The sequence below is a fragment of the Acidovorax soli genome (assembly GCF_014207955.1).
Lineage (GTDB): Bacteria > Pseudomonadota > Gammaproteobacteria > Burkholderiales > Burkholderiaceae_C > Acidovorax > Acidovorax soli_A.
Window position 1 is genome coordinate 1 of sequence record NZ_JACHLK010000014.1, and the last position, 55,884, is coordinate 55,884.

The following is a 55,884-nucleotide window of genomic DNA, read 5'->3' on the forward strand; positions in this document are numbered from 1 at the left end:
CATGTCCTCGCACACCTGTTCACCATGTCCCCGGTCTATACATGCGCAAAAAGAAAGTAGGTGCGCCGCCGGGCGCACATCCCGGCTCCCGCCCTCAACGCAAGCATGCCGCTTAAAAATCAGGACAAGGGGACCAGGGATGAGTCCTCAAAACTCCCAGTTGTCAATCAACCGCGTAGCCCCCAACCGCGCCGCCCCCAAAACCACCAGCGATCCTGCTGCGTCCCCAGCCGCGGCAGGCTGCAAATCCCCCCGCCGCCGCACCGTCAGATAGTCCGGCTGCCACCCCCGCGCCCGCAACCCATCCATCGCCTGCTGTTCCAGCTCCAACCCGCTCGACGGCTGCTGCTCCCAGCGCGCAGCCAGCTGGCGCAAGGCCTGCGACAAGGCCACCGCCTCCTGCCGTTCCTGCAGGCCCAGGTAGCCGTTGCGCGAGCTCAGGGCCAGGCCGTCGGGCGCGCGGCGGGTCTCGCCGGCCACCACGGTGATGGGCAGTGCGAACTGGCGCACCATCTGGCGGATCACCATGAGCTGCTGGTAGTCCTTCTTGCCGAACACCGCCGTGCCGCCGCTGGCACCCAGCACGCAGGCAAACAGCTTCATCACCACGGTGGCCACGCCGGTGAAGAAGCCGGGGCGAAAGTGGCCTTCCAGCATGTCGGCCAGGGCCGGGTCCGGCTGCACCTTGAAGGTCTGGGGCTCGGGGTAGAGGTCGGCCTCGCGTGGGGCGAACAGCACGTCGCAGCCGGCAGCCTGCAGGCGGTTGCAGTCGGCCTCCCAGGTGCGCGGGTAGCTGTCGAAGTCCTCGTGCGGCAGGAACTGCAGGCGGTTCACGAAGATGCTGGCCACCGTCACGTCGCCCAGGGGCCGCGCCTGCTCGACCAGCGCGATGTGGCCGTCGTGCAGGTTGCCCATGGTGGGCACGAAAGCCGGGCGGCGGTAGGGGGCCAGGGCCTGGCGCAGGTCGTCGATGGTGTGGGCGATGAGCATGGGGAACGAACGAGAAGAAAAGAAAACGGATGGATCGGTGCAGGAGGCGGTCGGCAACTACCAGGCATGCAGGGTGTTGTCGGGAAAGCGGCCCTCCTTGACGGAGCGCACATAGGCCCCGATGGCGCCGCGCACGCTGCCGGCGTCCTGCATGAAGTTGTGGACGAACTTCGGGTTCTTGCCCAGGTTCATGCCCAGCATGTCGTGCAACACCAGCACCTGGCCGGCCGTGCCGTTGCCTGCGCCGATGCCGATGGTGTGGCAGTGCGGCAACTCGGCCGTGAGGTCGGCGGCGAGCACGGCGGGCACCATCTCCAGCACCAGCATGGCGGCGCCCGCGTCCTGCAGTTCGTGCGCCTCCTTGCGCAGCGTGCGCGCGGCATCGTCGCTGCGGCCCTGCACGCGGTAGCCGCCCAGGGCGTGCACCGTCTGCGGCGTCAGGCCCAGGTGGGCGCAGACCGGCACGCCGCGCTGCACCAGAAATTCCACCGTGGGCGCGGTCCAGCCGCCGCCTTCGAGCTTGACCATGTGGGCGCCCGCCTGCATCAGCACACAGGCGCTGCGCAGCGCCTGTTCGCGGCTCTCGGCATAGGTGCCATAAGGCAGGTCGGCCACCAGCCAGGCCGTGCCCTGCACGCGGTGCAGTCCGCGCGCCACGCTGGCCGTGTGGTAGGCCATGGTGTCCAGGGTGACGCCCACGGTGCTGGGCAGGCCCTGGCAGACCATGCCCAGCGAATCGCCGACCAGGATGCACTCGACACCTGCCGCATCGGCGACGGCCGCAAAGGTCGCGTCGTAGGCCGTGAGCATGCATATCTTTTCGCCCGCTGCGCGCATCTGCGCCAGGCGCGGCAGGCTCAGGGGGCGGCGCTGCGGCAGTGGCGATGCCGGCGGCAGCGTGCCGTAGGGCGTTGCGGAGGAAGGCGTCGGATCGGTCATGGGGCGTCCCTGGACAAAAATTGCCGGGAGTCTAGGTCCTTTGCAGCCGGGACAGCGGTGTCCCAGTTTCGTGTTCCAGAAGTCGCTATGCTCGCGCCCCATGACCCATCCCAGCGACGATGAAAAAAGTGCCGACGTGGCAGCCCTGGCCCGTGCCGATGTGGCCCGCGCCCTGGCCGAAGACGTGGGCAGCGGCGACCTCACCGCCGGCCTGATCGACCCCGCGCGCCGCGCACGTGCGCGCATCCTGGCGCGCGAATCTGCCGTGATCTGCGGCAGCCCCTGGGTGGAGGCGGCCCTGCGTGCGCTCGACCCCGGCGTGCAACTGACCTGGCATGTGGCCGAGGGCCAGCGCTGCAACGCCGACCAGGTGGTGCTGGAGATCGAGGGCAGCGCCCGCGCGCTGCTCAGTGCCGAGCGCACGGCGCTCAACTTTTTGCAACTGCTCTCGGCCGTGGCCACCAAGACGGCCACCTATGCGGACGTGGTGGCGGGCACGCGCGCGCGCATCGTCGACACGCGCAAGACCCTGCCCGGCCTGCGCCTGGCGCAGAAGTACGCCGTGCGCGTGGGCGGCGGCACCAACCACCGCATCGGCCTGCACGACGCGGTGCTGATCAAGGAAAACCACATCGCCGCGGCCGGTGGCGTGACGGCCGTGCTGCGCGCCGCGCAGCAGCAGGTGGGCGCGCGCGCCGCCTTCATCGAGATCGAGGTGGAGACCCTGGCCCAGCTGACCGAGGCGCTCGACGCCGGTGCCACCATGGTGCTGCTCGACAACATGCCCCTGGCCATGCTGCACGAGGCCGTGCGCCTCAATGCGGGCCGCGCCATCCTCGAAATCTCGGGCGGCGTCACGCTCGATGGCCTGCGCGAACTGGCCGAGACCGGGGTGGACCGCATCTCCATCGGCACCCTCACCAAGGACGTCAAGGCCACCGATTTCTCGATGCGCCTGCAGGAGCTGTCATGACCGAGGCGATGGTGCTGAACCGCATCGAGGTCGAGTACGACCAGCCGCTCACGGTGCTGGAAGACGGCGGCGCTGTGTGCTCCACGAAGCACGCCTGGGCGCGCGTGCCGCCCGAGCCCTCGCAGGCCGAGCGTGCAGCGCTCAAGGACCGCATCCGCCGCCTGCTCAAGGCAAAGAACGCGGTCATGGTCTCGCACTACTACGTGCACCCGGACCTGCAGGACCTGGCCGAGGAGACCGGCGGCCTGGTCAGCGATTCGCTGGAGATGGCGCGCTTCGGCCGCGACCATGCGGCGCAGACCCTGGTGGTCTCGGGCGTGCGCTTCATGGGCGAGACGGCCAAGATCCTCTCGCCCGAGAAGACCGTGCTCATGCCCGACCTCGATGCCACCTGCTCGCTCGACCTGGGCTGCCCGGTGGACGAATTCAGCGCCTTCTGCGATGCCCACCCGGACCGCACGGTGGTGGTGTACGCCAACACCAGCGCCGCCGTGAAGGCACGCGCCGACTGGCTTGTGACATCGAGCTGCGCGCTCGAGATCGTCGCAGCGCTCAAGGCCGCGGGCCACAAGATCCTGTGGGCGCCCGACCGCCACCTGGGCGCCTACATCCAGCGCGAGACCGGGGCCGACATGCTGTTCTGGAACGGCGCCTGCATCGTGCACGACGAGTTCAAGGCCTTCGAGCTCGAAGCGCTGAAAAAGGAGCACCCTGGCGCCAAGGTGCTGGTGCACCCCGAAAGCCCCGCCGATGTGGTGGCCCTGGCCGATGCGGTGGGCTCGACCTCGGCCATCCTCAAGGCCGCGCGTGAGATGGATGCGCGCGAGTTCATCGTTGCCACCGACAACGGCATGATGCACAAGCTGCGCATGCTCAACCCTGGCAAGGTCTTCTACGAGGCCCCCACCGCGGGCAACAGCGCCACCTGCAAGAGCTGCGCGCACTGCCCCTGGATGGCGATGAACGGCCTGGCCGATGTGGCGCGGGTGCTCGAAACCGGGGCCAATGCGGTCCATGTGGACCCGGCGCTGATCCCGCGCGCGCGCCAGCCCATCGATCGCATGCTGGCCTTCACCGCAGCGCTCAAGAGCGGACAACAGCCCGCGGCGGGGCTGGTGCCGCACCTGGGCGCGGCCTGACCGTTCCCCTGACCTGGCCGCCCCCGGGGCGGCGCGATTGCCGTGACCACCGCCCATTCCCGCATCGACTTCACCCTGCCGCAAGGGGGCGCTGGTGCACGCCTGCGCCATGCCTTCGGTCCGCCGCGCGACGTGCTCGTGGCCCGTGGATTGCACGAGGTGCGCGGTGTGCTCGATGCCGTGCATGCGGCCGCACAGGCCGGTGCCTGGTGCATCGGCTATGTGCGCTACGAAGCGGCGGCGGCCTTCGATACGGCCCTGCAGACCCACGCCGCTGACGGGCCGCTGGCCTGGTTCTCGGTGCACGACCAGGCCTTGCCGTGGCCTGATGCCCTGGGGGCCGATGCGCCCGCCGAGGTGGCATGGACACCCGGCCTGCCGCGCGGCGAATTCGATGCGGCCCTGGACCGCATCCAGCAGGCCATCCGCGATGGCGAGGTCTACCAGGTCAACTACACCGCGCCCTTGCATGGGGCCTTGCAGGGCAGCGCCGACGCCCTGTTCGCTGCGCTGCACCGCACCCAGCCCGAGGGCTACTGCGCGCACATCGATGCCGGCGGCACCCAGGTGCTGTCGGTCTCGCCCGAACTGTTCTTCGACTGGACCAGCGATGCCGCGGGTGGCGACATCCTGGCGCGCCCAATGAAGGGCACGGCACCGCGCGGCGCCACGCCCGAGGCCGACGCTGCGCAGGCCGAGTACCTGCGCACGGCGCCCAAGGAGCGGGCCGAGAACGTGATGGTCGTGGACCTGCTGCGCAACGACCTCTCGCGCATCGCGCAACCGCACAGCGTGCGCGTGCCGCGCCTGTTCCACACCCAGGCCCTGCCCACGGTGTGGCAGATGACCTCCGATGTGCAGGCGCGCACGCGGGCCGGCACCACGCTGGCGGATGTGTTCGCAGCGCTGTTCCCCTGCGGCTCGGTCACGGGGGCGCCCAAGGTGCGTGCCATGCAGCTCATCCGCGAACTCGAGCCCGCGCCGCGCGGTGTGTACTGCGGCGCCGTGGGCGTGGTGCGCCCGCACGGGCCACCCGGCGAGGGCGGCGTGGCCGCGACCTTCAATGTGCCGATCCGCACGGTGGTGTTGCAAGCGCAGGGCGCGGTGGTGCAAGCCACCTGCGGCATCGGCAGCGGCATCACCTCGGGCGCCGAGGCCGAGGCCGAATGGCACGAATGGCGCCACAAGCGCGCCTTCGTGGAGCGCGCCAGCGCCGCATTCGATCTGCTCGAAACCCTGGCGCTCGATGGCGGACAGCTCCGCCATCTGGCGGACCACTTGGCGCGCATGGCCGCGGCCGCAGCACACTTCGGCTACCCCTGGGACGCCGCCCGCGTGCAGGCCTGCCTGCAGGCCCTGGTGGTGCAACACGCCCAGGGCGCCTGGCGTGTGCGCCTGCTGCTGGACAGCCGGGGCGCGCCGCGCGCCGAGGCCTTTGCGCTGCAACCCACGCCCACCCCGGTGCGCCTGCGCCTGGCGCACCGTGCCTTCGACGAGGCCGACAGCGAGTTCGTGCGCCACAAGACCACGCGCCGCGCGCACTACGCCGCCTTTGCGCCCACGGCCCCGGGCGTGTTCGACACGCTGCTGTGGAACCGCGCGGGCGAGATCACCGAGGGCACCTTCGGCAACATCGCCATGCGCCTGGACGGCCGCTGGGTCACGCCGCCGCTGGCCTGCGGCCTGCTGCCCGGCGTGGGCCGTGCCGTGGCCCTGCGCGAGGGGCGTGTGGCCGAGGCCGTGGTGCGCATCGAAGACCTGCCGCGCGTGGACGGCTGGGCCTTCATCAACAGCCTGCGCGGCTGGCTGCCTGCCGAACTGCTGGCCTGAGCGGCAGGGCCTCGCGCTCCAGCGCACCCGCCTCCGTGCCCAGGCGCCTGCCCGTGCGTATACACCAGGCGGCGATGCTGTTGCTATGCATGCTTATTTTCCGCTCGGTGCACAAGGGTTTACCCCAGTACTGTCACACAGGCTTTTTCTAATCGACGCAGCGCCCCGGCACGGGGTGCCGACCGGCGGGATGCGTGCCCCATGGCACACCATGCCCCGGTGATCTGCCATTTCGATAAAGAGAAATCCATGAAACTCAAACCCCTTGCCCTCGCGGCCCTGACCCTTGCCGCTGCCGCCGGTGCCCAGGCGCAGTCCAGCGTCACCCTCTTTGGCGTGGTCGATGCCTCGCTGGTGCGCATGTCCAGCGACACCAACAGCGTCACCGGCCTGTCCAGCGGCGGCCAGTCCAGCAGCCGGCTGGGCTTTCGCGGTGTGGAAGACCTCGGTGGCGGCCTGAAGGCCGGCTTCTGGCTCGAAGGCGGCCTGGCCACCGACAACGGCACGGCCGCGGGTTTCCGCTTCGACCGCCGTTCCACCGTGAGCATCTCGGGCGGCTTCGGTGAAGTGCGCCTGGGCCGCGACAAGTCGCCCGCCTACCTGAACATCGAGACCTTCGATCCCTTCGGCGACTCCGGCGTGGGCGGCAACAACGGCGCCAACATGGTGGGCAGCGCGAGCTCGGCCGCCGGAACGCCCGAAGGCAGCGCCCCCAAGCGCACCAGCAACGGCCTGAACTACCTGCTGCCCGAGATGGGCGGCTTCTACGGCCAGTTGCAGTACGCCCTGGGCGAGCAACCGTCCAACCAGGTCAACAAGCGCATGGGCAACTCCCTGGCACTGCGCGCAGGCTACGCCAACGGCCCCCTGAACGTGGCCGTGGCCTTCGGCGAAACCCGCGGTGGCGTGGCCACCGCCAGCTCGGTGGACTACAAGGCCAGCAACGTCGGCGTGTCCTACAGCTTCGGCGTGGTCAAGCCCATGGCCCTGTTCGCCACCGAGCGTGGCGCCGGCCGCCGCGTGGACATGTTCACCCTGGGCGCCACGGTGCCGCTGGGCGTGGGTGAGCTGCGTGCCTCGTATGTCAACTTCAAGCGCAAGGACGTGAACAACGCCGACTCGCAGAAGTTCGCCATCGGCTACGGCCACAACCTGTCCAAGCGCACGCAGCTGTACGCCACCGTCGCGCGCATCAGCAATGACCGTGCTGCCACGCGCGGCCTGGCCGTGTCTTCGTCCTCGCTGGGCAGCCCGACCATTGGCGCCGGCAACGACGTCACGGGCTACGAGTTCGGCGTGCGCCACATCTTCTGACCGCGCTCGGGCCAGGGCGCCTGTTGCAGCGGGTGCTCCGGCCTGCGGGCCGTGCTGTGTGCCTTCCACACCTGGTGGGGATGCGAGGGGGGCAGCACGGAGTCTCCGTCCCAAAGAAAAAGCCGCCTCGGGCATGCCCAGGGCGGCTTTCCTGTTGACGTACCCGGCAGGGCTTGCTTACAGCTTTTCCTTGGCGTACGAGCCGCGGTCCATGTCCACGATTTCCACGCTCAGCTGCACCAGCACACCCTGGGGCCGGGGGGTGAGCTGGCGCAGCACGCCCGCGATCAGGTCCGACAGCTCCTTCTTGGCCTCGGGCGTGCGGCCCGAGAGCACGCGCAGCTGCGCATGCACGAAGGCGCGCTGCGCCGGGGCCGTGCCGATCTCGAAACTGTCGGCCACCACGAAGCGGGTCTTGAGGTCCAGCTCGTCCAGCACCTGGGGATGGGCGCACAGCGCGGCATTGAGCGCGGTCAGCGCTTCGGCCTCGGGGTAGTGCGGCAGGTTGCCGGAGTACTCGACGATGAGATGGGGCATGGTGGTTCCACGAAGAATCGGTGCACCCGGCAGATGGCCGGTGCGGTGGGCGAAGGCGCCACGGGGTGCGCGGCGCAGGGTCCGCCAGTTTATCGGCTTATCGTGGCGGTGGCTCCGTCCTGCGCTGGCGTGCCGATGGATTGCACGAAGCCGTGCAAGGCCTGCAGCATGGCCATGGGGGCTTCGATCTGCGGCCAGTGGCCGATGCCGTCGAGTGCCACCACATCCGCATGGGGCACCACCTCGCGGTAGCGCCGGGCCATGTGGGCGCCCGAGTTGGGGTCGGCGCTGCCATTGATCAGGCGCACGGGCACGGCCTGGGCCACCAGCGGTGCCACCAGGCGATCGCGCAGGGCCATGCGCTCGATGTAGAAGCGCCCCAGCTGGTGCGAGATGCGCCGCCCCTGGCCATGGTTGAGCAGGGCCCAGAAGTCATCGAGCAGTCCATCCGGGGGCTGCGTGCGCGGCCCGAACAGGCCCGCCACCGTGCGCTCGAACGCGCGCCGCGGAATGTGCGGCCCCACCCAGCGGCCCAGCGGGGACGAGAGCAGGTGCTGTATCGGCCGTGGTGCATAGGCTTCGGGGCAGACACCGCCGTTGAGCAACACCAGCGATGCGATGCGGCAGCCCGCCTGCGGCTGCTCGATCCGGCGCGCCAGCATCTCCTGCGCGACGCTCACACCCAGGTCGTGGGCGACGATGTGGCAGCGCTGCACACCCCGCTGCGCGAGCAGGGCGTCGAGCAGGTCGGCATGGTCCTGCAGGCGGTAGGCGTGGCCCTGCGGCTTGTCCGAGAAGCCCATGCCCAGCAGGTCGGGGGCGATCACGTGGTAGCGCGCCGCCAGCGCGTTCCACACGCCATGCCAGTCGTAGGAGCTGGTGGGGTAGCCATGGACCAGCAGCAGGGTGCTGTCGCCCTGGCCGGCCTCGGCCACGAAGAGGCGCTGGCCCTGGACGGTGGTGTACCGGCCCTGGTCCTGCCAGCGCTGCAGGGCGGGGGTCAGTGGCTCCATGCTGCACACACCAGGAGCAGGGTGGCCGCCAACTGGCACAGCAGGGTCAGTGCATGGGCCGCCTGGCGCCAGGGCAGGCGGCGGCCGAAAGCGGCCGTGCAGTAGAGGACACGGGCCAACACAAAGGCGCTGCAGACCGCTGCCAGTGCCGCCGTCGCCGTGCCGCCCACCTGGGCCAGCGCCAGCACCAGCAGGCCGAACAGCAGCGACTGCTCCAGCGTGTTGCCGTGCGTGCGCACGGCCACGGCCAGGTCCTTGTGCCCGCCATCGCCCCAGGTCTGGCGGTGGCGCATGCGCAGGCGCGAGACCTGCAGGGACAGGAGGGTGAGCAGCAGGGCCAGTGCTGCCAGGGTGGCCGAGGCGATGGTGAGGGCGGGAGAGGGCATGTCGTCGAGGGCGGCGCAAGCGCCAGGGAGTGGTTCGCCCAAGGATAGAAATCTGCGCGACGGGTGCCAATAGCACCAAAGGGCAGGTGCCGGTATCGGCCCCAATTCAGGTGGGTGGGTGGCTTTGCAGGAAGGCGCGGAGTTTCATGGGCGCGATGGGCTTGGGCAGCAAGGGCAGGCCGGCGGCGGCGGCGCGGGCCTGCAGCCCGGGTGTCGCTTCGGCGGTGACCAGCAGGGCCGGCACGGCATGGCCGATGGCGTTGCGCAGGGCCGCGACCGCCATGAGCCCGTCCACGCCGTGCGGCAGGTTCCAGTCCACCACCAGGGCGTCGGGCCGCTGGGGCCCGGGTTCCTGGTGCAGGGCCTCGTGCAGGCTGGCTGCCGCCGTGACTTCGCAGCCCCAGCCCTGCAGGACCTCGGCGAGGGCGGTGCGCGAGCTGGCGTCGTCCTCCAGCACCAGCACCCGCCGCAGGGCCTGCGGCTCCCGTGCCGTGTCCTCTGCGCCGGTGGCAGTGAGGGTGCTGCCAGCGGGCTCGGGCACACCGGCCGCCAGCGGCAGGCACAGGGTGAAGCGGCTGCCCTGGCCGGGATGCGACTGCACGCCCAGGTCCAGGCCCAGCAATGCGCACAGGCGCCTGGCGGTCGCCAGGCCCAGGCCCAGCCCCTGGCTGCGATCGCGGCCCGGGTGGTCGATCTGGTAGTGCTCGTCAAAGATGCGTGGCAGTTCGGCGGCAGCGATGCCCACGCCCGAATCCTCCACGCTGACTTCGACCACCGCACCCTGCGTGCGGGCCTGCAGCCGCACAAAGCCGGCCGGCGTGTAGCGGATGGCATTGGAGACCAGGTTGGACAGCACCCGCGCCAGCAGGGCGCGGTCGCCCTCCACCCAGGCGCTGCTGGGCTGCGCGCTGAACACCAGGCCCTTGGCCTGGGCCTGCACCGCGAAGGTGCCTGCCATTTCGTCGAGCAGCGCCTGCAGCGCAAAGCGCGTGGGGCGGGGTGTGATGGAATGGGCATCCAGCCGCGACAGCTCCAGCAGCCCTTCCACCATGGCGCCCATGCTGCTCGCGCACTCCATCAGGCTGGCCGACAGGTGCTCCACCCGGTCGCACGATGCGGGCTGCTGCAGCGTGTAGGCCAGCAACTGCATGGCGTTGAGCGGCTGGCGCAGGTCATGGCCCACGGCGGCGAGGAACTGCGCCTTGGAGGCATGGGCGGCCTCGGCCTCCTGGCGCGCCAGCTGCGTGGCCTCGTTCTCGCGCTGCAAGGCGGCGATCAGCTCCTGCCGTTCGCGCTGCTGGGCTGCGGCCCGGGCGATGGTGCGGGCCTGGGCCCGCCCGGCATGCCAGACATACAGCGCCATCAGCACCGAAGCCAGTGCCAGCACATAGTGCAGCGGCTGTGCCACGAACAGATCGCGCACGGCCAGCGGGCCGAACACGCCCGCCGCATAGGCCGCCAGCGCGGGCAGGTGGTGGGCCAGCTGGGCCACGCTGCCCAGCACCACGGCGGCCAGGCCGATGTGCAGGGCCATTTCGGCCACCAGATTGGCCGGCGCCAGCAGCACCCAGCTGCCAAGGCCCCAGGCCAGGGCCTGCGCCAGCGCGCTGGCCACCACCCCGCGCGCCCAGAAGGCGGGGCGCGTGCCGGGCGCTGTGGCGCGGCGGCGGTAGGCCATGCCCAGGGCGATGCGCAGGCCGCGCACGGCCGCAAACGCGGCCAGCCACAGCGCGATGGCACTGGCCGGCACCTCGCGCCAGAACAGTACGCTCAGGAAGAAGGCCTCTACCACCCCCACCAGGGCAGACAGCGGCGCGCCCCGGTAGAGGGTGTCGAGCGCCTGGGTGTCGGGCAGGGTGTCGGGTGCGGCGCCCACCTAGAGCAGCCCCCGTTCGCGCGCCACCACCAGCAGGTGGGTGCGGTTGCGCGCCTGCAGCGCGTCCAGCAGCGCCGTGACGTGCAGCTTGACGGTACGCTCGGCAATGCCCAGCGCCTGGGCGATGCGCTTGTTGGGCTGGCCCTGGGCCACCAGCTGCAGCACCTCCATCTGTCGCGCCGTGGGGCCGGCTGGCAGCCCCTGGGGCGCTGCCAGGGGCGGTGGGCCGAACACCAGGCCGCCCGCCGCGATGCTGGCCAGTGCGGCGGCCATGGCGTGCACGGGCTGCGACTTGCCCAAAAAGCCACTGGCACCGGCCTCGCGCGCCGCCGCCTGCAGGGCCGGGTCCTCATCGCCCGAGATCAGCACGCGCGCCACCAGCGGGAACTGCCGGGCGAAGAGCGCCAGGCCCTGCAGCCCGGTGTGGGCACCCAGGCGCTGGTCGAGCAGCACGATGTCCAGCCCTGGCTGGGCAGCGGCCGCCGCAAGGCCTGCCTCCAGCGTGGACGCCGTGTCCACGCGGGCGCCTGGCCAGGCATGGGCCAGCGCATGGGCAAAACCGACGCAGAACAGGGGGTGGTCGTCCACCAGCAGCAGTTGGGGCATGGTGCGGATTGTGTGGCAAGCCCGCGCCGGAACCGCAGGGGGCACTGGCGGGTGTTGCCCTAAGCCTGACATGGAGCAAGGGGCTCTCCAATCTGGAGTTTTACAACCGGGCGTTGCTGTACAGAATCGCGGCAGCCTGGTGCGGTCTCCAGGCTGGCTGCGCATGCCTCTTTGCGTTGTTTTCCCCCACGTTCCGCCCGGCTGCCCGTTTCCCCCGAATCACGCTGAAGGTGTGCGCACACTTGCATCGGGCGGCCGCGGTATCTACCAACCACCCTCGTCTTCAATACAAACATGACATACCAGAAATTGATTCGACGCGTGACCTTTGCCTGCCTCGCGCTGTGTGCCACCCTGGCGAATGCCCAGGGCCCGCACGCGCACTGGGAGTACAAGGGCAAGCACGGTGCCGCCCACTGGGGCGCGCTGGACACGGGCTTTGAAACCTGCGCGCGCGGGAGCACGCAAAGCCCGATCGACATCCGCAAGACCGTGAAGGAAGCCCTGCCGGCGCTCGACTTCCAGTACGCCGCGGGGGCCCCCACCATCGTCAACAACGGCCACACCGTGCAGGTCAACGTGCCCGCCGGCAGCAAGCTGGTGGTGGACGGCAAGGCGCTGGAACTGCTGCAGTTCCACTTCCACACCCCCAGCGAAGAGGCCCTGGGCGGCAAACGCGCGGCCATGGTGGCGCATTTCGTGCACAAGGGCGAGGACGGCGGCCTGGGCGTGGTGGCCGTGCTGCTCCAGCCGGGCAGCAAGAAGAACGAGGCCTGGGAGCCGATCTTCGCGCACCTGCCACGCGTGGGCGAGCAGGTCACGGTCGACGGCCTGTCGCTGCAACCCGCCGCCCTGCTGCCGGAAAAGCGCGGCTACTACAGCTTCGCTGGCTCGCTGACCACGCCCCCTTGCTCGGAAGGCGTGCAGTGGATGGTGCTCAAGGAGCCCGTCAAGCTCAGCGCGCAGCAGATCAAGGCCTTCCGCAAGGTCTACAGCGCCAATGCGCGGCCGCTGCAGCCGCTCAATGGCCGGGTCATCAAGGAAAGCACCTGACCCAGCCCCATGCAGTGCGGCCTGCGGCTGCGCTGCATGGGGTCACGCTGCAGCAGGCACCGGCAGCGCGAGTGCCGCATGCCGGTGCAGCGCCTGCAGCAGCTGATCGACGTCCTCTGCGGTGTGTGCGGCCGACAGTGCAATGCGCAGGCGCGCCGTACCCGCGGGCACCGTGGGGGGCCGGATTGCGGGCACCCACAGGCCTTGCTCCCGCAAGCTCTCCATCACTGCGAGCGCAGCCTCGTTGCTGCCGATCACCAGCGCCTGCACGGCGGTGTCCGACGGCAGCAGCTGCCAGCCCAGTGCTGGTGGCAGGCGGGCCAGCCCGGCGCGCAACTGCGCGATGCGCGCTGCCAGGTGCTGGCGCAGATCGTCCGCGGCCTCGATCAATGAGAGGCTGGTGCGCAGGGCGCTGGCCAGCAGCGGCGGCGCTGCGGTGGCGAAGATGTAGGTGCGTGTTTTCTGCAGCAGCCATTCGACCAGGGCATCGTCGCCCGCCACGAAGGCGCCGGCCACGCCGGCTGCCTTGCCCAGCGTTGCCATGTAGAGCACGCGCCGCGAGGCGGCGACCCCGGTGAGGCCGGCCTGTGCGAGGCTGCCGCGCCCCTGGGGCCCCAGCACGCCAAAGCCGTGGGCGTCGTCGAGCAGCAGCAGGGCATCGAAGCGCTCGCACAGCGCCAGCAGCGCCGGGATGTCGATGAGGTCGCCGTCCATGCTGAACACGGCGTCGCTGACCACCAGCTTGCGCCGCGCGGTGCTGGCTGCCAGGGCGGCTTCCAGCGCCGCCAGGTCGGCATGGGGGTAGCGGTGGATGCTGGCGCGCGACAGGCGGGCGCCGTCGATCAGGCAGGCATGGTTGAGCGCGTCGGAAAACAGCGCATCGCCGTCGCCCACCAGCGCCGGGATGATGCCGGTGTTGGTGGCATAGCCGGCATAGAAGTACAGCGCGCGCGGCAGTTGCACGAAGGCGGCCAGTTCCTGCTCCAGCGCTGCATTGGCTGCGCTGTGCCCGCTGACCAGGGGCGAGCCGCCCGAGCCCACGCCAAAGCTGCGGGTGGCCTCGCGTGCGGCCTCGGCCAAAGCGGGGTGGCCGGCCAGGCCCAGGTAGTCGTTGCTGCAGAAGGCCAGCATGGGCTGCCCGTCCACCAGCAGCCGGGCGCCGCCCGCGGGCTGCACCACGCGGCGGCGGCGCAGCAGGTGAGCGCGTTCGATCTCGGCCAGGCGGGCCGGGATCTCATCGAGCCAGGAGGCGGGCACTGTACTCATCGCCATTGCTCCGGCAGGTCGAAGGCCAGCGTGCGCGCATCGGGCGCGGCCTGGTGCGGCACCTCGGCCAGCAAAGGTGCCCGCAGCCGGGCGCGCAGGTAGGCGATGTTCTCGTCTGCGGCGAGCATCGCAGGGTCGACGCGGTTGGCGACCCAGCCGGCCAGTGTGAGCCCGCGCGCGCGCACGGCCTCGGCCGTGAGCAGCGCATGGTTCAGGCAGCCCAGGCGCAGACCCACCACCAGCACCACGGGCAGGGCGAGGGCCTGGGCCAGGTCGGCGCCCGTCGTGGTGTCCGAAAGCGGCACGTGAAAGCCGCCCGCACCTTCGACCACCACCGCATCGGCCTGACCGGCCAGGGCCTGGTAGCTCTGCACGATGGCTGCGATGTCGATCTGCACGCCGGCGCGCGCCGCCGCGATGTGCGGCGACAGCGGGTCGGGCAGCAGCACCGGGTTGTCCAGCGCCGCGGGCACGGCCAGTGTGGACGCGGCGCGCAGCGCGATGGCGTCTTCGCTCGCAACGTCGCCGCCCCAGGGCACCACACCGGCGGCCACGGGCTTCATGCCGACCACGCGGCGGTGGTGCCGGGCCAGCGCATGCAGCAGGCCGGCGGACACCAGGGTCTTGCCCACGCCGGTGTCGGTTCCGGTCACAAAACAGGCCATGGCCATCAGCAGGTCTCCTCATTCAGGGTGGCGTTCAGTGCGTCGAGCGCGCCGCTGGCCAGGCAGTTGATGGCCTCGGCGTCGAGCACATAGGGCGGCATGGCGTACAGCGTGTTGCCGATGGGGCGCAGCACCAGGCCATGGGCCATGGCCTGCTGGTGGTAGCGGCGCGAAAAGTCGGGCAGGGTGGTTTCGATGTCCCAGGCCCAGACCATGCCCAGGCGGCGCGCGTGGCGCACGCGCGGGTGCCGGGCCAGGGGCGCGCAGGCAGCGTCGATGCGCTCTGCCAGCGCCCGGTTGGCGTTCAGCGCATCGAGCTGGTCGAACAGCTCCAGCGTGGCCAGGGCCGCGCGGCAGGCCAACGGGTTGCCGGTGTACGAGTGCGAATGCAGAAAGCCGCGCGCCACCTCGTCGGCGTAGAAGGCCTGGTAGACCGTGTCCGTGGTCAGCACCGCCGACAGGGGCAGGGTGCCGCCCGTCAGGCCCTTGGACAGGCAGATGAAGTCGGGCCGGATGCCGGCCTGCTGGTGCGCGAACAGGCTGCCCGTGCGGCCAAAGCCCGTGGCGATCTCGTCGACCACCAGGTGCACCTCGTAGCGGTCGCACAGCGCGCGCGCCAGGCGCAGGTACTCGGGGTCGTGCAGGGCCATGCCGGCCGCGCACTGCACCAGGGGCTCGACGATGAGCGCAGCGGTGTCGGCATGGTGCTCGGCCAGCCAGGCTTCGAGCGCGGCGGCGCTGCGCCGGGCCACGTCGGCGGGCGTCTCGCCCGGTGCTGCTGCGCGCGCATCGGGGCTGGGCACGGTGGCGGCCAGGCGCACCAGCGGCGCATAGGCCTCGCGGAACAGCGCGATGTCGGTCACCGCCAACGCGCCCACGGTCTCGCCGTGGTAACCACCGGCCAGGCCCACGAAGCGGCTCTTGCCCGGGCGGCCGGTGTTGCGCCAGTAGTGGGCACTCATCTTGAGTGCGATCTCGGTGGCGGCCGCGCCATCGCTGCCATAGAAGGCATGGCCCAGGCCCGTGAGCACAGAGAGGCGCTCCGACAGCTCGACCACTGGCGCATGGGTGAAGCCGGCCAGCATCACATGGTCGAGCCGCTCCATCTGGTCGGCCAGCGCCGCCTTGATGTGCGGGTGGCTGTGGCCGAACAGGTTGACCCACCAGGAGCTGATGCCATCGAGGTAGCGCCGGCCATCGCTGCCGTAGAGCCAGGGACCCTGCGCGCGCGCGATGGCCACGGGGGGCTGGGCCTCGTGCCGCTTCATCTGCGTGCAGGGGTGCCAGACATGGGCCAGGCTGCGGGCGACCAGGTCCCCGCCAGCGGCCACGGGTGTCGCGGTGCCCATGCTCACAGCGCCTGGGTGGGCACTGCGTGGCGCAGTTCGGTCTGGCGGTTGTGCGCGTCCACGAACACCAGTTGCGGCACGTGGCTGGCCACCTGCTCCTCGTGCACCTGGGCAAAGGCCGCAATGATGACCAGGTCGCCCTGGCTGGCGCGGCGCGCGGCCGAACCGTTCACCGAGATCATGCCGCTGCCGCGCTGGCCCTTGATGGCATAGGTGACGAAGCGCTCGCCGTTGTTGATGTTCCAGATGTGGATCTGCTCGTTCTCGGCGATGTTGGCGGCGTCGAGCAGGTCCTCGTCGATGGCGCACGAACCTTCGTAGTGCAGCTCGCACTGGGTCACGGCCACGCGGTGGATCTTGGATTTGAGCAGGGTGCGGAACATCGGTCTTCTTCCTCGGGTTGAAGGTAGGTGGGTGTTGGCAGGGGCCTGCCGTGGCAGGCGGGAGCGGGGGGCTCGCTCAGGGCGGCGTGAAATCGAGCGCGCAGCTGTCGCCCAGGGCCTCGCGCCATACGCGCACGCGGCTCACGCGCGGGCGCAGTTCGGCGGGCAGGGCCTGGGCGATGAACAGGCACAGGTTCTCGAGCGTGGGGATGCCCAGCCCGGGCACTTCGTCGAGCATGTGGTGGTCGAGTTGCTCGCGCACCAGGTCCAGCCCGCGGCGCAGCAGGCCCAGGTCCAGCACCATGCCGGTGGCGGGGTCGCGCGGGCCGCTGAGCGAGACCTCGGCGTGGTAGGTGTGGCCGTGGATGCGGCGGCTGCCTTCGGCCTCGATCTCGCGGCGCAGGGTGTGGGCCGCATCGAAGAAGAAGCGCTGGGAAATCGTGAACTGCATGGGGGAACCGGGGGAGGCGGGGGCTAGCGGATGCCGCTGATCTTGTGGGTCTGCAGGCTCAGCCGCCAGGCGGGCTGCTCCATGCAGGTGGTGATGCACAGGGCGATGTGGGCGGCCTGGTCGGGCCCGTCCATGGGCTGCAAAAAGCGGTGGGTGAACTGCCCGGTGGCGGCGATGGCCGCCAGTTCCATGCCGGCCTGGGGCCAGACCAGCTTGAGCTCCTGGCCTTGCTGCTGCACCCAGGGCGCGCCGGCCTTGGGGCTCACGCACAGCCAGTCGATGCCCGGTGGCGCGGCCACCGTGCCATTGGTCTCCACGGCAATGCGGAACTGCCGGGCGTGCAGGGCGTCGATCAGCGCGGCATCCACCTGCAGCAGGGGCTCGCCGCCCGTGAGCACCACCAGGCGGTGCGCGGCGTCGTGGGCCGGCCACTGGGCGGCAATGCGCTCGGCCAGGGCATCGGCCGTGCCGAACTTGCCGCCCAGCGTGCCGTCGGTGCCCACGAAGTCGGTGTCGCAGAAGCGGCAGATGGCGCTGGCGCGGTCGGCCTCGCGGCCGGTCCACAGGTTGCAGCCGGCAAAGCGGCAGAACACGGCGGGCATGCCCGCCTGGCCGCCCTCGCCCTGCAGGGTGTAGAAGATTTCCTTGACGCTGTAGGTCATGGGCTCAGACCCTCATCGGAGCACCGGTGGCACCAGGATGGTGGGCGCGGCGGGGGCGGCCAGCTCGGGGTAGTCGCGGCTGTAGTGCAGGCCCCGGCTCTCACGGCGCATCTGCGCGCTGCGCACGATGAGATCGGCCACCTGCACCAGGTTGCGCAGCTCCAGCAGGTCGCGTGTGACGTGGAAGTGCGCATAGAACTCCTGTATCTCCGCCTGCAGCAGCGTGATGCGGTGGGCCGCGCGATCCAGCCGCTTGTTGGTGCGCACGATGCCCACATAGTCCCACATGAAGCGGCGCAGCTCGTCCCAGTTGTGCGAGATGACCACGCACTCGTCGGCATCGGTCACGCGGCTGTCGTCCCATTGGGGCAGGGCGGGCAATTCGGCCGCTGGGGCGGCCGCGATGGCCTGGGCGGCTGCGCGTGCGAACACCATGCACTCGACCAGCGAATTGCTGGCCAGGCGGTTGGCGCCGTGCAGGCCGGTGCAGGCCGTCTCGCCGATGGCGAACAGGCCGGGCAGGTCGGTGCGGCCTGCCAGGTCGGTGAGCACGCCGCCGCAGGTGTAGTGCGCGGCCGGCACCACGGGGATGGGCTCCTTCGTGATGTCGATCCCCAGCTCGGCGCAGCGCGCGAGGATGTTGGGAAAGTGCTCCTGCAGGAACGCCGGGCTCTGGTGCGAGATGTCGAGGTGCACGCAGTCGAGGCCATGGCGCTTCATCTCGTAGTCGATGGCGCGGGCCACCACGTCGCGCGGCGCGAGTTCTGCGCGCTCATCGTGCTGGGGCATGAAGCGCGTGCCGCCGGCCGCAGCGGGCAGCTTGAGCAGGCCGCCCTCGCCGCGCACGGCCTCGGTGATGAGGAAGGACTTGGCGTGCGGGTGGTACAGGCAGGTCGGGTGGAACTGGATGAACTCCAGGTTGGCCACACGGCAGCCCGCGCGCCACGCAGCCGCGATGCCGTCGCCCGTGGCGGTGTCGGGGTTGGTGGTGTACAGGTAGACCTTGCCCGCGCCGCCCGTGGCCAGGATGGTCTGCGGCGCACGGAAGGTGAGCACCTCGTCGGTGGCCTCGTCCAGCGCATACAGGCCCAGGCAGCGGTCGGCGCCCTTGGCACCGAGCTTGCGCGCCGTGATCAGGTCCACCAGGGTGTGCTGCTCGAACAGTGTGATGCCCGGCGTGGCGCGCACCACCTCGATCAGCGTGCGCTGCACGGCCGCGCCCGTGGCGTCGGTGGCGTGCACGATGCGCCGCGCACTGTGGCCGCCCTCGCGCGTGAGGTGCAGGGCACCGTCCTCCAGCGAAAACGGCACGCCCAGTTGCTGCAGCCAGGCAATGGCCTCGGGCGCGTTCTCCACCACGAAACGCGTGGCCGCCAGGTCGCACAGGCCGGCGCCGGCCACCAGGGTGTCGTCCACATGGGCGCCGAAGCTGTCGCCCTCGGCCAGCACGGCGGCAATGCCGCCCTGGGCCCAGGCGCTGGCACCGTCGTTCAGCTGGCGCTTGGTGATCACGGCCACGCGGTGCGTGGGCGCCAGGTGCAGCGCGGCCGAGAGACCGGCGAGGCCGCTGCCTACGATGAGAACGTCGAAGTCGTGAGATGCCATGGCTACCAGAGCAGGTTGTGGGAGGGCCATGGCCGCCCGCCATGGCCGGAAAATCAGGTGGCGGTCGTCGTTGTCAGGCGGGCGTGTACGCCAGGCGCACGTAGATCGGCGCAAAGGCCTCGGCCTGGGTGATCTCGATCAGGGTTTCCTTGGCGAGCTCCAGCAGGGCGATGAAGGTCACCACCAGCACGGTGCTGCCGCGCTCGGGCTCGAACAGCTCCTCGAACTCCACGAAGCGGCGGCCCTGCAGCGTCTTGAGCACCATGCTCATGTACTCGCGCACCGAGAGTTCCTCGCGCGTGATCTTGTGGTGCTGCACCAGCTTGGCGCGTTTCATGATGTCGCGCCAGGCCTCCTGCAGCTCCACCACGTGCACGTCGGGAAAACGCGGCTGCAGGCTTTGTTCGATGTAGACCTGGGCCTTGAGGAAGTCGCGCCCGTACTGCGGCAGGTGCGACAGGCGCATGGCGGCCATCTTCATCTGCTCGTACTCGAGCAGGCGGCGCACCAGCTCGGCGCGCGGGTCTTCGGGCTCCTCGCCGCCTTCCTGCTTCTTGGGCGGCAGCAGCATGCGCGACTTGATCTCGATCAGCATCGCCGCCATGAGCAGGTACTCGGCGGCCAGTTCCAGGTTGCGGCTGCGGATCTCGTCCACATACGCCAGGTACTGCTTCGTGACCCCCACCATGGGGATGTCCAGGATGTTGAAGTTCTGCTTGCGGATCAGGTAGAGCAGCAGGTCCAGCGGGCCTTCGAAGGCTTCGAGGAAGACTTCGAGCGCATCGGGCGGGATGTACAGGTCGGTGGGCAGGGCGAACAGGGGCTCGCCGTACAGGCGCGCCAGGGCGACCTGGTCCACCACGTCGGGCATGCCCTGGTCTTCGACCGTGGCATCGGCTTCGCTCGCGCTGCTGCTCATCGCTTGCTATGAAATGAAGAGCTTCAAACGCTTTGTGGAAAAGCGGTCGAAGCCATTTTCATGCGGAAAATACGCTCAGTCGGCGTTGGTCTGGTAGACGTAGGGCTTTTGCTCGACCTGGCCGGCGCGGTAGTCGCCCCAGATCTTGCGGTCCACCTGCTTGTCCCACAGCAGGGCACGGCCGGCCTGTTGCTGGGCATCGAGTTCGGGCCGGCTCGCCTTGAGCTGGTTGATGAACTGCGTGGCGTCGGATTGGTAGTCGGGGCGGCGGAAAATGGACATGGACTGGTAACCTCTTTTCCCTGATTTTACCGGGATGCTCTCCATGCCCTCTTTTCACCGTGCCGCCGCCGCGGTCATCGCCACCCTGGCACTGCTGGCCGCCGCAGGCTGCGACCCCCAGCGCATCAGCGAATTGCAGCCCGGCGTGTCCACCGAGGCGGACGTGCGCGACCGCTTCGGCGTGCCCGAAAACACCTGGAACGAAGCCGATGGCAGCCGCACCTTCGAGTACAACCGCCAGCCGGCTGGCCAGGTCAACTACATGATCGCCATCGGGGCCGACGGCAAGCTGATTGCCGTGCGCCAGGTGCTCACACCCGAGAATTTCGCCAAGGTGCAGCCCGGCATGGCCATGGATGCCGTGCGCCGCCTGCTGGGCAAGGCCGCCAAGGTGGTGCCCTACCCGCTCAAGGATGAAATCCACGTGCAATGGCGCTTTGCCAATGCGCGCAACGAGCCGCAGGTGTTCACCGTGGTCCAGGGGCCGGGCGCCCTGGTGCTGCGCACCGAGACCGGGCCCGACCTCGACGCGCCCGAGCTCAAGGGCGGCAAGTAGGCCGCCAGCCAGGGGCCTTCATGGCCCCCCGCTGGCCTGGCACCGGGCGGCAAAACCCGATCGCTCCATCAGCGAGCGCGGCTGCTCGTGCAGGTGCACGATGCGCAGCGTTCCGCCACGCTGCTCCACCGCCTTGAGGACCTGGCCCAGCGCATCCAGGCCCGTGGTATCGAGGGCCACGAGCTCGCTGGCATCGAGCACCACGTCCGTGCCCGCGGGGCTGGCCTCCACCGCCTGCACGATGGGGTCGATCTTGGCCGCCGCGCCGAAGAACAGCGCGCCGTGCAGGCGCCAGGTCTGGGTGGAGCGGCCGGGTGCCACCGTTGCCGGCGCTTGCAGCTCGGCCTTGAACAGCCCGCTCATGCGCCGCACGAACAGGGCGCAGGCCAGGAGCAGCCCCACCTCGACCGCCACCGTGAGATCGAACACCACGGTGAGGAAGAAGGTGCCCAGCATCAGCAGCCGGTAGTGGTTGCTGAACTGGCGCAGGCGCGCAAATTCGTGCCATTCGCCCATGTTCCAGGCCACGAAGAGCAATATGCCCGCGAGCACCGCCAGCGGGATGTGCAGCGCCAGCGGGGCGGCGGCCAGCACGATCACGGCCAGCGTGGCTGCATGCACGATGCCGGCCACCGGCGAGGTCGCGCCCGAGCGGATGTTGGTGACCGTGCGCGCGATCGTGCCCGTGGCCGGCATGCCGCCGAAGAAGGGCACGACCAGGTTGGCCACGCCCTGGGCCATGAGCTCCTGGTTGGGGTCGTGCTTGCGGTGGTGGCTGTCGGTGGCGAGCTGGTCGGCCACGCGCGCGCACAGCAGCGATTCGATCGCGCCCAGCAGGGCGATGGTGAGCGTGGGCGTGACCAGGAGGCGCACCGTCTCCCACGAAAAATCGGGCAGCTCGAAAGCCGGCAACCCCTGCGGAATGCCGCCAAAGCGCGAGCCTATGGTCTCCACCGGGAACTCCATGGCAAAGGCCAGCAGGCTCAGCGTGACCAGGGCCACCACCGGGGCGGGCACGCGCGCGAAGCTGCGCACGCTGTAGCCGTCCATCAGCCGCACCACGGGCGAGCCCTTCATGAACAGGCGCGGCCACACGAACAGGCCCACCACGCAGGCCGTGCCCAGGCCGAAGGCATAGGGGTTGAAGCTGTCGATGTGGCGCGCCAGCGTGCCCACCTGCGAGAAGAAGTCGCCCGGCATGCGTGCGATGGACAGGCCCAGCCAGTCCTTGACTTGCGACAAGGCGATGAGCACGGCGATGCCGTTGGTGAAGCCGATGACGATGCTCACCGGAACGAAGCGCACCAGCGTGCCCAGGCGGAACAGGCCCAAGAGCACCAGCAGCACGCCCGCGCAGGCGGTGGAAATGAGCAGGTTGGCCACGCCATAGCGCTCGACGATGCCGTAGACGATGACGATGAAGGCCCCCGCAGGCCCGCCGATCTGCACATTGGTGCCGCCCAGCGCCGAGATCAGGAAGCCCGCGATGATGGCCGTCCACAGCCCGGCCCCGGGCGGCAGGCCGCTGGCGATTGCAAAGGCCATGGCCAGCGGCAGGGCCACGATGCCCACGGTGATGCCCGCGCCCACATCGGCCAGGCAACGGCTGCGGTTGTAGCCGCTCAGGGCATCGATCAGCCGCGGGTGGAAGGCGAAGGACAGCTGCATGGCAAGGAGGGCACCAGTGTAGTCCCCGGCGGCGCAGGCGCAATACCGGACCACGGTACCGCACAGGGGGTGAAAGGTGCCGGCGATGCAAGCATTTCCTGTGCCGGCCTTGGCGCGGTGCTTGCTTGTGCCCATGCAGACCCCTGTTGTCCGATAGCCGCTGTATGCTGATGCACCGACCCATGCCCGACCCTTCCCCTTCGCCCCTTGTCGAACCCGACACCCCCGAGTCCCTGCGCCACGGCACCTACGAGGACGCCCAGGCCATCTTCGCGGGCACGCTGTTCGTGGCCATGGCGCTCATGCTGTTCAACCAGGCCGGGCTGCTGGTGGGCGGCACGGCGGGCATCGCCTTCCTCGCGCACTACGTCACCGGGGTGTCGTTCGGCAAGCTGTTCTTCCTGGTGAACCTGCCGTTCTACTGGTTCGCCTGGACGCGCATGGGGCGCGAGTTCACGCTCAAGACCTTTGTCTCGGTGGCGCTGCTCTCGGGGCTCACCGAGCTGTTTCCGCACGTCATGCACGTGGACTACCTCAATCCCCTGTTCGCCTCGCTGCTGGGCGGGCTGCTGCTGGGCACGGGCTGCCTGTTCCTGGCGCGCCACCGCTCCAGCCTGGGTGGTGCCACGGTGCTGTCGCTGTACATGCAGGACCGCTACGGCGTGCGCGCGGGCAAGGTGCAGATGGGCATCGATGGCGCCGTGGTGCTGATGGCGCTGTTCATCGTGCCGCCCGAGCGGGTGGCGTACTCGGTGCTCGCGGTGCTGGTGATGAGCGGCTTTCTCTGGATCAGCCACCGCCCGGGGCGCTACGTCGGTCACTGAAGGGAAACACCCCCTGAGTCGCTTCGCGCCTTCCCCCTCTCTCATATTGCTTCGCAATCTGGGAGGGGGACGCCTCCGGTGCGGCGGGGCGGCCCTTGCACGGGGCACTGGCCTTGGCCGCGTCAGTTTCATGCGTCGCGGGTAGCTGTCTGCGGCTTCTCGCCTTCCAGCTCGCGCAGCCAGCGCCACAGCGTGGAGCGGCTCACGCCCAGGCGCTGCGCGGCCTCGGCCCGGCGCCCGCCGGCCAGTTCCATGGCCCGGGCCACGCGCTCGGCCAGCGGCAGGTCCGCAGCGCCTGCGGCCGCGCCGGGTTGCGCGAACAGCTCCGGGCAGTCGTGTGCCAGCTCGGTGTAGCGCACAGCGTCCACCCGGTCGAACTGCAGCAAAAAGACGGCGATGCGCTCGGCCAGGTTCTCCAGTTCGCGCACATTGCCCGGCCAGCCGTAGGCGGTGAGCAGCGGCAGCAGCGGCGCCAGCGCGGCGGCCGCATCCAGGGGCGAGCCCAGCCGCGCCAGGCAGCGTGCCACCAGCGGCGTGGCGATGGCGGCGATGTCCTCGCGCCGCTCGCGCAGCGCGGGCAGGGCCAGGCGCAGCGTGTTCAGGCGGTAGTACAAGTCCTGGCGAAAGCGCTGCTGGGCGATCAGTTCCACCAGCGGTTGGTGCGTGGCTGCGATCACGCGCACGTCGATGGGGATGGGCGCGGTGGCGCCCAGGCGCATGATCTCGCGTTCCTGCAGCACGCGCAGGAGGCGCGTCTGCAGCGGCAGCGGCATGTCGCCGATCTCGTCCAGGAACAGCGTGCCCGTGTGCGCCGCCTCGAACAGCCCGCGCTTGCCGCCCCGGCGCGAGCCGGTGAAGGCGCCTTCCTCGTAGCCGAAGAGCTCGCTCTCGAGCAGTGATTCGGGGAAGGAGGCGCAGTTCACCGCCACGAAGGGTCTTCCTGCACGGCTGCTGTCGTTGTGCATGGCCTGGGCGAACAGTTCCTTGCCCACACCGCTTTCGCCCGTGACCAGCACGCCGAGGTCGGTGCGCGCAAAGCGCCGTGCGCTGGCAACGGCGCGCTGCAGCGCCGGGCTGGTGCCGGCCAGGCTGCCGAAGCCGTGGCGCGCCGCGTGCTGCTGGCGCCGCTGCATCATGCGCAGGCTGGTGTCGGCCGCCTGGATGGTGCCCGCGTCGTACAGCGTGAGCGCCGCGCCCACGATCTCGCCATGCTCGCGGATGGGCGTGCGGTGGGCCACCCAGTCGCGCTGCGCGAAGCGCTGGGCCACGGCGCGCTCCTCAAGGCCGCTGTCCAGCGTGGTGCGCAGCGACAGCGCGGGCTGCAGCGCATCGAGTGCCTGGCCCTGCACGCGCAGGCCGGGGCCGCCCAGCAACTGCTGCATGGGCGGGTTCACGGCGATGATGCGGTCCTGCCGGTCCACGGCGACCACGGCCTCCTGCAGGTTGTGCAGCACGCTGTGCAGCTGCTCGTAGCGGCCGGCCTCCAGCCGCGCCACACGTGCCAGTTCCAGCGCATCGTCGAACCCCTTGCGGATGCTGGCCAGCGAATAGGCCAGCAGGCCCACCAGGCCCGCCTCCTCGGCCAGCTCCACCACCAGGCTGGAGCCGACGATGACCGTGAAGCCCTCGCGCCGCAGCGCCTCGAAGCGCTGGCGCGCGTCGTCGGGCGTCTGGTAGGCGTGCTGGCTGATCTCGATGTTGAGCAGGTCCTTCACCGCGTCGAGCTCGGGGATGGTCTGCCCGTACATCACCACGCCCACCCGTTCTGCGATGCGCCGGGCCTTGATCAGCGCCTGCAGCAGGTCGAAGCCGCCCAGCTGGATGGTGGCCACCGGCGCGCGCAGCCCCGCACGCAGGATGCTGGCGTTGGAGCCCGCGCTCACGAAGGCATCCACCACGCCGCGCTCCACCCGGTCCTGCGCAATCGCCAGCGCCCCGCCGAAGGTGCCGTCCACCACCTCGATCTGCGCGCGGCCCGCGTACTCGGCCACCACCGGCATGGCGAACTCGCGGATCTGCCGGTAGCTCAGGAAGCACAGGCGCGGCAGGCCGGTGGGCGTGAAGGGGGAGGGTGCCATGCGTGTCTCCTGAAACGTCAAATTGTTTCATGAATGTTGCATGAAACGTTTTATTGCCCTGGTGATTTTGAAAATTCCAATGAAATCAATCACTTGCATCGTTGCATCAAGCTGGCACGCACCGTGCAAACAGGGGAAGCATTCAACGACCAAGGAGACACACCACGTGGCACTCGAACACATCACCGTGCTGGACCTGACCCACATGCTGTCCGGCCCCTACGGCACCATGCTGCTGGCCGACCTGGGGGCCCGCACCATCAAGGTGGAGCCGCCCGGCAGCGGCGAAGGCACGCGCCGGCTGCTGGAGAACGACCCCGATTACTCGCGCGAAGGCATGGGCGCCTACTACCTCACGCTCAACCGCAACAAGGAGAGCGTGTGCGTGGACCTCAAGTCCCCCGCAGGGCGCGAGGTGTTCCTGGACCTGGTGCGCCAGGCCGACGTGGTGTTCGACAACTTCAGCGTGGGCGTGACCGAGCGCCTGGGCATCGACCACAAGGCGCTGTCGCAGGTCAACCCGCGCATCGTCACCTGCTCGGTCACGGGCTTCGGCCAGACCGGGCCGCAGACCCAGCGCCCGGCCTTCGACCAGGTGGTGCAGGCCATGGGCGGCGGCATGTCCATCACGGGCACGCCGGCCACCGGCCCCACGCGCAGCGGCATCCCCATCGGCGACCTGGGCGGCGGCATGTTCGGCGCGGTGGGCGTGCTGGCCGCGCTGGTGGAGCGCGACCACACCGGGCGCGGCCAGCATGTGGACATCTCCATGCTGGACGCGCAGATCTCGCTGCTCAACTACATGGCCACCATGTACTTCATGTCGGGCCATGTGCCCGAGGGCATCGGCAACGGCCACTTCGTGCACGTGCCCTACAACAGCTACCCCACGGCCGACGGCCACATCATCATCGCCTGCATCGGCGACGCCTTCTTCGAGCGCTTCGTCGAGTGCATCGGCCTCGACGCCCTGCGCAAGCCCGAGTACCGCCAGCAGCCCGTGCGCTTCGCGGCCAAGGCCGAGATCGACGCACTGGTGGGTGCCGAGCTGCGCAAGCAGGGCACCGAGCATTGGCTCGAGCTGCTGCGCGCCGCGCGCATCCCCTGCGGCCCGGTGAACAACTTCGCCCAGGCCCTGGCCGACCCGCAGGTGCTGGCGCGCGACATGGTGGTGACGGTGCCGCTGCCCAGCGGTGAAGCCATGCGCATGCCGGGCAACCCGGTCAAGCTCTCAGGGGCACAGCCCAAGGCCTTCACACCGCCGCCGCGCCTGGGCGAGCAGACCAGCGAGGTGCTGGGCGGCTGGCTGGGCTACCCGGCCGAGCGGCTTGAACGCCTGCGCGAAGACGGCGTGATCGCGTGAGGCCCGCAGCATGAGTGATAGCCAACGCATCCACATCACCGACGTGTCCCCGCGCGACGGCCTGCAGAACCAGGCCGTGCACCTGTCCACCGAGGCCAAGCTGCAGCTCATCGCCCTGTTGGCCGAGGCCGGCGTGCAGAGCGTGGAGGCCACGAGCTTCGTCTCGCCCAAGGCCGTGCCGCAGATGGCCGACGCGGGCGAGCTGGTGCCGCGCATCGCGGCGCGCTGGCCGCAGCTGCGCACCTCGGTGCTGGTGCCCAACCTCAAGGGGCTGGAGCGCGCCCATGCCGCGGGTGCGCAGGAGATCGCCGTGGTGCTCTCCGCCACCGAGACCATGAACCGCAAGAACATCAACATGGGCCTGGAGCAGGCGCTCGATGTGAGCGAGCAGACCCTGGCCGCCGCCCAGGCGCTGGGCCTGCGCACGCGGGCCTACGTGGCCGTGGCCTTCGACTGCCCCTTCGAGGGCGAGACGCCGCTGGCCGAGGTGCTGCGCCTGGCTGCGCGCATGCATGCGGCCGGCGCGGGCGAGGTGGTGGTTGCCGACACCATCGGCTCGGCCTCGCCGGGCATGGTCAAAGAGCGCTTTGCGGCATTGCGCGGCGTGGTGCCGGTGGACCGCCTGGCCGTGCACCTGCACGACACGCGCGGCATGGGCGCGGCCAACGCCTGGGCCGCGCTGGAGGCCGGCGTGCGCCGCTTCGACGCCAGCGTGGGCGGCATCGGCGGCTGCCCCTTCGCGCCCGGCGCGGCCGGCAACCTGGCGACCGAGGACCTGGTGCTGCTGGCCGAGCGCAGCGGCTTCGCCACCGGCCTCTCGCTCGACGGGCTGCTCTCGGCCGTGGACTTCGCGCAGGCGCAATTGCAGCGCCCCCTGGGCGGCCGTTCCATCGCCTGGCTGCAGCGCCAGCGTGACAAGCGCCGCGAGGCTGAGGCCATGACTGCCTGAGACCCACCATTCCATTCAAACTACACCTGGAGACAAACCGCATGGATATGCAAGCCCCCTTCTTACGCACCAACCGCCGCGCGGCCCTGGCCGCCATCGCGGCCTTTGGCGCCAGCCCGCTCATCGGCGCACATGCGCAGGAGCGCAAATACCCCAGCAAGCCTGTGACCATCGTCGTGCCGTACTCGGCCGGTGGCGGCACCGACATCGTGGGCCGCCTCATGGCGCAGCGCCTGTCCGAGGTCTGGGGCCAGTCGGTGATCGTGGACAACCGCACCGGCGCCAACGGCGTGATCGGCTCGAGCTACGTGGCCAAGGCCGCGCCCGACGGCCACACCCTGCTGCTGGTGGTGGGTTCGCACGCCATCAACCCCGTGCTCATGAAGAGCCTGCCCTATGACACGGCCAAGGCCTTCACTCCGGTGACCAACATCGCCAACTCGCCCATGGTGCTGGTGGTGGCGGCCGATGGCCCCTACAAGCAGCTGCCTGATCTGCTCAAGGTGGCGCGCGAGAAGGAGGTCGCCGTGGGCTACTCGGAAGGCCAGACGCGCCTGACCGGCGAGCTGATCCGCCAGTCGGGCAACCTGCAGATCACGGGCGTGCCCTACAAGGGCGGCGCCCCCATCATGGTGGACATCATCGGCGGCCACTTGCCGGCCGGCGTGACCAGCGTGCTCACGGCCCTGCCCCACATCCATTCGGGCAAGCTGCGCGTGGTGGGCGTGGCCGCCGAGCAGCGCATGGGCATCTTCCCAGAGGCCATGACCTTCAAGGAGGCGGGCCTGGCCGGCGTGCAGTCGCTCAACTGGTACGGCATGTTCGGCCCCGCCGGCCTGCCCGACACGGTTGTCGAGCGCATCAACCAGGACCTGCGCAAGGTGGCGGCCGACCCGGCCGTGACCAAGCAGATGCAGGACCAGGGCGCCAGCATCGTGCTCACGCCGCCCGCGGAGTTCCGCCGCTTCGTGGAGGGCGAGACCCGCAAGTGGGCCCAGGTGGCCCAGCGCGGCGGCATCAGCGCCGAGTAAGGCCCGTACGCCACGTGCCCACACCACGCGCCACCAGAGCGCAGGGCACGCTGGTTTCAAAAACCTCAGGAGACAAAAACATGACCAATCGACTGCTGTCGCGGCGCGCCGCCGCTGGCCTGGCCGCGCTGTGCCTGCTGGCCGGCCCGGCCCTGGCCCAGGACTACCCGAACAAGCCCATCCGCCTCATCGTGCCCTTTGCACCCGGCGGCGTGACCGACACCGGCGCCCGCGTGGTGGCCGAGCGCCTGGGCACCCGCCTGGGCCAGCAGGTGGTGGTGGACAACCGGCCCGGCGCCTCGGGCAACATCGGCACGCAGATGGGCGCCACCGCCGCGCCCGACGGCTACACCCTGGTGGTGGGCTTCGACGGCACCATGGTCATCAACCCCCATGTGTTCGCCAAGGTGCCCTTCGATACGCTCAAGGACTTTGCCCCAGTCAGCAAGATCGGCGATGCCGCGCTGGTCATCGTGACCCACCCCTCGGTGCCGGCCAAGGACTTCGCGGCGCTGGTCGCGCATTCCAAGGCCACGGAGGGCGGCGTCTCCTACGGCAGCGCGGGCACGGGCAGCACGCCGCACCTGGCGGGTGAGCTGCTGCGCGTGCGCACGGGCGCCAAGTTCGTGCACGTGCCCTACAAGGGCGGCGGCCAGGCCCTGGCCGACGTGGTGGGCGGCTCGCTGCCCATGCTGTACACGGCGGTGGCGGGGGCCTACCCCTTCATCCAGCGCGGCCAGGTGCAGGCCATTGCGGTATCGACCGCGCAGCGCCTGCCCTCGCTGCCGGCGGTGCCCACGGTGGCCGAGTCGGGCGTGCCGGGCTTCGAGGTGAACTCGTGGATCGGCATCCTCGCGCCCGCGAAGACGCCCACGGCCATCGTCGAGCGCCTGCAGCGCGAACTGAATGCCGTGGTGCAGTCGCCCGACATCAAGGAGCGCCTGGCCTCGCTGGGCATCGTCGCCTCGGGCAATACGCCGGCGCAGTTTCGCAGCGAGATCGAGGCGGACCTGCGCAAGTACGGCGAGGTGGTGAAGGCCGCCAACATCCGCGCCGAATAGGGCTCAGAATCGGTACAGATAGCCGGCCAATACCGCCGGCTGGCTCGATCGGTTGACCAGCGGGCTGTCCTTGATGGCGCTGCCCAGGCGCGTGGCGCTCACGTCGACGAACATCCACTGCCGTGGCGCCAGGGTGTAGCCCACGCGCACGCCGGCCTGCAGGTTCACGGCCGAGCTTCCCTCGTAGGCCGGGCGGCCCGGCCGGGCCTCGCCGGCCTGCACGCCGTAGTAGTAGTCCACAGTCTTGCGGTCCTGCTGCTGCAGCGCCAGGCGCGGCGTGATGTCCCAGGGGCCTTGCTGGAAGCGGCGCTCGGCCTTGAGCGTGAACTGGCGCCCCTTGCTGTGGCCCGAGGCATCGCCCAGCAGCTCGGCCGACAGCTGCACGGGCCCGGCATCCCAGGTGGCGGCCGCGCCCAGCCAGAGGCTGCCCTTGCGCTCATGCATGCCGGTGAGCCAGGGCGAATCCTCGGCCTCGTAGCCCTCTAAGCCGAAGCGCGAGCGCAGCCGCAGGCCCACAGGTCCCACTGAGGGCAGCTTGAAATCCACCCCGGGGCCCGCGATGCTGATCCAGCGGTTTTCATAAGTGAGCAGGGGCAGTGGCTGCGGCTTGTCGTCGAAATCGCGGTAGGGCTTGCGCTCGGCGCTCACGGCCAGGCCCAGGCCCCAGTTGGAGGAATCAGCCTGCTGCGCCTTCAGGCCGGCGGGCAGCAGCAGGGGCAGGGTGGCCGCCACTGCGGCCAGGGTGCGGGTGGTGGGATGCGGGAGGCGAAGCGTCATGGTCTCGGTTTCCACAGGAAGAAAGGGATGCGGGGCAGGGCAGGCCTGCGTGGACAGGGGCCCGCCGCGGTGGTAGCTTTGCCGCGGCGGGCCGGTGGACTGTAGGAAGGCTTTCTTAGCCTGCTGTTAGCCATCCGGCATGGCGCTGCTCACGGGCGGCTAAGAATCCCGCGCTAGGCTTGCGCTTCGCCCCTGTTCTTTCGAGGAGACCCCGTTGCGCGCATTGCTGGTGGAAGACGACGACATGATCGGGCGCAGCCTGTCGCATGCGCTCAAGGGCGCGGGCTGGTCGGTCGACTGGGTGCGCAACGGCGCATTGGCCCACAGCGCCCTGGCCGATGGCGATTACAGCTGCGTGCTGCTCGACCTGGGCCTGCCCGGGCTGGACGGCACCGAGGTGCTGCGCCGCGCCCGTGCGCGTGGCGACCTCACGCCCGTGGTGGTGCTCACGGCGCGCGACGGCGTCGAGGACCGCGTGCTCGGGCTCGATACCGGGGCCGACGACTACCTGCTCAAGCCCTTCGAGATGAGCGAGCTGCTGGCGCGCATGCGCGCCGTGGTGCGCCGGCGCAGCGGCGCCGCCCAGTCCCTGCTGGGCAACGGGCCCTTGCAACTGGACCTGGCCACGCGCGAGGTGCTGCAGGATGGCGTGCGCGGTGTGCTCACGGCACGCGAATTCGCGCTGCTGCACGCGCTGCTGGAGCGGCCTGGGGCCATCCTGTCGCGCGAGCAGCTGGAGAACCGCATCTACGGCTGGGGCGAAGAGGTCAGCAGCAATGCCGTGGACGTGCTCATCCACGGCATGCGCCGCAAGCTCGGGCCCGACGCCATCCGCAATGTGCGCGGGCTGGGCTGGCGGGTGGCGGCGCCATGACGGGCCCGGTGCCCGAAGCGGGGCCCCGCTGGCTGCGCCCCCGTTCGCTGCGCGGGCAGATCCTGCTGTGGCTGGCGCCCTGGATACTGGCCGGTGCCGTGATCGCGGGCGGGGCCTTCTGGGCCAGCTACAGCGCGCTCATCCACACCTTCATGCAGTACCAGATGGAGATCCTCGCGCGCTCCCACCTGGCCGGCGCCCCGGTGCGGACAGGCCAGGCCGAGGGCGTGGCCGATGCGGTCGAGCCCCTGGCCCTGCTCAGCCGCACCAACATCGTGGAATGGGGCGCCTTCGTCGTGCAGGTGTGGTCGGCCGACGGGCGTCTGCTCGCCAGCTCCGGCCCGGACACCGGCGTGCCGCTGCAGGCCGCGCCAGGCCACCAGCGCCTGCGCACCCGCGATGCCTGGGCGCCGGGCTGGCGCACCTACACCACGCCAGCGGCCGGCCCCGGGCTGCACCGCGTGCAGGTGCTGCAAAGCGAGCAGTTCCTGCAGGAAGAGGTGGCCGTGCGCACCCTCTACGCCATCGTGCCCCTGGCCCTGCTGGTGCCCGCGCTGCTGTTCACGCTGTGGCGGGTGGTGGGCCGGGCGTCGCGCTCGCTGCGCGCCGTGGCCGACGAGGTGGCGCAGCGCAACGACCGCAGCCTGGGTGCCATCCCCATGGGCCGCGTGCCCGAGGAGATCGTGCCCCTGGTCGGCTCGTTCAATGCCCTGCTGGAGCGGCTGGACGAGGCCTTTGCGGCCCAGCGCCGCTTTGTGCAGGATGCCGCGCACGAACTGCGCACCCCCATGGCCGCCATGGCGCTGCAGATGGAGAACCTGCAGCCCCTGCTGCCCGCGGGCGAGGCGCAGCAGCAGTTCGCCCAGCTCGATGCCGGCATGCGCCGGGCACGGCATCTGATCGGCCAACTGCTGCGGCTCTCGCGCCAGGAGGCCCCGGCGTCGGTGCAGGCACCCGCGGAGCCGGTGGACATCACGGCCCTGCTGCGCGAGAGCGTGGGCCAGCTCATGCCGCTGGCGGACCAGCGGCGCATCGAGGTGGGCTTCGATGGTGGCGCGCAGGTGGTCGTGCCGGCCCAGGCCAGCGACCTGCGCAGCGTGTTCGACAACCTGCTGGACAACGCGCTGCGCTACACGCCCGAGGGCGGCAGCGTCGAGGTGCGCCTGCAGGTGCTGGCCAGCGGCCCGGTGGTGGACATCCTCGACACCGGGCCGGGCATACCGACCGAGTTGCTGGAGCGGGTGTTCGACCGCTTCTTCCGCGTGCCGGGCGCGGCGGCCGACGGCAGCGGCCTGGGCCTGGCCATCACCCGGGCGGCGGCGCTGCGCCATGGCCTGCGGGTGGAGCTGCGGGCGCGCGAGGATGGCGCGGCAGGGCTGGTGGCGCGGGTGCACCTTGCTCATTCGGCACTAAGTGAGGGCTAATGCGGGCCTGAGTCACGCTTTCTAGAGTGGATGGACTCCCATCCTCTCAAGGTTCTTGCGATGAAGACACGCCTTTTTTCCACCCCCGTCCTCACCTGGTCCTGGGCCCTGCTGGCATTGTTGGCCCTGGCCATCGGCATTTTTTCGCTGCGCTATGCGCTGCCCGGCATGCCCCTGCCGTCGGACCTGCCCAGCCTTGCGCTGTCGCCCCGGCCTTTTGTCGTGCATGCGGTCAGCGCCTCGCTGGCGCTGGTGCTCGGGCCGCTGCAGTTCGTGCCGGCCTGGCGTGCGCGGTATCCGGTGCTGCACCGCTGGGTGGGCCGTGCCTGTGTGCTGTCGATTGCCGTGGCCTGGCTGTCGTCGCTGCCGCTGGCCGCGAACGCGCTGACGGGCGCGGTGGCGGCCGCCGGCTTCTTCGCGCTGGGCCTGGCGTGGGTCGTGACCACCGGCATGGGCCTGGTGCGCGCGCTGCAGCAGCGCTTCACAGAGCACCGGCGCTGGATGCTGCGCAGCTTTGCGCTCACGGCCGCGGCCATCACCTTGCGCATCTACCTGGGCGCCAGCATGGCAGCCGGCATCGACGAGCAGCTGTCCTACCCCTTCATTGCCTGGCTCTGCTGGGTGCCCAATGCGCTGGCCGCAGAGTGGTATTTGCGGCGCAAGGATCCAAAGCAGCGCCCCCAGACGCTGCGATTCCAGTAAAAGTCAGCGCACACGCATGCCCGGCGTGGCACCGGGCCAGGGGTTGAGCACATAGATGCCGGGGTTGGCTTTCTCGTCGCCATGGCTGGCAGCCAGCACCATGCCTTCGGAGACGCCGAACTTCATCTTGCGCGGTGCCAGGTTGGCCACCATCACCGTGTGCTTGCCGATCAGGTCGGCCGGTTGGTAGGCGCTGGCGATGCCGCTGAAGACGTTGCGCGTGCGGCCCTCGCCCACGTCCAGCGTGAGGCGCAGCAGCTTGGTCGAGCCCTCCACGGGCTCGCAGTTCACGATCAGCGCGATGCGCAGGTCGATCTTGGTGAAGTCGTCAATGCCGATCGTGGGCGCGAGTTCCTCGCCGCCGGGGGCTGCGACTTCGGGGGCTGCGGCCACGGGCTGGGCGGGCGCTTCGAACAGCGCGTCGAGCTGCTCGGGTGCCACGCGCTGCATCAGGTGCTGGTAGGGGGCGATGGCCTGCACGTCGCCGGCCACGGCCCAGCGCTGCATGTCGCTGCCGACAAAGGCCTCTACCGCACGGGCCAGGCCCGGCAGCACGGGCGCCAGGTAGCGCGTGAGCACGGCAAAGGCGTTGATCAGCACCGAGCAGACCTGGTGCAGGGCCTCGTTGTTGGCCGCATCCTTGGCCAGGTCCCAGGGCTTGTTCTGGTCCACATAGGCGTTCACCTTGTCGGCCAGCAGCATGATCTCGCGCGTGGCCTTGCCGAACTCGCGTGCCTCGTACATCTGCGCCAGGGCGTCGCCCGCGCCGCGGATCTCGGCCAGCAGGGCCGTGCCGTCGGCGCCGAACTGCGTGGTCAGCTTGCCCTCGAAGCGCTTGGTCAGGAAGCCCGCCGCGCGGCTGGCGATGTTGACGAACTTGCCGATCAGGTCGCTGTTCACCCGCGCCATGAAGTCGTCGGCGTTGAAGTCGATGTCCTCGTTGCGGTTGGACAGCTTGGCCGCCAGGTAGTAGCGCAGCCACTCGGGGTTCATGTTCAGGCTCAGGTACTTGAGCGGATCGAGCCCGGTGCCGCGGCTCTTGCTCATCTTCTCGCCGTTGTTCACGGTGAGGAAGCCGTGCACGAACACGTTGTCGGGCGTCTTGCGGCCGGAGAAGTGCAGCATGGCGGGCCAGAACAGCGTGTGGAAGGTCACGATGTCCTTGCCGATGAAGTGGTACTGCTCCAGCGCCGGGTCGGCCATGTAGGCGTCGTAGCTCTCGCCGCGCTTTTCCAGCAGGTTCTTGAGCGAGGCCAGGTAGCCCACGGGGGCGTCGAGCCAGACGTAGAAGTACTTGCCCGGTGCATCGGGGATCTCGATGCCGAAGTAGGGCGCGTCGCGCGAGATGTCCCAGTCGCCCAGGCCCTCGCTGGTCGTGCCGTCCGGGTTGGTGCGGACGGTGAACCACTCCTTGATCTTGTTGGCCACCTCGGGCTGGAGCTTGCCGTCCTGCGTCCAGTTTTCGAGGAACTCCACGCAGCGCGGGTCCGAGAGCTTGAAGAAGAAATGCTCCGAGCTCTTGAGTTCGGGCTTCACGCCCGAGAGGGCCGAGAACGGGTTGATCAGGTCGGTGGGCGCGTAGACGGAGCCGCAGACCTCGCAGTTGTCGCCGTACTGGTCCTTGGCGTGGCACTTGGGGCACTCGCCCTTGATGAAGCGGTCGGGCAGGAACATGTTCTTCTCGGGGTCGAAGAACTGCTCGATGGTGCGGGTCTCGATCAGCGAGCCGTCGGCGCGGTCGCGCAGGTCGCGGTAGATCTGGCGTGCCAGTTCGTGGTTTTCCGGGCCGTCGGTGCTGTGCCAGTTGTCGAAGCTGATGTGAAAGCCGTCCAGGTACTGCTTGCGGCCGGCCGCGATGTCGGCCACGAACTGCTGGGGCGTCTTGCCGGCTTTCTCGGCCGCGATCATGATGGGCGCGCCGTGCGTGTCGTCGGCGCCCACGAAGTTCACCGCGTTGCCCTGCATGCGCTGGAACCGCACCCAGATGTCGGCCTGGATGTACTCCATGATGTGGCCGATATGGAAGTTGCCGTTGGCATACGGCAGGGCGGTGGTGACGAAGAGCTTGCGTGCGGATGACGTCATGGGTCGTACTTTCTCAGGCGGAACCCATGATTTTAGGCGTTTGGAGCGGCCCGCCGCCGGCTGGGGGCAGATGCCACAATGCCAGGCTCAAGAACAACGGGGGAGACGGGCATGGCCAAGATGCGCTGGGGCAGGCTGGGAGGGGCATTGGGGATCGTGGTGCTGGCGGGGGCGGCCTACCTGGCCTGGTGGCCGGTGCCCATCACGCCCGTGGCCTGGACGGCGCCTGCGGCGCCCGGCTACCAGGGCGTGCATGCGCCCAACCAGCGCCTGGCGGGGTTGCGCATGATCGACCTGAAGGGCGAGGTCGGCCCCGAGCACATCGCCCTGGGCCGTGACGGCAGGCTCTACGCCGCCGTGCTGAGCGGCAACATCCTGCGCATGAACCCCGATGGCTCGGACCAGCAGGTGTTCGCCAACACCGGCGGGCGCGTGCTGGGCTTTGATTTCGACGCAGCGGGCCACCTGATCGCAGCCGATGCGGTCAAGGGCCTGCTGTCCATCGCCCCCGATGGCAAGGTCAGCCTGCTCACCGACCAGGTGGCCGCGGGCGACCCCATCCGCTACGCCGATGGCGTGGTGGTGGCGAAAAACGGCAAGATGTACCTGAGCGATGCCTCCACCCGCTTCGCCCCCAAGGACTGGGGCGGTACCTTCGAGGCCAGCGTGCTCGACATCCTGGAGCAGGCCAGCACCGGCCGCGTGCTCGAATACGACCCCGCCACGCGTACCACGCGCGTGGTGGCCCGGGGCATCAGCTTTGCCAACGGCGTGGCGCTGAGCCAGGACGAAAAGAGCCTGTTCGTCAACGAGACGGGCAAGTACCGGGTGTGGAAGATCGCGGTGGACGCGAACGGGCTGGACATCGGCGGTACCCCTCCGGGCTCGCAGGCGCGGGTGCTATTCGACAACCTGCCCGGCTACCCCGACAACCTCATGCGCGGGCAGGACGGCCGCATCTGGCTGGGTTTTGCCAAGCCGCGCGGCGCCGCCATCGACAACATGGCCGGCAAGCCCTGGCTGCGCAGCCTGACCCTGCGCCTGCCGCGCGTGCTGTGGCCCATCCCCAAGCCCTATGGCCATGTGATCGCCTTCACCGACGACGGCAAGGTGGTGGCCGACCTGCAGGACCCGGCGGGCGCCTACCCCGAGACCACGGCCATCACCGAGACGGCGGACCGTCTGTATGTGCAAAGCCTGCATGCCAAGGGCCTGGGCTGGCTGCCCAAGGACGCGCTCAAGGCACCATAGCGATTTGCATTTGTTGTCTATTGCGCTGAGCGGTACCCACGGCGCATGAAACTGGCGCGCCTTGGGCCAGTGCCCCCGCGCAAGGGCCGCCCCGCCGCGAAGGCGGCGTATCCAGCGCTTGCGCTGGGGGCGTCCCCCTCCCAGATTGCGAAGCAATATGAGAGAGGGGTGAAGGCGCGAAGCGACTCAGGGGGGGTCACTTTACGTGTGCAGGCGGGTCTGTACTTCGGCGCCGGTATCGGTCCAGCCAAAGAATTTGCACACCTCGGCGCGCATGGCCAGCGTGTCCTCGCGGCCCAGGGCCATGAGTTCGCGCGTGTAGCCCGACTCGAACAGCAGGTAGCTGGCCAGGGCCGCGCCGCGCACGTCGGCCATGTTGGAGGTGACACCCAGGGCACCCAGCATGGCGCGCACGGGCGTGGGCAGGTTGCCCACATGGCGCGCGGCCACGGCGTCCAGGCGCTGGGAGGGGGCGATCACCAGCAGTTCGATGGGGCGCAGCGCGCTCTTGGCGCGCACCTCGGGCGGGATCAGCGAGAGCGTCTGGTTCACGCGCTGCACGCGCTCCACGTCCACCGAGAGCGCATCGAGGAAGATGTTGGACAGCGCATGCCCGGCGATCTGAGCGAGCGAGGGGTAGGTCGGTGTGGGGTTGGCCGAGGCGTCGCCCTTGGGTTCGTGCATGCGGCCGGCGCCCACCACCAGGATGCGTTCGGCCCCCAGGTGGATGGCCGGCGCGATGGGCGCCGACTGGCGCATGGAGCCGTCGCCGAAGAACTCCATGTGGTCCCCCATGCTGATGGCCTTGGCCGGGAACACGAAGGGAATGGCCGAGGAGGCCAGCAGGTGCTCGTGCGTGATGCGGTCGCGTGCCGCCTTGCGCTGCGAGCGCACCCAGGGCTGCAGCGGGGCGTTGGTCTCGAAGAAGGTCACATGCTCGCCCGAGCTGTAGCTCGATGCCGTGACCGCCAGGGCCTTGATGTGCCCCTTTTTCAGCAGGCGCGGCAGGCGCACCAGCGGCACCAGCCGCACCAGCAGCTTTTCGAGCGGCGAGTTGTCCAGCAGCGAGCGCGGCCGCATGCGGCGCCAACGCGCCAGGGCCCAGCCCAGCGATAGCAGCGAGAGCCAGCGCGCGCCGCTGCGCAGCACGCTCAGCGAGTCGGCCCGGTACACCTGCTGCGCATGGAAATCGCGCCAGACGCGGGCGATGCGGCGCACGGCCCGGTCGAAGTTGTCGGCCCCGCAGGCCAGCGCTGCGGCGTTGATGGCCCCGGCCGAGGTGCCGGTGATGATGGGAAAGGGGTTGGGTTCGTCGCCCGCGCCACAGGCCTGGCGCAGGTCGGCAATGGCTTCGAGCACCCCCACCTGGTAGGCCGCCCGGGCGCCGCCGCCAGTCAGCAGCAGACCGGTGGCAGGGGCGGGGGGCGTGGCGGGGCTGTCGGGTGCTTGCATCGGCAAAAGGGCGGTGGATCAGTGTCCAGTGTGCTGCCTTGCCCGCGTGCCGCCACTTGGGGAAACCCGCATGGTGCGTGGCTTTAGGCCTTGGCCAGGAGCAGGTTGGCCACGCCCGGGCCTTGCAGCACCGTGATGCCGTTGTCGCGCGCGAAGAGGCGGGCGTTGTCGGAGAGCTGGCCCTGGGTCATCACGTAGATGCCGGTCGCGGCACCCTCGGCCTGCATGGCGGCCTGCAGTTCGCGCAGGGGTTCGATGCCATGGGTGGCGGCCTTCCAGCGCTTGGCGCTGACCAGGGTGGCCTGGCCGCCCTTGGCCACGCGCAGGTCCACGGGGCCGGACTTGGGCTTTTCCACCGTGCAGCCATCGCGCACCCAGGCGGCTTCCAGCGCATCGGAAAACTGGCGCCAGGGCATGCTGTTGACGGCGCCCAGCATTTCCTCGACCCTGGCGGGGCTCGGGGCCCGGAGCTGGCGCCAGGCTGCAATGCAGCCCACCACGAAGATGGGCAGCGTGCCCACGGCGCCTACGTAGGCGTACTCGCGCGGCAGCAGGGCGCCGGCGGCCAGTGCAATCACCCCCACCACCAGGAAGCTGACCCACCAGGGCGAGCGCAGCAGCACGGCGAACAGGGATTTCTCGGCCATCTTGAATTTCACGGGGGGCTTTCGGGAGTCTGTAACAGAGGGGGAAGCGCGCATTGTCCCGCACTTACGCGGGGCGGGGCCGAGAGCCTGTTCATAGTCTTTTTGCAGCCGCGTTGGGGCGCAATCGGGATGAGTGGATGCTTCGGATGCGCCGCATGGGCTCATGCCCACGCAAGCAGCCGGGGCGTCCAATCGCCCGATTTCGCCCCAACCCTTCGGGCAAGTGCCTTTTGCCTTCGGCGAAACCTTCGGTTTTCGGGCGGTCTGCGGCGTTGCGGCGCTTGCCGATAGCACGGGCTATCGGCTGCGCACCGCGCCTTGCATCCCATCCCGAAAAGGGGCTTGCGCGGCTTCAAAAAGACTATGAACAGGCTCTTAGATAGACTACCGGCCCCATAGGAGTTTTTGCATGGCAGTCACCGAACAAGGCCTTCTGGCCGCACTTTCCAGCGTACAAGACCCGCACACGGGCAAGGACTATGTCAGCACGCGTGCGCTGCGCAATGTGCAGATCAGCGGCGGCGACGTGGCTTTCGAGGTGGAACTGGGCTACCCGGCCAAGAGCCTGGTGCCCGAGTTGCGCCGCAGCCTGCTGGCCGCGGCCAAGGGCGTGGCCGGGGTGGACAATGTCTCCGTGAACATCACCACCAAGGTGGTGGCCCACGCCGTGCAGCGCGGCGTGCAACTGCTGCCCCAGGTGAAGAACATCATCGCCGTGGCCTCGGGCAAGGGGGGCGTGGGCAAGAGCACCACGGCCGCCAACTTGGCCCTGGCGCTGGCGGCCGAAGGCGCCAGCGTGGGCGTGCTCGACGCCGACATCTACGGCCCGAGCCAGCCCATGATGCTGGGCATCAGCCGCCGCCCCGAGAGCGAGGACGGCAAGACCATGGAGCCGCTGGAGAACTACGGCGTGCAGGTCATGTCCATCGGCTTCCTCGTGGACCAGGACGAGGCCATGATCTGGCGCGGCCCCATGGCCACGCAGGCGCTGGAGCAGCTGCTGCGCCAGACCAACTGGAAAGACCTCGACTACCTCATCATCGACATGCCGCCCGGCACGGGCGACATCCAGCTCACGCTGTCCCAGCGCGTGCCCATGACGGGCGCGGTGATCGTCACCACGCCGCAGGACATCGCCCTGCTCGATGCCAAGAAGGGCATCAAGATGTTCGAGAAGGTGGGCGTGCCCATCCTGGGCATCGTCGAGAACATGGCCGTGCACGTGTGCAGCAACTGCGGCCATGTAGAGCACATCTTCGGCGCCGATGGCGGCAAGAAGATGGCGGCCGACTACGGCATGGACTACCTGGGCGCGCTGCCGCTGGACATGCAGATCCGCCTGCAGGCCGACAGCGGCAAGCCCACCGTGGTGGCCGACCCCGATGGCGACGTGGCGCAGATCTACAAGAAGGTGGCGCGCACCGTGGCCGTGAAGATCGCCCAGCAGGCCAAGGACTTCTCGTCCAAGTTCCCGACCATCTCGGTCAGCAAGGACACATGAGCGCAGCCTCCCGCGCAGCACAGAGCGGGGCGGGCCTGCGATGAACCTGCTGGCTGCCATGCGCTACCTCGTCTCGCTGGACGAGCACCGCCATTTCGGCCGGGCGGCGCAGGCCTGCCACATCACCCAGCCGGCGCTGTCCAACGCCTTGCGTGCGCTCGAGGAGGAGTTCGGCGTCGTCATCGTGCAGCGCGCGCGCACCTATGTGGGCCTGACCCACGAGGGCGAGGCGGTGCTGGCCACGGCGCAGCGCATGCTGCGCGACAACGAGGTGCTGCGCCAGGAGCTGCGCAGCACCGAGATCGCACCGCAGGGGCGGCTGCGCATGGCCTCCACGCCCACGGCCGTGCCCATCCTCTCGCGTTTTGCCGCCATGCTGCAGGCGCGCCACCCGGGCATCCTGCCCGTGGTGCTGTCCATGAGCTCGCAGGAGCTTGAGCAGCGGCTCGAAGACCTGTCGCTGGACCTGGCCGTGGGCTACAGCGAGCGCATGCAGGCCAAGCGCGTGAACCTGCGCTCCTGGCCGCAGTGCAACGAGCACTACTACCTGCTGCGCCGCGCCCGCACGCCCGACCCGGACCGCCTGCGCATCGGCCCGCCCATGCGCTGGAAGGACGCCGGCCAGCTGCCGCTGTGCCTGCTCACCCCCGACATGCACAACCGCTTCATCATCGACGAGGCCCTGCGCGAGGCGGGCGCGCCGGTGCCGCCGGCCATCGAGACCAATTCGGTGCTGACCCTGGTGCTGTCCGTGCTGTCGGGCGAGGTGTTCAGCGTGCTGCCAGGCGCCATGGTGGCGGCCGCGCGCAGCGAGCGCGGCCTGGAGGCCCTGCCCCTGGTCTCGCCCGAGGTGCGCACCCCCATCGGCTTCATGACCCAGCGCGGCCCGCGCGTGTCCCGGGCGCTCGAGGCGGCGCTCGAACTGCTGGATCTGCCCGAGTGGCGTGAGCACGTTGCCCAGCACTGTGGAGAGTTGAAGGACTGACCCTCCTTCGGGATATTTCCTGCCATCTGCCTGGCAGGCTCGCGACTGATTTTCATTCGCGTCATTCAATTGTTGAATCGCAGCATGTGCCGATTCAATTTGACGCTATCCCCCTCCTGTTCGGACACTCCCGTCCGCGATTGACCGAGGTCAAGAACAACAGCGCTTGCGCACCATCCAAGGAGAGAGAACACATGACAGCTTCATCAGCGGGCGCCGTGCTGGCGCCCGGGGCCATGCCATCCCCCGGGTTCCTCGACAAGGAACGCATCATTGCCGCACCCGGCTTCAACCGGTGGCTGGTGCCGCCGGCCGCCCTGGCCATCCACCTGTGCATCGGCATGGCCTATGGCTTCTCGGTGTTCTGGCTGCCGCTGTCCAAGGCGTTGAGCACGGCTGGCACGGGCGCGGCCTGCGCCAAGGACATGAGCTTCTTCGCCGAGCTGTTCGCCAGCGGCTGCGACTGGCGCGTGGCCACGCTGGGCTGGATGTACACCCTGTTCTTCGTCTTCCTGGGCTGCTCGGCCGCCATCTGGGGCGGCTGGCTGGAGCGGGCCGGCCCGCGCAAGGCGGGCGTGGTCTCGGCCGTGTGCTGGTGCGGCGGCATGCTGCTGTCGGCGCTGGGCATCCACCTGCACCAGTTCTGGCTCATGATCCTGGGCTCGGGCGTGATCGGGGGCATCGGGCTGGGGCTGGGTTACATCTCGCCCGTGTCCACGCTGATCAAGTGGTTCCCCGACCGGCGCGGCATGGCCACTGGCATGGCCATCATGGGCTTTGGCGGCGGCGCGATGATCGGTTCGCCCCTGGCCGTGGACCTGATGAAGCACTTTTCCAGCCCCACCGACGTGGGCGTGATGCAGACCTTCGTGGTCATGGCGCTGGTGTACTTCGTGTTCATGATGGCCGGCGCCCTGGGCTACCGCGTGCCGCCCACGGGCTGGAAGCCTGCCGGCTGGACGCCGCCGCCCCCTTCGGCCAATGCCATGATCACCCAGCGCCACGTGCATGTGAAGCGCGTCTGGGGCATCCCCCAGTTCTGGCTCATCTGGATTGTGCTGTGCATGAACGTGAGCGCCGGCATCGGCGTGATCGGCATGGCCTCGCCCATGCTGCAGGAGGTCTTCGGCGGTGGCCTGATCGGCGTGTCGCAGAAGTTCGGCGAGCTCGACAAGACCCAGCTGGCGGCCATCGCGGCCGTGGCGGGCGGCTTCACGGCGCTGCTGTCGCTGTTCAACATCGGCGGCCGCTTCTTCTGGGCCAGCCTGTCCGACAAGTTCGGCCGCAAGATGACCTATGTGATCTTTTTCGTGCTGGGCGGCCTGATGTACGCCAGCATCCCGAGCTCGGCCGGTGCGGGCAGCAAGCTCCTGTTCGTGGGCGCCTTCTGCGTCATCCTGTCGATGTACGGCGGCGGCTTCGCCACGGTGCCGGCCTACCTGGCCGACCTGTTCGGCACCCAGTTCGTGGGCGCCATCCATGGCCGCCTGCTGACGGCCTGGGCCACGGCCGGCATCCTGGGCCCGGTGGTCGTGAACTACATGCGTGAATACCAGCTGGGCCTGGGCCTGCCGCGCGAACAGGTGTACAACCAGACCATGTACATCCTGGTGGGCATGCTGGTCATCGGCCTGATCGCCAACCTCATGGTGCGCCCGCTGGCTGACAAGTGGTTCATGAGCGACGAGGAACTGGCGCATGAGAAGAAGCTGGCCCACGAGAAGAGCGTGGCGGCCGAAGTGGGCGGTGGCCCGGGCAGCGGTGGCACGACCAGCCCGGCGCTGGTGGCCTTTGCCTGGCTGGCCGTGGGCCTGCCGCTGATCTGGGGCATCTACAAGACCCTGGTGAGCGCCGCCAAGTTCTTCCAGTAAGGCATTGGATGGCATGGGGCGGGGCCCGGCGGACCACGCCACCGCTGCCATGTCTATGCCCCCCGCGGGGTGGGGAGCCGGGAACGTCCGGCGCGTGGCACAGTCCAAGCGCAGGCAGCTCCCGCCCAGGAGACCATGATGAAGCAAGAAAAGATCGAGTTCTACAAAGGCCCGGCCGGTGGCTGGGGCGCGCTCAATAGCGTCAAGAATGCGCTGCTGCGCCAGGACATTCCCCTGAAGGGCGCCAAGACGCTGCTCTCGGCCAACCAGCCCGATGGCTTTGACTGCCCGGGCTGCGCCTGGCCCGACCGCAACCATGCCTCCACCTTCGAGTTCTGCGAGAACGGCGTCAAGGCCGTGGCGGCCGAAGCCACGGCGCGGCGTGCCGGGCCCAGCCTGTTCGCCCAGTACACCGTGGCCGAGCTGGCCGGGCAGAGCGATTTCTGGCTCGAGGACCAGGGCCGGCTGACCCAGCCCATGGTCTACCACGCGCCCAGCGACCAGTACCGCCCGATCGCGTGGGACGATGCCTTCGCGCTGATCGCGCGCCACCTGAACGCTCTGCCCGACCCCGACCAGGCCATCTTCTACACCTCGGGCCGGGCCAGCAACGAGGCCGCCTTCCTGTACCAGCTGTTCGTGCGCCAGTACGGCACGAACAACTTCCCCGACTGCTCCAACATGTGCCACGAGCCCAGCGGCAGCGGCATGCGCCCGCAGATCGGCGTGGGCAAGGGCACGGTGACCCTGCACGACTTCGAGTGCGCCGACGCGATCTTCATCTTCGGCCAGAACCCGGGCACCAACCACCCGCGCATGCTCGGCGAGCTGCGCGAGGCGCACAAGCGCGGCGCGCGTATCGTGAGCTTCAACCCGCTGCGCGAGCGCGGGCTGGAGCGCTTTGCCGACCCGCAGGACAAGCTGGAGATGGCCACCCTGGGCTCCACGCCCATCAGCACGCACTACTTCCAGCTGCGCGTGGGCGGTGACCTGCCGGCCGTCAAGGGCATGATGAAGCATGTGCTGGAGCAGGAGGACGCGCGCGGTGGCGTGCTCGACCACGCCTTCATCGCCGAGCACACGACCGGCTTCGACGCCCTGGCGGCCGACCTGCGCGCCGAGTCCTGGGCGTTGCTGGAGCAGGAGTCGGGCCTGACCGAGGCCCAGATGCGCTCCGCCGCCGACATCTACATCGGCGCCAAGAGCGTGATCGCCTGCTGGGGCATGGGCATCACCCAGCACAAGCATGCGGTGGCCACCATCCAGGGCATCGTGAGCCTGCTCATGATGCGCGGCAACATCGGCCGCGAGGGCGCGGGCCCCTGCCCGGTGCGCGGCCACAGCAACGTGCAGGGCGATCGCACCATGGGCATCTGGGAGAAGCCCCCGGCGGCGCTGCTCGACCGGCTGCGCGACGTGTTCGGCTTCGAGCCGCCGCGCAAGAACGGCGTGGACACGGTGGAGGCCATCCGCCAGATGCTGGACGGCAAGGGCAAGGTGTTCTTCGCCCTGGGCGGCAACTTCGCCGCCGCCACCCCCGACACCTACGAGACCTGGAAGGCGCTGCAGCGTTGCGACCTCACGGTGCACGTGACCACCAAGCTCAACCGCAGCCACATCGTGCATGGCAAGGAGGCGCTGATCCTGCCCTGCCTGGGCCGCACCGAGATCGACGTGCAGGCCGGCGGCCCGCAGGGCGTGACGGTGGAGGACTCGATGAGCATGGTGCACATCTCGGTGGGCATCAACCCGCCCGCCTCCGAGCACCTGCTGTCCGAGCCGGCCATCGTGGCACGGCTGGCCGCGGCCACGCTGGGCGCGCGCAGCAATGTGCCCTGGCTCTGGCTGGTGGAGGACTATGCGCGCATCCGCGACCAGATCGAGAAGGTCTTCCCCGACTTCAAGGACTTCAACCGGCGCGTGGCCGTGCCCGGCGGCTTTCGCCTGCGCAACACGGCCAGCGAGCGCGTCTGGGCCACGGCCTCGGGCAAGGCCAGCTTCCATGCCCATGCCGTGCCACGCGACACGCCCTCGCACATCGCGCGCGAACGCTACAAGGACGCGGTGGTCTTCACGCTGCTGACCACGCGCTCGCACGACCAGTACAACACCACCATCTACGGCATGGACGACCGCTACCGCGGCGTCTATGGCCAGCGCCGCGTGGTGTTCATCAACGACAAGGACATCCGCGCCCTGGGCATGCAGGACGGCGACTGGGTCGACATCCAGACCGTGTGGAGCGACGGCCAGGAGCGCCGCGCCGAGCGCTTCAAGCTGGTGGCCTACGACATCCCGCGCGGCAACCTCGCGGCTTACTACCCCGAGACGAATCCGCTGGTGCCGCTGTCCGCCGTGGCCGATACCGCGGGCACGCCCACCTCCAAGTCCATCCCCGTGCTGCTGCTGCCGCACGTGCCGGGCGGGGCGGCCCTGGCGGGCACCACCGTGCCGGCGCAGGCCGAGGCGCCATGAGCGCGGTGCAGGAAACCCTGGCCTGCGCCATCTTGCGTGCGCTGGCCGAAGAGTCCGGCGGTCAAGATGGGGCGACGGCGCCCGGCATGTCGCTGCCGCGCCTGGGCAAGCGCCTGGGGCAGGGCGTGAGCGTGCTCATGCGCGAGCTCACGCTGATGAGCGATGCTGCCGTGGGCGGCCAGCGCGGCCCCGGCTGGGTGCGCGTGGAGCAGGCGGGCGAGCGCTGGGTGGCCCACCTGACCGACACCGGCCGCGCCGTGGCGCGCGGGCTGCCGGCTGCGGGGGAGGGCCCATGAGCGCACAGCTGTTCACCCTGCCCGACGGCGAGGCCGAAGAGGCGCTGGACCTGCCGGCACTGGCACAGCGGCCGGTGCGGGTGTTCGGCGAGGCCGGTGTGCCAGAGGACGGTGCCCTGCGCCAGGACAGCCTGGCCGCGGAGATCCCCGTGGCGCTGGTGTTCAATGGCGTCTCGCACGCGGTGATGATGGCCACGCCCGAGGACCTCGGTGATTTTGCGCTCGGCTTTGCGCTGAGCGAAGGCATCCTCGACCACGCGCAGGACTGCCGTGGCAGCACGCTGCACCTGGCCGACGCCCATGCGGCGCACCTGCCGCCCGGCGTGCCGGGCGTCGAGGTGCACCTGGAGATCTCGGCGCGCAGCTTCGAGCGCCTCAAGGACCGGCGCCGCAGCATGGCCGGCCGCACGGGCTGCGGCGTGTGCGGTGTGGAGAGCTTTGCCGCGCTCGACCTGGCGCCCGAGCGCCTGCCGGCGCGCGACTGGATCGGGCGTGTGGACCTGCCCACGGTGCTGCGCGCCTTTGCCGATCTGAAGGCGCTGCAGCCGCACAACGCGCACTCGGGCTCGCTGCATGCCGCCGGCTGGGCCACGCTGGACGGGCGCCTGGCCCGGGTCTGTGAAGACGTGGGCCGGCACAATGCCCTGGACAAGCTCATCGGCTGGCTGTCGCGCAGCGCCCGCCTGGCCGAGCCGGGCTTTGTCGTGCTCAGCAGCCGGGGCAGCCACGAGCTGGTGCGCAAGTGCGCGCGCGTGGGCCTGTCGGCCCTGGCCACGATCTCAGCCCCCACCGCCACGGGCGTGCAGGTGGCCGAGCTCGCGGGCCTGCGCCTGTGGGGCCTGTGCCGCGCGCCGCGCGCGGTGCTGTATGCGCAGGGGGCGCAGGCAGCGGGGTAAGACCCGGGTCCTGCGGCCTGTGCGGGTGCCCGGTTGCGGGGTACAGTGGGGCCATGTCGCAGCGCCCCACCCTCGAAGTCGCCGTCACCATGCGCCGCGAGCGCCTGGACAACCGCTGGCAGCCCTGGCGCTGGGTGCTCGACGACGTGGTGCCCGCACAAGCTGCCTTCGGCGAGGCACCGCGCCTGCTGCGCGAGGACGCGGACCAGGCCCTGTGGCTGTTCCCGGGCCTGGTGGTCGAGCTGTTCAAGGACGATGGCGAGGGCTACCACCTGAACCTGTCGGCACCCGCGCCCTGCTGGTTCGTGCTCTGGCGCCTGGACGAAGACGGCACCGGGAGCGAGCCCCTGGCCCGCCCCGTGGCCGTGAGCCTGAGCTACCACGATGCCGGCCGCTGGCTGGATGCGCAGGAAACGGTGGAGCAGGTGCCCGCGCCGCCGGAGGTGCTGGCGCTGCTGCAGGCCTTCGTCGACGCGCACTACGCGCCCGAACCCAAGCGCCGCCGGCGGCCCGACAGCTTCCAGTCGCTGACCGATCGCTTCGGCAACCCGGCATCGGTGTCCACCGACAAGCAGCGTGGTGGCCGGGGCGGACCGCAGCATGGCTGACGGCTTTCTCGCGCGCTGGTCGCGCCGCAAGCAGGAGGTGGCGGCGGGCCGGCCCGTGCCGGAGCCCGAGCCTTTGCCACCGCCCGAGGCGCTGGCATCGCCGGTGGCCACCCCTGCCACGGAGCAGCCGCCCCTGCCCGCCGCCACGGAGCCCGAGCCGCCCACCCTGGCCGATGCCCAGGCCCTGACGCCCGCATCCGACTTCAAGCCCTTCATGGGCCGCGGCGTGGCGCCCGAGGTGCGCAACACGGCCATGAAAAAGCTGTTTGCCGACCCCCACTTCAACGCCATGGACGGCCTGGACATCTACATCGATGACTATTCCCAGCCCGACCCGCTGCCCGAAGGCATGCTGCGCCAGATGGCCAGCGCCCATTTCATGGGCTTCTTCGACCATGAGAAGGAGGCCGCCGGCGCGCCCGCGCCGGCAAGGGCCGGGGGAGATGCCCGGCCTCGGGATGATGCGGAGTCGGCGGCACCGCCAGACGTGGCACAGTCGGGGGTATGCACCGCCATTCCTAGCTCGCCAGAACTGGCCGCCACGCCCCCTGCAGGGGATGGTGCGGCCAGGGTAGCCAGCCATACCGAACATGACCACGCTGATCTGCGACTGCAACCAGACGATGCCCCTCGACGCGAAAGCGCTGGGCGCGGCCCTGCATGAGGAGCTGACGCTCCACTCCACGCTGTGCCGGCGCGAGGCCGGTGCCTTCCAGGGGGCCATCCGCACGGGCCAGGAGGTGGTGGTGGCCTGCACCCAGGAGCAGCGCCTGTTCGGCGAACTGGGCACGCAGACCGAGGGCGCGGTCTCTCCGGTGCGCTTCGTGAACATCCGCGAGACCGGCGGCTGGAGCCGTGACGCCCGCGCGGCAGGCCCCAAGATCGCCGCGCTGCTGGCCGCCGCACGCCTGCCCGAGCCGCCGCCCGTGGCCACCGTCACCTACAAGAGCGCGGGCCGCCTGCTGGTCATCGGCCCGCTCGACGCGGCCGAGCAGGCCGCCGCCCTGGTGGCCGATGTGCTCGACGTGACGCTGTTCGCGCAGGGGCCGGGGACGGCCGGGGGCGCCCAGGCGCGGCGCTTTCCGGTGCTCGGCGGGCGGCTCACCGGACTCACCGGCTGGCTCGGGGCCTTTGACGTGCAGTGGTCTGCCGACAACCCCATCGACCTGGACCTGTGCACGCGCTGCAATGCCTGCATCGTGGCCTGTCCCGAGAACGCCATCGGCCTCGATTACCAGGTGGACCGGTCGGCCTGCGACGCCCACCGCGCCTGCGTGCGCGCCTGCCAGGTGGCCGGCGCCATCGACTTCGGCCGCGAGGCCGGTGTGCAGCAGGAGCGCTTCGACCTGGTGCTGGACCTGCGCCCGGCCACGGCCGAGCCTGGCTTCACCCGGCATGCGCCGCCGCAGGGCTACTTCCGCAGCGATGGCCGCGACATGGGCGTGCTGCTCCGGCTGCGCGAGATGGTGGGCGAGTTCGACAAGCCCCGCTTCTTTGCCTACAAGCAAAAGCTCTGCGCCCACAGCCGCAACGAGACCGTAGGCTGCCATGCCTGCATCGATATCTGCTCGGCCGAGGCCATTTCCAGCGACAAGGGCCGCCAGCAGATCCAGGTCAACCCCCACCTGTGCGTGGGCTGCGGCGCCTGCAGCACGGTCTGCCCCACGGGGGCCCTGTCGTTTGCCTACCCGGGCGCCACGGACCAGGGCGCACGCTTCAAGACCCTGCTGTCCACCTACGCAGCCGCAGGGGGCAAGGACGCCGTGCTGCTGCTGCACAGCCAGGAGCGCGGCCAGGCCCTGATCGATGCACTGGGCCGCGCAGCCCAGCTGCGGCGTGCCCAGGGGGTGCCGGCCAACGTGATCCCGGTGCCGCTGTGGCACACCGCGAGCACCGGGGTGGACCTGTGGCTCAGCGCGCTGGCCTATGGCGCGTCGCAGGTCGTGGTGCTGGCCACCGAGGAGGAGGCGCCCCAGTACCTGGCCGGCCTGCAGGAGCAGATGGACGTGGCCCAGGCCCTCCTGCACGGGCTGGGCTACACCGGCAGCCACCTGCGGCTGCTGCGTGCGGGCGATGCGCTGGCGCTCGACGCCGCCCTGCAGTCCCTGCGCCAGACCCGCCAGGTGCTGCCGCCCGTGGCGGCCCGCCATGGCGTGGCCCAGGAAAAGCGCGCCACCCTGGAGCTGGCGCTCGACCACTTTCTGGCCCATGCGCCGCTGTGGAAGGACGGCCTGCCCGAGGCCATTGCGCTGCCGGCCGCCGGTGCACCGCTGGGCGCCATCACGGTCGACACGAAGCGCTGCACGCTGTGCCTGAGCTGCGTGAGCGCCTGCCCCGCAGGGGCGCTGCAGGACAACCCGCAGCTGCCGCAGCTGCGCTTTCTGGAAAAGAACTGCGTGCAGTGCGGCCTGTGCGCCAGCACCTGCCCCGAGGAGGCCATTGCCCTGCAGCCGCGCCTGCTGCTCACACCCGAGCGCGCGCAACTGCGCGTGCTCGCCGAAACCCAGCCCTGGGCCTGTGTGCGCTGCAGCAAACCCTTTGGCACGCTCAAGGCCATCGAGGCCATGCTGGAACGGCTCGCCGGCCATGCCATGTTCCAGGGCGAGGCGCTGGAGCGCCTCAAGATGTGCAGCGACTGCCGCGTGATCGACCTCTATTCTTCGCAACGCGAAGCGAAAGTGACGGACCTGTGAGCGCCACCGCCCCCCTGACCATGGCGGCCAGCGCCGCCCTCGACGAAGAGACGGCGCGCGCCGAACTCTATGGCCTGCTGGCGCAGCTGTACTACAGCGCGCCGCCCCCCGAGTTGCTGGCCCCGTTGCGCGTGGCCGTGACCGAGGCGCCGTCTGCTGGCGGCCTGCTCGAAGAACCCTGGCAGCAGCTCGTGGGCGCCGCCCGTGCGCAAGGTGACGCGGCCATCGCCGCCGAGTTCGAGCGCCTGTTCGGCGGGGTGGGCAAGCCCGAGGTCTTTCTCTACGCCTCCCACCACCTGAGCGGCTTTCTCAATGAAAAGCCGCTGGCACGCCTGCGCAGCGACCTCGACGCGCTGGGCCTGGCGCGCAGCGAGGCCATGCCCGAGACCGAGGACCACCTCGCCTACCTGTGCGAGGCCATGCGCTACCTGATCGCCGGCGACGACATGGCGGTGTGCAACCTTGCGACCCAACGGGACTTTTTTGCCGCCCACCTGCAGCCCTGGGTGCCGGCGCTGTGCGACGGGCTCGAGGCCCACCCCGCGGCGGCCTTCTATGGCGCGCTGGCCCGCTTCACGCGGGCCTTCGTGGCAGTGGAGGCCCAGGGCTTCGACCTGCTGGAGTGAGCCGGTGCGGGCGCCCCAAAACCGAGCGCAATCCTGTGGGGCGGCCATCCCCGATTGCAGTGGGGGGAACACTCGCATAGACTGTATGAACGACATTGCATAGCCGCAAGCCCTCCTGGAGACAACGATGCAGGACAGCCAGCCCCAACCCTCCCGTCGCCGCTTCTTTGCGGGTGCCGCCACCGTGGGGGCCGCCGCCACCGCGGCAGCCGCCCTGCCGCACCTCGCGGCGCCCGATGCCAGTGCCGTGGCCGAGCCCGTGCCGGCCCCGCCCGAGCGCGGAGGCGGCTACCGCCTCACGGCGCATGTCCAGCAGTACTACAAGACCACCCAACTCTGACCGCGGGGCGCACCATGTTGCTCACCAAGAAGTCTTCCCACGCCCGGGAGGGCGCTGCGGCCACCTCCCCGTCCTCTCCCTTCGTCCACAGCCTGCAGCGCGGCCTGGCCAGGGCCCTGCCCACCATGGACCGGCGTGCCTTCCTGCGCCGCTCGGGCCTGGGCGTGGGTGTGGGCATTGCGGCCTCGCAGCTCGCGCTGGTCAGGAAGTCCAGCGCCGCCGAAGGCGCCAAGGTCGGCCTGGGCGACAGCAAGATCGAGGTGCGCCGCACCATCTGCACCCACTGCTCGGTGGGCTGTGCGGTGGATGCGGTGGTCGAGAACGGCGTCTGGGTGCGCCAGGAGCCGGTGTTCGATTCGCCCATCAACCTGGGCGCGCACTGCGCCAAGGGCGCGGCGCTGCGCGAGCACGGCCATGGCGAGTACCGCCTGCGCTACCCGATGAAGCTGGTCAACGGCAAGTACGAGCGCATCAGCTGGGACACGGCGCTCAACGAGATCACGGCGCGCATGCAGGAGCTGCGCAAGGCCAGCGGGCCCGACAGCGTGTACTTCGTGGGCTCGTCCAAGCACAACAACGAGCAGGCCTACCTGCTGCGCAAGTTCGTGAGCTTCTGGGGCACCAACAACTGCGACCACCAGGCGCGCATCTGCCATTCGACCACGGTGGCCGGGGTGGCCAACACCTGGGGCTACGGGGCCATGACCAATTCGTACAACGACATGCAGAACAGCAAGGTCGCGATGTACATCGGCTCCAATGCGGCCGAGGCCCACCCGGTGAGCATGCTGCACATGCTGCACGCCAAGGAGACCGGCTGCAAGATGATCGTGGTGGACCCGCGCTTCACGCGCACGGCGGCCAAGGCCGACGAGTACGTGCGCATCCGCTCGGGCACCGACATCCCCTTCCTGTTCGGCCTGCTGTACCACATCTTCAAGAACGGCTGGGAAGACAGGCAGTACCTGAACGACCGTGTCTACGGCATGGACAAGGTGCGCGACGAGATCCTGGCCAAGTGGACGCCCGACAAGGTCGAGGAGGCCTGCGGTGTCAAGGAGGAGCAGGTGTTCAAGATCGCCAGCCTGCTCAATGCCCACCGGCCGGGCACCATCGTCTGGTGCATGGGCCAGACCCAGCACACCATCGGCAACGCCATCGTGCGTGCCTCGTGCATCCTGCAGCTGGCGCTGGGCAATGTGGGCAAGTCCGGCGGCGGCACCAACATCTTCCGCGGGCACGACAATGTGCAGGGCGCCACCGATGTGGGCCCCAACCCCGACTCGCTGCCCGGCTACTACGGCATTGCCGAAGGCGCCTGGAAGCATTTCGCGGCCACCTGGGGCGTGGATTTCGAGTGGATCAAGGGCCGCTATGCGAGCCCGGCCATGATGACCAAGTCGGGCCTCACGGTCTCGCGCTGGATCGACGGCGTGCTCGAGAAGAACGAGCTCATCGACCAGGACGCCAACCTGCGCGGCGTGTTCTTCTGGGGCCATGCGCCCAACTCCCAGACCCGGGGCCTGGAGATGAAGCGCGCCATGGACAAGCTCGACCTGCTCGTGGTGGTCGATCCTTATCCTTCGGCCACCGCCGCCATGGCCGCCATGCCCGGCAAGGCCGAGGACCTCAATCCGAACCGTGCGGTCTATCTGCTGCCGGCGGCCACGCAATTCGAAACCAGCGGTTCATGCACCGCGTCCAACCGCTCGCTGCAGTGGCGCGAGAAGGTGATCGAGCCGCTGTGGGAGAGCCGCTCGGACCACATGATCATGTACCAGTTCGCGCAGAAGCTGGGCTTTGACAAGGAACTGGTCAAGAACTACAAGCTGCAGAAGGTGGGCGGCATGGACGAGCCCGTGGTCGAGGACATCCTGCGCGAGATCAACCGCAGCGTCTGGACCATCGGCTACACCGGCCAGAGCCCCGAGCGCCTGAAGGCCCACATGAAGAACATGCACCTGTTCGACGTGAAGACCCTGAAGGCCAAGGGCGGCAAGGACAAGGAGACCGGCTACGACTTCACGGGCGACTACTTCGGCCTGCCCTGGCCCTGCTACGGCACGCCCGAGCTCAAGCACCCCGGTTCGTCCAACCTCTATGACACGTCCAAGCATGTGATGGACGGCGGGGGCAACTTCCGCGCCAATTTCGGCGTCGAGAAGGACGGCCAGAACCTGCTGGCCGAGGATGGCTCGCACTCGCTGGGGGCCGACATCACCACGGGCTACCCCGAGTTCGACCATGTGCTGCTCAAGAAGCTCGGCTGGTGGGATGAACTCACCGACGACGAGAAGAAGGCGGCAGAAGGCAAGAACTGGAAGACCGACCCCACGGGCGCCATCATCCGCGTGAGCATGAAGAACCATGGCTGCCACCCCTTCGGCAATGCCAAGGCGCGCGCCGTGGTGTGGAACTTCCCCGACGCCATCCCGCAGCACCGCGAGCCACTCTACGGCACGCGCCCCGACCTGATGGCCAAGTACCCCACGCACGACGACAAGAAGGCCTTCTGGCGCCTGCCCACGCTCTACAAGAGCGTGCAGGACAAGAACATCGCCGACAAGGTGCACGAGAAGTTCCCGCTGATCCTGACCTCGGGCCGGCTGGTCGAGTACGAGGGCGGCGGCGAGGAAACGCGTTCCAACCCCTGGCTGGCCGAGCTGCAGCAGGAGTCCTTCGTCGAGATCCACCCCAAGACCGCGGGCGAGCGCGGCGTGCGCAATGGCGAACGGGTATGGCTCAGCTCGCCCACGGGCGCGCGCATCAACGTGCAGGCGCTGGTGACCGAACGCGTGGCGCCCGACACGGTGTGGATGCCGTTCCACTTCTCGGGCCACTGGCAGGGGGCGGACATGCTCGCCCACTACCCCAAGGGCGCGGCCCCCGTGGTGCGCGGCGAGGCCGTGAACACGGCCACCACCTATGGCTACGACAGCGTGACCATGATGCAGGAAACCAAGACCACCATCTGCAACGTGGAGCGTGCGTGAGCACGCGGCAGCGGCAACAGCAGCGACCAGGAGACATCCCATGGCACGAATGAAATTCATCTGCGATGCAGAGCGCTGCATTGAATGCAACGGCTGCGTCACCGCCTGCAAGAACGAGCACGAAGTGCCCTGGGGCGTGAACCGCCGCCGCGTGGTCACGCTCAACGACGGTGTGCCGGGCGAGAAATCCATTTCGGTGGCCTGCATGCACTGCAGCGACGCTCCTTGCATGGCCGTCTGCCCCGTGAACTGCTTTTACCGCACCGATGAGGGCGTGGTGCTGCACGACAAGGATGTCTGCATCGGCTGCGGCTACTGCAGCTATGCCTGCCCCTTCGGCGCCCCCCAGTTCCCCTCGCAGGGCACCTTCGGCGTGCGCGGCAAGATGGACAAGTGCACCTTCTGCGCCGGCGGCCCCGAGACCCATGGCAGCCAGGCCGAGTTCGAGAAATACGGCCGCAACCGCCTGGCCGAGGGCAAGCTGCCGGCCTGCGCCGAGATGTGCTCCACCAAGGCCCTGCTGGCTGGCGATGGCGATGTGGTGGCCGACATCTTCCGCAACCGCGTGGTGCAGCGCGGCAAGGGCGCCGAGGTCTGGGGCTGGGGCACGGCCTACGGCTCCAAGCAGGCCGGCCAACCCACGCCGGGAGCCAAGTCATGAGCGGCCGCAGCACCCTGGTGATTCTGGGCGCGGCCTGCGGGCTGCTGGCATTGGCGGCCTGCACCGAGAAGCCGCAGACCGGCGGCGGCGTGCGCGTCGATGCGCCGCCCTATGCCGGCACGGGCAGCCATTTCACCCAGCCCGGCTGGAAGGCCGGCGACAAGGCCGGTTGGGAGCAGCAGCTCAAGGCGCGCCAGCAGTACGGCCAGAACGAGTACACCCGTAGCACCCGCTAGAGCGAGGCCTGCCATGAAAACCATTCTGTGCAGCATGGCCCTGTGTGCCGGACTGGCCTGGGGCACGGCGGCCGCCCAGGCGCCGGCCGATGCCGCCTCGGTGGCCGTGCCGGCTGCCGCCGCGGTTGCCCCGGCGCCCGGCGGTATCCAGAGCCAGAACATCTTCCAGGTCAAGCCCGACGCCAGCGAGGAGCCGGGCTACGCCCAGCAGAGCAACGGCGAGCGCGCCAAGGTGCAGCCGGGCAACAACGCGCCGATGTGGCGCCAGGTGGGCGAGGGCGTCACGGGCTACAGCAGCCTGCCCAAGAGCCAGGCGCCCGAGGCCGGCAACCTGATACAGCCCTTCGTGCAGTACCCCGGCTCGCGCGTGACCAATGCGGGCGAGGCCTGGCGCCAGGTGCGCAACCAGTGGATCATCCCCTACGGCGGCTCGCTGCTGCTCATCGTGGCGGGCGCGATTGCGCTGTTCTACTGGCGCAAGGGCACGATGCACCTGCACGGCACCGAGACGGGCCGCAAGATCGAGCGCTTCACCCCCTTTGAGCGCTCCGCCCACTGGGCCAATGCCATCGCCTTCGTGGCGCTGGCCATCTCGGGCCTGGTGATGGCCTTCGGCAAGTTCTTCCTGCTGCCCATTCTGGGGGGGCAGTTGTTCGGCTGGCTGGCCTATGTGCTCAAGAACGTGCACAACTTCGCCGGGCCGCTGTTCGCGGTGTCGCTGCT

The 55,884-nt window shown here is 69.7% G+C and carries 52 protein-coding genes (1 of these 52 only partly in view); 30 read left to right on the top strand and 22 right to left on the bottom strand.

Going from position 1 to position 55,884, the window contains the following annotated elements:
* Positions 1-147 precede the first annotated feature (147 nt).
* Positions 148-990, bottom strand: coding sequence for a pantoate--beta-alanine ligase (gene panC, locus HNP48_RS26610; RefSeq protein ID WP_184862894.1), 843 nt, complete (start codon positions 988-990; stop codon positions 148-150).
* A gap of 57 nt (positions 991-1,047) precedes the next feature.
* Positions 1,048-1,929, bottom strand: coding sequence for a 3-methyl-2-oxobutanoate hydroxymethyltransferase (gene panB / locus HNP48_RS26615; RefSeq protein ID WP_184862897.1), 882 nt, complete (start codon positions 1,927-1,929; stop codon positions 1,048-1,050).
* A gap of 100 nt (positions 1,930-2,029) precedes the next feature.
* Between panB and nadC the strand changes: the two genes are divergently transcribed.
* From nadC to HNP48_RS26635, 4 genes are all read left to right on the top strand, one after another.
* Positions 2,030-2,902 carry a carboxylating nicotinate-nucleotide diphosphorylase gene (gene nadC, locus HNP48_RS26620; protein ID WP_184862898.1) on the top strand — a complete coding sequence of 291 codons (873 nt, stop codon included), beginning with the start codon at positions 2,030-2,032 and terminating at the stop codon, positions 2,900-2,902.
* The gene (nadA, locus tag HNP48_RS26625) at positions 2,899-4,041 is read left to right on the top strand and encodes a quinolinate synthase NadA (protein WP_184862901.1); all 1,143 of its coding nucleotides are present in this window, start codon (positions 2,899-2,901) and stop codon (positions 4,039-4,041) included. The genes nadC and nadA overlap by 4 nt, the downstream gene beginning before the upstream one ends.
* A 42-nt stretch (positions 4,042-4,083) precedes the next feature.
* A complete protein-coding gene (locus tag HNP48_RS26630; RefSeq protein WP_184862902.1) occupies positions 4,084-5,871 on the top strand; it encodes a chorismate-binding protein in 1,788 nt (595 codons plus the stop codon).
* 249 nt (positions 5,872-6,120) lie between these two features.
* Positions 6,121-7,185, top strand: coding sequence for a porin (locus tag HNP48_RS26635; RefSeq protein ID WP_184862904.1), 1,065 nt, complete (start codon positions 6,121-6,123; stop codon positions 7,183-7,185).
* Positions 7,186-7,362: 177 nt separating this feature from the next.
* Here HNP48_RS26635 and HNP48_RS26640 read toward each other — a convergent pair whose 3' ends face one another.
* From HNP48_RS26640 to HNP48_RS26660, 5 genes are all read right to left on the bottom strand, one after another.
* Positions 7,363-7,722, bottom strand: coding sequence for a 5-carboxymethyl-2-hydroxymuconate Delta-isomerase (locus HNP48_RS26640; RefSeq protein ID WP_184862906.1), 360 nt, complete (start codon positions 7,720-7,722; stop codon positions 7,363-7,365).
* Positions 7,723-7,811: 89 nt separating this feature from the next.
* Positions 7,812-8,735 carry an alpha/beta fold hydrolase gene (locus HNP48_RS26645; protein WP_184862908.1) on the bottom strand — a complete coding sequence of 308 codons (924 nt, stop codon included), beginning with the start codon at positions 8,733-8,735 and terminating at the stop codon, positions 7,812-7,814.
* On the bottom strand, positions 8,723-9,121 hold the full coding sequence (locus HNP48_RS26650) for an MAPEG family protein (protein WP_184862910.1): 399 nt from the start codon (positions 9,119-9,121) through the stop codon (positions 8,723-8,725). The genes HNP48_RS26645 and HNP48_RS26650 overlap by 13 nt, the downstream gene beginning before the upstream one ends.
* Positions 9,122-9,227: 106 nt before the next feature.
* A complete protein-coding gene (locus HNP48_RS26655; protein WP_184862912.1) occupies positions 9,228-10,997 on the bottom strand; it encodes a hybrid sensor histidine kinase/response regulator in 1,770 nt (589 codons plus the stop codon).
* Positions 10,998-11,603, bottom strand: a complete 606-nt coding sequence (locus HNP48_RS26660; protein WP_184862914.1) for a response regulator transcription factor — start codon at positions 11,601-11,603, stop codon at positions 10,998-11,000. It lies immediately after the preceding gene.
* Positions 11,604-11,897: 294 nt separating this feature from the next.
* Here HNP48_RS26660 and HNP48_RS26665 point away from each other — a divergent pair, with 294 nt between their 5' ends.
* Positions 11,898-12,656, top strand: a complete 759-nt coding sequence (locus HNP48_RS26665; protein WP_184862916.1) for a carbonic anhydrase — start codon at positions 11,898-11,900, stop codon at positions 12,654-12,656.
* 42 nt (positions 12,657-12,698) lie between these two features.
* Here HNP48_RS26665 and bioF read toward each other — a convergent pair whose 3' ends face one another.
* The 9 genes from bioF to HNP48_RS26710 all read right to left on the bottom strand — a co-directional run bounded on the left by bioF (position 12,699) and on the right by HNP48_RS26710 (position 20,238).
* Positions 12,699-13,922: an 8-amino-7-oxononanoate synthase gene (gene bioF / locus HNP48_RS26670; RefSeq protein WP_184862918.1), complete on the bottom strand. Its 1,224-nt coding sequence runs from the start codon at positions 13,920-13,922 to the stop codon at positions 12,699-12,701.
* Positions 13,919-14,593, bottom strand: coding sequence for a dethiobiotin synthase (gene bioD / locus HNP48_RS26675; RefSeq protein ID WP_184862920.1), 675 nt, complete (start codon positions 14,591-14,593; stop codon positions 13,919-13,921). The genes bioF and bioD overlap by 4 nt, the downstream gene beginning before the upstream one ends.
* Positions 14,593-15,936 (bottom strand): adenosylmethionine--8-amino-7-oxononanoate transaminase, encoded by a 1,344-nt coding sequence (gene bioA, locus HNP48_RS26680; RefSeq protein ID WP_184862922.1) that lies wholly within the window; start codon positions 15,934-15,936, stop codon positions 14,593-14,595. The genes bioD and bioA overlap by 1 nt, the downstream gene beginning before the upstream one ends.
* A 2-nt stretch (positions 15,937-15,938) precedes the next feature.
* Positions 15,939-16,319: an aspartate 1-decarboxylase gene (panD, locus tag HNP48_RS26685; protein WP_184862924.1), complete on the bottom strand. Its 381-nt coding sequence runs from the start codon at positions 16,317-16,319 to the stop codon at positions 15,939-15,941.
* A gap of 76 nt (positions 16,320-16,395) precedes the next feature.
* Positions 16,396-16,770 carry a 6-carboxytetrahydropterin synthase gene (locus HNP48_RS26690; RefSeq protein WP_184862926.1) on the bottom strand — a complete coding sequence of 125 codons (375 nt, stop codon included), beginning with the start codon at positions 16,768-16,770 and terminating at the stop codon, positions 16,396-16,398.
* A 23-nt stretch (positions 16,771-16,793) separates the two neighbouring features.
* On the bottom strand, positions 16,794-17,432 hold the full coding sequence (gene queE / locus HNP48_RS26695) for a 7-carboxy-7-deazaguanine synthase (protein ID WP_184862928.1): 639 nt from the start codon (positions 17,430-17,432) through the stop codon (positions 16,794-16,796).
* Positions 17,433-17,444: 12 nt separating this feature from the next.
* Positions 17,445-19,037, bottom strand: coding sequence for an L-aspartate oxidase (nadB, locus tag HNP48_RS26700; protein WP_184862930.1), 1,593 nt, complete (start codon positions 19,035-19,037; stop codon positions 17,445-17,447).
* 73 nt (positions 19,038-19,110) lie between these two features.
* A complete protein-coding gene (locus tag HNP48_RS26705) occupies positions 19,111-19,956 on the bottom strand; it encodes a ScpA family protein (protein ID WP_184862932.1) in 846 nt (281 codons plus the stop codon).
* A 75-nt stretch (positions 19,957-20,031) separates the two neighbouring features.
* Entirely contained in the window at positions 20,032-20,238 is a 207-nt protein-coding gene (locus tag HNP48_RS26710) for a DUF3460 family protein (protein WP_184862933.1), read from the bottom strand.
* A gap of 43 nt (positions 20,239-20,281) precedes the next feature.
* Between HNP48_RS26710 and HNP48_RS26715 the strand changes: the two genes are divergently transcribed.
* On the top strand, positions 20,282-20,794 hold the full coding sequence (locus HNP48_RS26715; protein ID WP_184862935.1) for an outer membrane protein assembly factor BamE: 513 nt from the start codon (positions 20,282-20,284) through the stop codon (positions 20,792-20,794).
* A gap of 18 nt (positions 20,795-20,812) precedes the next feature.
* Here HNP48_RS26715 and HNP48_RS26720 read toward each other — a convergent pair whose 3' ends face one another.
* Positions 20,813-22,462, bottom strand: coding sequence for a SulP family inorganic anion transporter (locus HNP48_RS26720; RefSeq protein WP_184862937.1), 1,650 nt, complete (start codon positions 22,460-22,462; stop codon positions 20,813-20,815).
* 182 nt (positions 22,463-22,644) lie between these two features.
* Here HNP48_RS26720 and HNP48_RS26725 point away from each other — a divergent pair, with 182 nt between their 5' ends.
* Positions 22,645-23,286 (top strand): YitT family protein, encoded by a 642-nt coding sequence (locus HNP48_RS26725; protein ID WP_184862939.1) that lies wholly within the window; start codon positions 22,645-22,647, stop codon positions 23,284-23,286.
* A gap of 128 nt (positions 23,287-23,414) precedes the next feature.
* On the opposite strand, the gene prpR is transcribed toward HNP48_RS26725, so the two are convergent.
* On the bottom strand, positions 23,415-25,364 hold the full coding sequence (prpR, locus tag HNP48_RS26730; protein ID WP_184862941.1) for a propionate catabolism operon regulatory protein PrpR: 1,950 nt from the start codon (positions 25,362-25,364) through the stop codon (positions 23,415-23,417).
* A 166-nt stretch (positions 25,365-25,530) separates the two neighbouring features.
* Between prpR and HNP48_RS26735 the strand changes: the two genes are divergently transcribed.
* From HNP48_RS26735 to HNP48_RS26750, 4 genes are all read left to right on the top strand, one after another.
* Positions 25,531-26,727, top strand: coding sequence for a CaiB/BaiF CoA-transferase family protein (locus HNP48_RS26735; RefSeq protein ID WP_184862943.1), 1,197 nt, complete (start codon positions 25,531-25,533; stop codon positions 26,725-26,727).
* 10 nt (positions 26,728-26,737) lie between these two features.
* On the top strand, positions 26,738-27,676 hold the full coding sequence (locus HNP48_RS26740; RefSeq protein WP_184862945.1) for a hydroxymethylglutaryl-CoA lyase: 939 nt from the start codon (positions 26,738-26,740) through the stop codon (positions 27,674-27,676).
* Between the two features lie 41 nt (positions 27,677-27,717).
* The gene (locus HNP48_RS26745; RefSeq protein WP_184862948.1) at positions 27,718-28,707 is read left to right on the top strand and encodes a tripartite tricarboxylate transporter substrate binding protein; all 990 of its coding nucleotides are present in this window, start codon (positions 27,718-27,720) and stop codon (positions 28,705-28,707) included.
* 80 nt (positions 28,708-28,787) lie between these two features.
* The gene (locus tag HNP48_RS26750; protein ID WP_184862950.1) at positions 28,788-29,768 is read left to right on the top strand and encodes a tripartite tricarboxylate transporter substrate binding protein; all 981 of its coding nucleotides are present in this window, start codon (positions 28,788-28,790) and stop codon (positions 29,766-29,768) included.
* Between the two features lie 3 nt (positions 29,769-29,771).
* Here HNP48_RS26750 and HNP48_RS26755 read toward each other — a convergent pair whose 3' ends face one another.
* The gene (locus HNP48_RS26755; protein WP_184862952.1) at positions 29,772-30,545 is read right to left on the bottom strand and encodes a MipA/OmpV family protein; all 774 of its coding nucleotides are present in this window, start codon (positions 30,543-30,545) and stop codon (positions 29,772-29,774) included.
* Between the two features lie 214 nt (positions 30,546-30,759).
* Here HNP48_RS26755 and HNP48_RS26760 point away from each other — a divergent pair, with 214 nt between their 5' ends.
* Genes HNP48_RS26760 through HNP48_RS26770 form a run of 3 tightly spaced genes read left to right on the top strand, consistent with a single transcriptional unit; the run spans position 30,760 to position 33,545 of the window.
* Positions 30,760-31,419 (top strand): response regulator, encoded by a 660-nt coding sequence (locus HNP48_RS26760; RefSeq protein ID WP_184862954.1) that lies wholly within the window; start codon positions 30,760-30,762, stop codon positions 31,417-31,419.
* Complete coding sequence (locus HNP48_RS26765) at positions 31,416-32,843, top strand: cell wall metabolism sensor histidine kinase WalK (RefSeq protein WP_184862955.1); 1,428 nt, start codon at positions 31,416-31,418, stop codon at positions 32,841-32,843. Before HNP48_RS26760 ends, HNP48_RS26765 begins: the two co-directional genes overlap by 4 nt.
* Positions 32,844-32,903: 60 nt before the next feature.
* Positions 32,904-33,545, top strand: coding sequence for a DUF2306 domain-containing protein (locus HNP48_RS26770; RefSeq protein WP_184862957.1), 642 nt, complete (start codon positions 32,904-32,906; stop codon positions 33,543-33,545).
* 3 nt (positions 33,546-33,548) lie between these two features.
* Here HNP48_RS26770 and metG read toward each other — a convergent pair whose 3' ends face one another.
* The gene (gene metG / locus HNP48_RS26775; protein WP_184862959.1) at positions 33,549-35,630 is read right to left on the bottom strand and encodes a methionine--tRNA ligase; all 2,082 of its coding nucleotides are present in this window, start codon (positions 35,628-35,630) and stop codon (positions 33,549-33,551) included.
* 111 nt (positions 35,631-35,741) lie between these two features.
* Here metG and HNP48_RS26780 point away from each other — a divergent pair, with 111 nt between their 5' ends.
* On the top strand, positions 35,742-36,881 hold the full coding sequence (locus tag HNP48_RS26780; protein ID WP_184862961.1) for an SMP-30/gluconolactonase/LRE family protein: 1,140 nt from the start codon (positions 35,742-35,744) through the stop codon (positions 36,879-36,881).
* 201 nt (positions 36,882-37,082) lie between these two features.
* Here HNP48_RS26780 and HNP48_RS26785 read toward each other — a convergent pair whose 3' ends face one another.
* Together HNP48_RS26785 and HNP48_RS26790 are read right to left on the bottom strand one after the other, a co-directional pair.
* Positions 37,083-38,333 (bottom strand): patatin-like phospholipase family protein, encoded by a 1,251-nt coding sequence (locus HNP48_RS26785; protein ID WP_184862963.1) that lies wholly within the window; start codon positions 38,331-38,333, stop codon positions 37,083-37,085.
* A gap of 83 nt (positions 38,334-38,416) precedes the next feature.
* A complete protein-coding gene (locus HNP48_RS26790; protein ID WP_409362584.1) occupies positions 38,417-38,992 on the bottom strand; it encodes a restriction endonuclease in 576 nt (191 codons plus the stop codon).
* A gap of 397 nt (positions 38,993-39,389) precedes the next feature.
* Between HNP48_RS26790 and apbC the strand changes: the two genes are divergently transcribed.
* The 15 genes from apbC to HNP48_RS26865 form a co-directional block, all read left to right on the top strand.
* Positions 39,390-40,481 (top strand): iron-sulfur cluster carrier protein ApbC, encoded by a 1,092-nt coding sequence (gene apbC / locus HNP48_RS26795; protein WP_184862965.1) that lies wholly within the window; start codon positions 39,390-39,392, stop codon positions 40,479-40,481.
* Between the two features lie 40 nt (positions 40,482-40,521).
* A complete protein-coding gene (locus tag HNP48_RS26800; protein ID WP_184862967.1) occupies positions 40,522-41,466 on the top strand; it encodes a LysR substrate-binding domain-containing protein in 945 nt (314 codons plus the stop codon).
* Between the two features lie 194 nt (positions 41,467-41,660).
* Positions 41,661-43,337, top strand: coding sequence for an OFA family MFS transporter (locus HNP48_RS26805; protein WP_260420400.1), 1,677 nt, complete (start codon positions 41,661-41,663; stop codon positions 43,335-43,337).
* Positions 43,338-43,475: 138 nt separating this feature from the next.
* Positions 43,476-45,812 (top strand): FdhF/YdeP family oxidoreductase, encoded by a 2,337-nt coding sequence (locus HNP48_RS26810; RefSeq protein WP_184862969.1) that lies wholly within the window; start codon positions 43,476-43,478, stop codon positions 45,810-45,812.
* Positions 45,809-46,108 carry a hypothetical protein gene (locus tag HNP48_RS26815; RefSeq protein ID WP_184862971.1) on the top strand — a complete coding sequence of 100 codons (300 nt, stop codon included), beginning with the start codon at positions 45,809-45,811 and terminating at the stop codon, positions 46,106-46,108. Before HNP48_RS26810 ends, HNP48_RS26815 begins: the two co-directional genes overlap by 4 nt.
* Positions 46,105-47,004, top strand: a complete 900-nt coding sequence (fdhD, locus tag HNP48_RS26820; RefSeq protein WP_184862973.1) for a formate dehydrogenase accessory sulfurtransferase FdhD — start codon at positions 46,105-46,107, stop codon at positions 47,002-47,004. The genes HNP48_RS26815 and fdhD overlap by 4 nt, the downstream gene beginning before the upstream one ends.
* Positions 47,005-47,057: 53 nt before the next feature.
* Entirely contained in the window at positions 47,058-47,612 is a 555-nt protein-coding gene (locus HNP48_RS26825) for a DUF3305 domain-containing protein (protein ID WP_184862975.1), read from the top strand.
* Entirely contained in the window at positions 47,605-48,276 is a 672-nt protein-coding gene (locus HNP48_RS26830) for a DUF3306 domain-containing protein (RefSeq protein ID WP_184862977.1), read from the top strand. The genes HNP48_RS26825 and HNP48_RS26830 overlap by 8 nt, the downstream gene beginning before the upstream one ends.
* On the top strand, positions 48,236-50,305 hold the full coding sequence (locus HNP48_RS26835) for a 4Fe-4S binding protein (RefSeq protein WP_184863221.1): 2,070 nt from the start codon (positions 48,236-48,238) through the stop codon (positions 50,303-50,305). The genes HNP48_RS26830 and HNP48_RS26835 overlap by 41 nt, the downstream gene beginning before the upstream one ends.
* A 20-nt stretch (positions 50,306-50,325) precedes the next feature.
* A complete protein-coding gene (locus HNP48_RS26840; protein WP_184863223.1) occupies positions 50,326-50,931 on the top strand; it encodes a molecular chaperone TorD family protein in 606 nt (201 codons plus the stop codon).
* Between the two features lie 127 nt (positions 50,932-51,058).
* Positions 51,059-51,271, top strand: a complete 213-nt coding sequence (locus HNP48_RS26845; protein ID WP_184862979.1) for a formate dehydrogenase — start codon at positions 51,059-51,061, stop codon at positions 51,269-51,271.
* 14 nt (positions 51,272-51,285) lie between these two features.
* Entirely contained in the window at positions 51,286-54,264 is a 2,979-nt protein-coding gene (locus HNP48_RS26850) for a formate dehydrogenase subunit alpha (RefSeq protein ID WP_184862981.1), read from the top strand.
* Positions 54,265-54,304: 40 nt separating this feature from the next.
* Complete coding sequence (gene fdh3B / locus HNP48_RS26855; protein ID WP_057201907.1) at positions 54,305-54,925, top strand: formate dehydrogenase FDH3 subunit beta; 621 nt, start codon at positions 54,305-54,307, stop codon at positions 54,923-54,925.
* Entirely contained in the window at positions 54,922-55,161 is a 240-nt protein-coding gene (locus HNP48_RS26860) for a hypothetical protein (protein ID WP_184862983.1), read from the top strand. The genes fdh3B and HNP48_RS26860 overlap by 4 nt, the downstream gene beginning before the upstream one ends.
* Positions 55,162-55,174: 13 nt before the next feature.
* Positions 55,175-55,884 carry the 5' portion of a formate dehydrogenase subunit gamma gene (locus HNP48_RS26865; protein ID WP_184862985.1) on the top strand. It continues 487 nt past the right edge of the window, so the window shows 710 of its 1,197 coding nt (coding positions 1-710); it begins with the start codon at positions 55,175-55,177; its stop codon lies off the right edge, out of view.

Excerpts from the sequence above, each read along its gene's own strand:
- panC (WP_184862894.1), bottom strand. The coding sequence starts at position 990 with ATGCTCATCGCCCACACCATCGACGACCTGCGCCAGGCCCTGGCCCCC.
- panB (WP_184862897.1), bottom strand. The coding sequence starts at position 1,929 with ATGACCGATCCGACGCCTTCCTCCGCAACGCCCTACGGCACGCTGCCG.
- nadC (WP_184862898.1), top strand. The coding sequence starts at position 2,030 with ATGACCCATCCCAGCGACGATGAAAAAAGTGCCGACGTGGCAGCCCTG.
- nadA (WP_184862901.1), top strand. The coding sequence starts at position 2,899 with ATGACCGAGGCGATGGTGCTGAACCGCATCGAGGTCGAGTACGACCAG.
- HNP48_RS26635 (WP_184862904.1), top strand. The coding sequence starts at position 6,121 with ATGAAACTCAAACCCCTTGCCCTCGCGGCCCTGACCCTTGCCGCTGCC.
- HNP48_RS26640 (WP_184862906.1), bottom strand. The coding sequence starts at position 7,722 with ATGCCCCATCTCATCGTCGAGTACTCCGGCAACCTGCCGCACTACCCC.
- HNP48_RS26645 (WP_184862908.1), bottom strand. The coding sequence starts at position 8,735 with ATGGAGCCACTGACCCCCGCCCTGCAGCGCTGGCAGGACCAGGGCCGG.
- HNP48_RS26650 (WP_184862910.1), bottom strand. The coding sequence starts at position 9,121 with ATGCCCTCTCCCGCCCTCACCATCGCCTCGGCCACCCTGGCAGCACTG.
- HNP48_RS26660 (WP_184862914.1), bottom strand. The coding sequence starts at position 11,603 with ATGCCCCAACTGCTGCTGGTGGACGACCACCCCCTGTTCTGCGTCGGT.
- HNP48_RS26665 (WP_184862916.1), top strand. The coding sequence starts at position 11,898 with ATGACATACCAGAAATTGATTCGACGCGTGACCTTTGCCTGCCTCGCG.
- bioF (WP_184862918.1), bottom strand. The coding sequence starts at position 13,922 with ATGAGTACAGTGCCCGCCTCCTGGCTCGATGAGATCCCGGCCCGCCTG.
- bioD (WP_184862920.1), bottom strand. The coding sequence starts at position 14,593 with ATGGCCATGGCCTGTTTTGTGACCGGAACCGACACCGGCGTGGGCAAG.
- bioA (WP_184862922.1), bottom strand. The coding sequence starts at position 15,936 with ATGGGCACCGCGACACCCGTGGCCGCTGGCGGGGACCTGGTCGCCCGC.
- panD (WP_184862924.1), bottom strand. The coding sequence starts at position 16,319 with ATGTTCCGCACCCTGCTCAAATCCAAGATCCACCGCGTGGCCGTGACC.
- HNP48_RS26690 (WP_184862926.1), bottom strand. The coding sequence starts at position 16,770 with ATGCAGTTCACGATTTCCCAGCGCTTCTTCTTCGATGCGGCCCACACC.
- queE (WP_184862928.1), bottom strand. The coding sequence starts at position 17,432 with ATGACCTACAGCGTCAAGGAAATCTTCTACACCCTGCAGGGCGAGGGC.
- nadB (WP_184862930.1), bottom strand. The coding sequence starts at position 19,037 with ATGGCATCTCACGACTTCGACGTTCTCATCGTAGGCAGCGGCCTCGCC.
- HNP48_RS26705 (WP_184862932.1), bottom strand. The coding sequence starts at position 19,956 with ATGAGCAGCAGCGCGAGCGAAGCCGATGCCACGGTCGAAGACCAGGGC.
- HNP48_RS26710 (WP_184862933.1), bottom strand. The coding sequence starts at position 20,238 with ATGTCCATTTTCCGCCGCCCCGACTACCAATCCGACGCCACGCAGTTC.
- HNP48_RS26715 (WP_184862935.1), top strand. The coding sequence starts at position 20,282 with ATGCCCTCTTTTCACCGTGCCGCCGCCGCGGTCATCGCCACCCTGGCA.
- HNP48_RS26720 (WP_184862937.1), bottom strand. The coding sequence starts at position 22,462 with ATGCAGCTGTCCTTCGCCTTCCACCCGCGGCTGATCGATGCCCTGAGC.
- HNP48_RS26725 (WP_184862939.1), top strand. The coding sequence starts at position 22,645 with ATGCCCGACCCTTCCCCTTCGCCCCTTGTCGAACCCGACACCCCCGAG.
- prpR (WP_184862941.1), bottom strand. The coding sequence starts at position 25,364 with ATGGCACCCTCCCCCTTCACGCCCACCGGCCTGCCGCGCCTGTGCTTC.
- HNP48_RS26740 (WP_184862945.1), top strand. The coding sequence starts at position 26,738 with ATGAGTGATAGCCAACGCATCCACATCACCGACGTGTCCCCGCGCGAC.
- HNP48_RS26745 (WP_184862948.1), top strand. The coding sequence starts at position 27,718 with ATGGATATGCAAGCCCCCTTCTTACGCACCAACCGCCGCGCGGCCCTG.
- HNP48_RS26750 (WP_184862950.1), top strand. The coding sequence starts at position 28,788 with ATGACCAATCGACTGCTGTCGCGGCGCGCCGCCGCTGGCCTGGCCGCG.
- HNP48_RS26755 (WP_184862952.1), bottom strand. The coding sequence starts at position 30,545 with ATGACGCTTCGCCTCCCGCATCCCACCACCCGCACCCTGGCCGCAGTG.
- HNP48_RS26765 (WP_184862955.1), top strand. The coding sequence starts at position 31,416 with ATGACGGGCCCGGTGCCCGAAGCGGGGCCCCGCTGGCTGCGCCCCCGT.
- HNP48_RS26770 (WP_184862957.1), top strand. The coding sequence starts at position 32,904 with ATGAAGACACGCCTTTTTTCCACCCCCGTCCTCACCTGGTCCTGGGCC.
- metG (WP_184862959.1), bottom strand. The coding sequence starts at position 35,630 with ATGACGTCATCCGCACGCAAGCTCTTCGTCACCACCGCCCTGCCGTAT.
- HNP48_RS26780 (WP_184862961.1), top strand. The coding sequence starts at position 35,742 with ATGGCCAAGATGCGCTGGGGCAGGCTGGGAGGGGCATTGGGGATCGTG.
- HNP48_RS26785 (WP_184862963.1), bottom strand. The coding sequence starts at position 38,333 with ATGCAAGCACCCGACAGCCCCGCCACGCCCCCCGCCCCTGCCACCGGT.
- apbC (WP_184862965.1), top strand. The coding sequence starts at position 39,390 with ATGGCAGTCACCGAACAAGGCCTTCTGGCCGCACTTTCCAGCGTACAA.
- HNP48_RS26800 (WP_184862967.1), top strand. The coding sequence starts at position 40,522 with ATGAACCTGCTGGCTGCCATGCGCTACCTCGTCTCGCTGGACGAGCAC.
- HNP48_RS26805 (WP_260420400.1), top strand. The coding sequence starts at position 41,661 with ATGACAGCTTCATCAGCGGGCGCCGTGCTGGCGCCCGGGGCCATGCCA.
- HNP48_RS26810 (WP_184862969.1), top strand. The coding sequence starts at position 43,476 with ATGAAGCAAGAAAAGATCGAGTTCTACAAAGGCCCGGCCGGTGGCTGG.
- HNP48_RS26815 (WP_184862971.1), top strand. The coding sequence starts at position 45,809 with ATGAGCGCGGTGCAGGAAACCCTGGCCTGCGCCATCTTGCGTGCGCTG.
- fdhD (WP_184862973.1), top strand. The coding sequence starts at position 46,105 with ATGAGCGCACAGCTGTTCACCCTGCCCGACGGCGAGGCCGAAGAGGCG.
- HNP48_RS26825 (WP_184862975.1), top strand. The coding sequence starts at position 47,058 with ATGTCGCAGCGCCCCACCCTCGAAGTCGCCGTCACCATGCGCCGCGAG.
- HNP48_RS26830 (WP_184862977.1), top strand. The coding sequence starts at position 47,605 with ATGGCTGACGGCTTTCTCGCGCGCTGGTCGCGCCGCAAGCAGGAGGTG.
- HNP48_RS26835 (WP_184863221.1), top strand. The coding sequence starts at position 48,236 with ATGCCCCTCGACGCGAAAGCGCTGGGCGCGGCCCTGCATGAGGAGCTG.
- HNP48_RS26840 (WP_184863223.1), top strand. The coding sequence starts at position 50,326 with ATGGCGGCCAGCGCCGCCCTCGACGAAGAGACGGCGCGCGCCGAACTC.
- HNP48_RS26845 (WP_184862979.1), top strand. The coding sequence starts at position 51,059 with ATGCAGGACAGCCAGCCCCAACCCTCCCGTCGCCGCTTCTTTGCGGGT.
- HNP48_RS26850 (WP_184862981.1), top strand. The coding sequence starts at position 51,286 with ATGTTGCTCACCAAGAAGTCTTCCCACGCCCGGGAGGGCGCTGCGGCC.
- fdh3B (WP_057201907.1), top strand. The coding sequence starts at position 54,305 with ATGGCACGAATGAAATTCATCTGCGATGCAGAGCGCTGCATTGAATGC.
- HNP48_RS26860 (WP_184862983.1), top strand. The coding sequence starts at position 54,922 with ATGAGCGGCCGCAGCACCCTGGTGATTCTGGGCGCGGCCTGCGGGCTG.